The sequence below is a fragment of the Actinoplanes sp. NPDC048796 genome, assembly GCF_040650035.1.
In the GTDB taxonomy this organism is placed as follows: domain Bacteria; phylum Actinomycetota; class Actinomycetes; order Mycobacteriales; family Micromonosporaceae; genus Actinoplanes.
Map to the genome: position 1 here is coordinate 57672 of NZ_JBEZGO010000016.1, position 55921 is coordinate 113592.

General features: G+C 69.6%; 54 protein-coding genes, 1 tRNA gene and 1 pseudogene (1 of these 56 running past the window's edge). 17 read left to right on the forward strand and 39 right to left on the reverse strand.

The features are described 5' to 3' along the window. The first annotated feature begins 95 nt into the window (after positions 1 to 95). Positions 96 to 878 (forward strand): enoyl-CoA hydratase/isomerase family protein, encoded by a 783-nt coding sequence (locus tag AB0C26_RS39380; RefSeq protein WP_360258392.1) that lies wholly within the window; start codon positions 96 to 98, stop codon positions 876 to 878. Positions 879 to 882: 4 nt separating this feature from the next. On the opposite strand, the gene AB0C26_RS39385 is transcribed toward AB0C26_RS39380, so the two are convergent. Then, positions 883 to 2808, reverse strand: coding sequence for an NAD(P)/FAD-dependent oxidoreductase (locus AB0C26_RS39385; RefSeq protein ID WP_360258394.1), 1926 nt, complete (start codon positions 2806 to 2808; stop codon positions 883 to 885). Positions 2809 to 2834: 26 nt separating this feature from the next. Next, a complete protein-coding gene (locus AB0C26_RS39390) occupies positions 2835 to 3593 on the reverse strand; it encodes an IclR family transcriptional regulator (RefSeq protein ID WP_360258396.1) in 759 nt (252 codons plus the stop codon). 208 nt (positions 3594 to 3801) lie between these two features. Here AB0C26_RS39390 and AB0C26_RS39395 point away from each other — a divergent pair, with 208 nt between their 5' ends. Continuing rightward, positions 3802 to 4401 (forward strand): TetR/AcrR family transcriptional regulator, encoded by a 600-nt coding sequence (locus AB0C26_RS39395; protein WP_360258398.1) that lies wholly within the window; start codon positions 3802 to 3804, stop codon positions 4399 to 4401. A gap of 6 nt (positions 4402 to 4407) precedes the next feature. Here the strand turns inward: AB0C26_RS39395 and AB0C26_RS39400 are convergent, their stop codons facing one another. The 7 genes from AB0C26_RS39400 to AB0C26_RS39430 all read right to left on the reverse strand — a co-directional run bounded on the left by AB0C26_RS39400 (position 4408) and on the right by AB0C26_RS39430 (position 11120). Further along, entirely contained in the window at positions 4408 to 5562 is a 1155-nt protein-coding gene (locus tag AB0C26_RS39400; RefSeq protein WP_360258400.1) for a CoA transferase, read from the reverse strand. Then, on the reverse strand, positions 5559 to 6533 hold the full coding sequence (locus AB0C26_RS39405; RefSeq protein ID WP_360258403.1) for an acyl-CoA dehydrogenase family protein: 975 nt from the start codon (positions 6531 to 6533) through the stop codon (positions 5559 to 5561). The genes AB0C26_RS39400 and AB0C26_RS39405 overlap by 4 nt, the downstream gene beginning before the upstream one ends. Next, a complete protein-coding gene (locus AB0C26_RS39410; RefSeq protein ID WP_360258405.1) occupies positions 6530 to 7675 on the reverse strand; it encodes an acyl-CoA dehydrogenase family protein in 1146 nt (381 codons plus the stop codon). Before AB0C26_RS39410 ends, AB0C26_RS39405 begins: the two co-directional genes overlap by 4 nt. Before the next feature lie 13 nt (positions 7676 to 7688). After that, complete coding sequence (locus AB0C26_RS39415; protein ID WP_360258407.1) at positions 7689 to 8435, reverse strand: SDR family NAD(P)-dependent oxidoreductase; 747 nt, start codon at positions 8433 to 8435, stop codon at positions 7689 to 7691. 21 nt (positions 8436 to 8456) lie between these two features. Then, positions 8457 to 8819: a VOC family protein gene (locus AB0C26_RS39420; RefSeq protein WP_360258409.1), complete on the reverse strand. Its 363-nt coding sequence runs from the start codon at positions 8817 to 8819 to the stop codon at positions 8457 to 8459. A 1061-nt stretch (positions 8820 to 9880) separates the two neighbouring features. Continuing rightward, positions 9881 to 10102: a hypothetical protein gene (locus AB0C26_RS39425; protein WP_360258412.1), complete on the reverse strand. Its 222-nt coding sequence runs from the start codon at positions 10100 to 10102 to the stop codon at positions 9881 to 9883. 67 nt (positions 10103 to 10169) lie between these two features. Continuing rightward, a complete protein-coding gene (locus AB0C26_RS39430; RefSeq protein WP_360258415.1) occupies positions 10170 to 11120 on the reverse strand; it encodes a tyrosine-type recombinase/integrase in 951 nt (316 codons plus the stop codon). A 414-nt stretch (positions 11121 to 11534) separates the two neighbouring features. Between AB0C26_RS39430 and AB0C26_RS39435 the strand changes: the two genes are divergently transcribed. Beyond that, the gene (locus AB0C26_RS39435; protein WP_360258417.1) at positions 11535 to 11699 is read left to right on the forward strand and encodes a helix-turn-helix domain-containing protein; all 165 of its coding nucleotides are present in this window, start codon (positions 11535 to 11537) and stop codon (positions 11697 to 11699) included. A 135-nt stretch (positions 11700 to 11834) separates the two neighbouring features. On the opposite strand, the gene AB0C26_RS39440 is transcribed toward AB0C26_RS39435, so the two are convergent. From AB0C26_RS39440 to cmk, 6 genes are all read right to left on the reverse strand, one after another. Beyond that, positions 11835 to 12044: a hypothetical protein gene (locus AB0C26_RS39440; RefSeq protein ID WP_360258419.1), complete on the reverse strand. Its 210-nt coding sequence runs from the start codon at positions 12042 to 12044 to the stop codon at positions 11835 to 11837. After that, positions 12034 to 12723 (reverse strand): hypothetical protein, encoded by a 690-nt coding sequence (locus AB0C26_RS39445; protein ID WP_360258421.1) that lies wholly within the window; start codon positions 12721 to 12723, stop codon positions 12034 to 12036. Before AB0C26_RS39445 ends, AB0C26_RS39440 begins: the two co-directional genes overlap by 11 nt. A 210-nt stretch (positions 12724 to 12933) precedes the next feature. After that, a complete protein-coding gene (locus AB0C26_RS39450; RefSeq protein ID WP_360258423.1) occupies positions 12934 to 13686 on the reverse strand; it encodes a tyrosine-type recombinase/integrase in 753 nt (250 codons plus the stop codon). A 328-nt stretch (positions 13687 to 14014) separates the two neighbouring features. Then, positions 14015 to 14088: transfer RNA gene (locus AB0C26_RS39455), tRNA-Pro, on the reverse strand. 50 nt (positions 14089 to 14138) lie between these two features. Continuing rightward, a complete protein-coding gene (der, locus tag AB0C26_RS39460; protein ID WP_360258425.1) occupies positions 14139 to 15524 on the reverse strand; it encodes a ribosome biogenesis GTPase Der in 1386 nt (461 codons plus the stop codon). After that, on the reverse strand, positions 15521 to 16204 hold the full coding sequence (gene cmk / locus AB0C26_RS39465; RefSeq protein WP_360258427.1) for a (d)CMP kinase: 684 nt from the start codon (positions 16202 to 16204) through the stop codon (positions 15521 to 15523). The genes der and cmk overlap by 4 nt, the downstream gene beginning before the upstream one ends. A gap of 249 nt (positions 16205 to 16453) precedes the next feature. Here cmk and AB0C26_RS39470 point away from each other — a divergent pair, with 249 nt between their 5' ends. Further along, a complete protein-coding gene (locus tag AB0C26_RS39470; protein WP_360258428.1) occupies positions 16454 to 17125 on the forward strand; it encodes an enoyl-CoA hydratase-related protein in 672 nt (223 codons plus the stop codon). A gap of 4 nt (positions 17126 to 17129) precedes the next feature. On the opposite strand, the gene AB0C26_RS39475 is transcribed toward AB0C26_RS39470, so the two are convergent. Beyond that, a complete protein-coding gene (locus tag AB0C26_RS39475) occupies positions 17130 to 17636 on the reverse strand; it encodes a DUF6245 family protein (protein ID WP_360258430.1) in 507 nt (168 codons plus the stop codon). Positions 17637 to 17681: 45 nt separating this feature from the next. Continuing rightward, positions 17682 to 18617, reverse strand: a complete 936-nt coding sequence (locus AB0C26_RS39480; RefSeq protein WP_360258433.1) for an NADP-dependent oxidoreductase — start codon at positions 18615 to 18617, stop codon at positions 17682 to 17684. An 85-nt stretch (positions 18618 to 18702) separates the two neighbouring features. Between AB0C26_RS39480 and AB0C26_RS39485 the strand changes: the two genes are divergently transcribed. Further along, a complete protein-coding gene (locus tag AB0C26_RS39485; RefSeq protein WP_360258436.1) occupies positions 18703 to 19341 on the forward strand; it encodes a helix-turn-helix domain-containing protein in 639 nt (212 codons plus the stop codon). Here AB0C26_RS39485 and AB0C26_RS39490 read toward each other — a convergent pair. Next, positions 19289 to 19570 (reverse strand): hypothetical protein, encoded by a 282-nt coding sequence (locus AB0C26_RS39490; protein WP_360258438.1) that lies wholly within the window; start codon positions 19568 to 19570, stop codon positions 19289 to 19291. The two genes, AB0C26_RS39485 and AB0C26_RS39490, sit on opposite strands and share 53 nt — an antisense overlap. Before the next feature lie 71 nt (positions 19571 to 19641). Here AB0C26_RS39490 and AB0C26_RS39495 point away from each other — a divergent pair, with 71 nt between their 5' ends. Further along, a complete protein-coding gene (locus AB0C26_RS39495) occupies positions 19642 to 19881 on the forward strand; it encodes a hypothetical protein (RefSeq protein ID WP_360258441.1) in 240 nt (79 codons plus the stop codon). Between the two features lie 43 nt (positions 19882 to 19924). Here AB0C26_RS39495 and AB0C26_RS39500 read toward each other — a convergent pair whose 3' ends face one another. From AB0C26_RS39500 to AB0C26_RS39535, 8 genes and pseudogenes are all read right to left on the reverse strand, one after another. Beyond that, positions 19925 to 20662 carry a pseudouridine synthase gene (locus tag AB0C26_RS39500; protein ID WP_360258443.1) on the reverse strand — a complete coding sequence of 246 codons (738 nt, stop codon included), beginning with the start codon at positions 20660 to 20662 and terminating at the stop codon, positions 19925 to 19927. Next, positions 20649 to 21707 carry an SMC-Scp complex subunit ScpB gene (scpB, locus tag AB0C26_RS39505; protein WP_360258549.1) on the reverse strand — a complete coding sequence of 353 codons (1059 nt, stop codon included), beginning with the start codon at positions 21705 to 21707 and terminating at the stop codon, positions 20649 to 20651. The genes AB0C26_RS39500 and scpB overlap by 14 nt, the downstream gene beginning before the upstream one ends. A gap of 1376 nt (positions 21708 to 23083) precedes the next feature. Further along, positions 23084 to 23920, reverse strand: a pseudogene (locus tag AB0C26_RS39510) (segregation/condensation protein A); the annotation flags it as partial. Positions 23921 to 24033: 113 nt separating this feature from the next. Beyond that, positions 24034 to 24678 carry a hypothetical protein gene (locus AB0C26_RS39515; RefSeq protein ID WP_360258445.1) on the reverse strand — a complete coding sequence of 215 codons (645 nt, stop codon included), beginning with the start codon at positions 24676 to 24678 and terminating at the stop codon, positions 24034 to 24036. 27 nt (positions 24679 to 24705) lie between these two features. Further along, complete coding sequence (locus AB0C26_RS39520; RefSeq protein WP_360258447.1) at positions 24706 to 25638, reverse strand: ParA family protein; 933 nt, start codon at positions 25636 to 25638, stop codon at positions 24706 to 24708. A gap of 122 nt (positions 25639 to 25760) precedes the next feature. Then, a complete protein-coding gene (locus AB0C26_RS39525) occupies positions 25761 to 26681 on the reverse strand; it encodes a site-specific tyrosine recombinase XerD (protein ID WP_360258552.1) in 921 nt (306 codons plus the stop codon). Then, entirely contained in the window at positions 26678 to 27793 is a 1116-nt protein-coding gene (gene ald, locus AB0C26_RS39530) for an alanine dehydrogenase (RefSeq protein WP_360258449.1), read from the reverse strand. Before ald ends, AB0C26_RS39525 begins: the two co-directional genes overlap by 4 nt. Before the next feature lie 543 nt (positions 27794 to 28336). After that, complete coding sequence (locus AB0C26_RS39535) at positions 28337 to 28951, reverse strand: hypothetical protein (protein ID WP_360258451.1); 615 nt, start codon at positions 28949 to 28951, stop codon at positions 28337 to 28339. A 502-nt stretch (positions 28952 to 29453) separates the two neighbouring features. On the opposite strand from AB0C26_RS39535, the gene AB0C26_RS39540 reads away from it, so the two are divergent. Continuing rightward, positions 29454 to 31022: a helix-turn-helix domain-containing protein gene (locus tag AB0C26_RS39540; RefSeq protein ID WP_360258453.1), complete on the forward strand. Its 1569-nt coding sequence runs from the start codon at positions 29454 to 29456 to the stop codon at positions 31020 to 31022. Positions 31023 to 31037: 15 nt separating this feature from the next. On the opposite strand, the gene AB0C26_RS39545 is transcribed toward AB0C26_RS39540, so the two are convergent. Further along, positions 31038 to 31421, reverse strand: coding sequence for a PPOX class F420-dependent oxidoreductase (locus tag AB0C26_RS39545; RefSeq protein WP_360258455.1), 384 nt, complete (start codon positions 31419 to 31421; stop codon positions 31038 to 31040). A gap of 60 nt (positions 31422 to 31481) precedes the next feature. Between AB0C26_RS39545 and AB0C26_RS39550 the strand changes: the two genes are divergently transcribed. After that, positions 31482 to 31679, forward strand: coding sequence for a hypothetical protein (locus AB0C26_RS39550; protein ID WP_360258457.1), 198 nt, complete (start codon positions 31482 to 31484; stop codon positions 31677 to 31679). On the opposite strand, the gene AB0C26_RS39555 is transcribed toward AB0C26_RS39550, so the two are convergent. The 3 genes from AB0C26_RS39555 to AB0C26_RS39565 are packed head-to-tail and all read right to left on the reverse strand — an operon-like array spanning position 31649 to position 38579. After that, complete coding sequence (locus AB0C26_RS39555; RefSeq protein ID WP_360258459.1) at positions 31649 to 35944, reverse strand: SbcC/MukB-like Walker B domain-containing protein; 4296 nt, start codon at positions 35942 to 35944, stop codon at positions 31649 to 31651. The genes AB0C26_RS39550 and AB0C26_RS39555 overlap by 31 nt on opposite strands. Beyond that, positions 35941 to 37068 carry a TIGR02678 family protein gene (locus AB0C26_RS39560; RefSeq protein ID WP_360258461.1) on the reverse strand — a complete coding sequence of 376 codons (1128 nt, stop codon included), beginning with the start codon at positions 37066 to 37068 and terminating at the stop codon, positions 35941 to 35943. Before AB0C26_RS39560 ends, AB0C26_RS39555 begins: the two co-directional genes overlap by 4 nt. Then, positions 37065 to 38579 carry a DUF2397 domain-containing protein gene (locus tag AB0C26_RS39565; protein ID WP_360258463.1) on the reverse strand — a complete coding sequence of 505 codons (1515 nt, stop codon included), beginning with the start codon at positions 38577 to 38579 and terminating at the stop codon, positions 37065 to 37067. Before AB0C26_RS39565 ends, AB0C26_RS39560 begins: the two co-directional genes overlap by 4 nt. A gap of 145 nt (positions 38580 to 38724) precedes the next feature. On the opposite strand from AB0C26_RS39565, the gene AB0C26_RS39570 reads away from it, so the two are divergent. Beyond that, complete coding sequence (locus AB0C26_RS39570; RefSeq protein ID WP_360258466.1) at positions 38725 to 39006, forward strand: hypothetical protein; 282 nt, start codon at positions 38725 to 38727, stop codon at positions 39004 to 39006. A gap of 346 nt (positions 39007 to 39352) precedes the next feature. Here the strand turns inward: AB0C26_RS39570 and AB0C26_RS39575 are convergent, their stop codons facing one another. After that, positions 39353 to 39643 (reverse strand): hypothetical protein, encoded by a 291-nt coding sequence (locus AB0C26_RS39575; RefSeq protein ID WP_360258469.1) that lies wholly within the window; start codon positions 39641 to 39643, stop codon positions 39353 to 39355. 853 nt (positions 39644 to 40496) lie between these two features. Here AB0C26_RS39575 and AB0C26_RS39580 point away from each other — a divergent pair. Continuing rightward, positions 40497 to 40781, forward strand: a complete 285-nt coding sequence (locus AB0C26_RS39580) for a hypothetical protein (RefSeq protein WP_360258471.1) — start codon at positions 40497 to 40499, stop codon at positions 40779 to 40781. 17 nt (positions 40782 to 40798) lie between these two features. Here AB0C26_RS39580 and AB0C26_RS39585 read toward each other — a convergent pair whose 3' ends face one another. From AB0C26_RS39585 to AB0C26_RS39595, 3 genes are all read right to left on the reverse strand, one after another. Continuing rightward, entirely contained in the window at positions 40799 to 41128 is a 330-nt protein-coding gene (locus AB0C26_RS39585) for a helix-turn-helix transcriptional regulator (protein WP_360258473.1), read from the reverse strand. A gap of 818 nt (positions 41129 to 41946) precedes the next feature. Further along, a complete protein-coding gene (locus AB0C26_RS39590; protein WP_360258555.1) occupies positions 41947 to 43398 on the reverse strand; it encodes a M28 family peptidase in 1452 nt (483 codons plus the stop codon). Between the two features lie 73 nt (positions 43399 to 43471). Next, a complete protein-coding gene (locus AB0C26_RS39595) occupies positions 43472 to 44125 on the reverse strand; it encodes an NUDIX domain-containing protein (RefSeq protein ID WP_360258476.1) in 654 nt (217 codons plus the stop codon). 52 nt (positions 44126 to 44177) lie between these two features. Here AB0C26_RS39595 and AB0C26_RS39600 point away from each other — a divergent pair, with 52 nt between their 5' ends. Continuing rightward, positions 44178 to 44921 (forward strand): DeoR/GlpR family DNA-binding transcription regulator, encoded by a 744-nt coding sequence (locus AB0C26_RS39600; RefSeq protein ID WP_360258478.1) that lies wholly within the window; start codon positions 44178 to 44180, stop codon positions 44919 to 44921. Here AB0C26_RS39600 and AB0C26_RS39605 read toward each other — a convergent pair. Then, positions 44905 to 45405, reverse strand: a complete 501-nt coding sequence (locus AB0C26_RS39605; RefSeq protein WP_360258481.1) for a hypothetical protein — start codon at positions 45403 to 45405, stop codon at positions 44905 to 44907. The genes AB0C26_RS39600 and AB0C26_RS39605 overlap by 17 nt on opposite strands. 489 nt (positions 45406 to 45894) lie before the next feature. Between AB0C26_RS39605 and AB0C26_RS39610 the strand changes: the two genes are divergently transcribed. From AB0C26_RS39610 to AB0C26_RS39620, 3 genes are all read left to right on the forward strand, one after another. Then, the gene (locus AB0C26_RS39610; protein ID WP_360258483.1) at positions 45895 to 46395 is read left to right on the forward strand and encodes a DUF1990 domain-containing protein; all 501 of its coding nucleotides are present in this window, start codon (positions 45895 to 45897) and stop codon (positions 46393 to 46395) included. Between the two features lie 60 nt (positions 46396 to 46455). After that, positions 46456 to 47199: a hypothetical protein gene (locus tag AB0C26_RS39615; protein WP_360258486.1), complete on the forward strand. Its 744-nt coding sequence runs from the start codon at positions 46456 to 46458 to the stop codon at positions 47197 to 47199. A gap of 172 nt (positions 47200 to 47371) precedes the next feature. Continuing rightward, entirely contained in the window at positions 47372 to 48385 is a 1014-nt protein-coding gene (locus AB0C26_RS39620) for a hypothetical protein (protein ID WP_360258488.1), read from the forward strand. Between the two features lie 46 nt (positions 48386 to 48431). On the opposite strand, the gene AB0C26_RS39625 is transcribed toward AB0C26_RS39620, so the two are convergent. Both AB0C26_RS39625 and AB0C26_RS39630 read right to left on the reverse strand, forming a co-directional pair. Further along, a complete protein-coding gene (locus AB0C26_RS39625; RefSeq protein ID WP_360258491.1) occupies positions 48432 to 49346 on the reverse strand; it encodes a hypothetical protein in 915 nt (304 codons plus the stop codon). Between the two features lie 106 nt (positions 49347 to 49452). Continuing rightward, positions 49453 to 50331: an alpha/beta hydrolase gene (locus AB0C26_RS39630; RefSeq protein WP_360258493.1), complete on the reverse strand. Its 879-nt coding sequence runs from the start codon at positions 50329 to 50331 to the stop codon at positions 49453 to 49455. On the opposite strand from AB0C26_RS39630, the gene AB0C26_RS39635 reads away from it, so the two are divergent. Further along, positions 50311 to 51021 carry a TetR/AcrR family transcriptional regulator C-terminal domain-containing protein gene (locus tag AB0C26_RS39635; RefSeq protein ID WP_360258495.1) on the forward strand — a complete coding sequence of 237 codons (711 nt, stop codon included), beginning with the start codon at positions 50311 to 50313 and terminating at the stop codon, positions 51019 to 51021. The genes AB0C26_RS39630 and AB0C26_RS39635 overlap by 21 nt on opposite strands. Here AB0C26_RS39635 and AB0C26_RS39640 read toward each other — a convergent pair. Beyond that, positions 50992 to 52623, reverse strand: a complete 1632-nt coding sequence (locus AB0C26_RS39640; protein WP_360258497.1) for an aminotransferase class V-fold PLP-dependent enzyme — start codon at positions 52621 to 52623, stop codon at positions 50992 to 50994. The two genes, AB0C26_RS39635 and AB0C26_RS39640, sit on opposite strands and share 30 nt — an antisense overlap. 105 nt (positions 52624 to 52728) lie before the next feature. Between AB0C26_RS39640 and AB0C26_RS39645 the strand changes: the two genes are divergently transcribed. Continuing rightward, on the forward strand, positions 52729 to 53946 hold the full coding sequence (locus AB0C26_RS39645; protein ID WP_360258500.1) for an MFS transporter: 1218 nt from the start codon (positions 52729 to 52731) through the stop codon (positions 53944 to 53946). 174 nt (positions 53947 to 54120) lie between these two features. Further along, the gene (gene mraY, locus AB0C26_RS39650) at positions 54121 to 55227 is read left to right on the forward strand and encodes a phospho-N-acetylmuramoyl-pentapeptide-transferase (RefSeq protein ID WP_360258503.1); all 1107 of its coding nucleotides are present in this window, start codon (positions 54121 to 54123) and stop codon (positions 55225 to 55227) included. Here the strand turns inward: mraY and AB0C26_RS39655 are convergent. After that, positions 55217 to 55921, reverse strand: partial view of a PrsW family intramembrane metalloprotease gene (locus tag AB0C26_RS39655; protein ID WP_360258505.1) — the 3' portion only. The gene runs 441 nt beyond the window's last position; only the last 705 of its 1146 coding nucleotides appear in the window; the start codon falls outside the window, past its right edge; its stop codon occupies positions 55217 to 55219. The two genes, mraY and AB0C26_RS39655, sit on opposite strands and share 11 nt — an antisense overlap.

Here is a 55921-nt window from a genome sequence, read left to right on the forward strand (position 1 = left end):
GCCGGACCCGCTCATTCCAGTGAGCGGAAATTCCGGTGGCCGGACTCCGCCGGGTCGGCGACCGTCGAGCCGCACACCTAGTGTTGGAGGTTTCAGTGACAGCACAGTCCGGCAGCACCGACCTGTCGATCACCGTCGAGGACGGGGTCGCGGTGCTGGAGATGCGCCGGCCGCCGGCCAACTACTTCGACGAGCTGTTGATCGGGCGGATCGTCGACGGCGCGCGGAACCTGGACGACGATCCGGCCTGCAGGGTGATCGTGCTGGCCTCGCAAGGTCGGCATTTCTGCGCCGGCGCGGACTTCTCCGGCGGCGACTTCGCGGAGGATCGGGTGGGAGCGGCCGGCCGCTTGTACCGGCGCGCGGTCCAGCTGTTCGAGGGGCGGACACCGATCGTGGCGGCCGTGCAGGGCTCGGCGGTCGGCGGCGGGCTCGGCCTGGCTTGCGCCGCGGACTTCAGGGTGGCGGATCGCGACAGCCGGTTCGTGGCCAACTTCGCGGCGCTCGGCTTCCACCAGGGCTTCGGCCTGAGCGTGACGCTGCCCGAGGTGGTGGGCCGGCGGGCGGCGGCGGACATGCTGTTGACCGCCCGGCGGGTCGGCGGTGAGGAGGCGCTGCGGCTCGGGCTGGCCGACCGGCTCGCCGAGCCGGGCCAGGTGCGGGCGGCGGCGGTGGAACTCGCCCAGCAGATCGCCGCGAACGCGCCGCTGGCGGTCCGGTCGATCCGGGCGACGCTGCGCGCGGACCTGGCGCCGAGGGTCCGCCAGGCACTGGATCACGAGCTCGCCGAGCAGGAGGTGTTGTGGGCGACGCGCGACAGCGGCGAGGGCATCGCCGCGAGTCTGGAGCGCCGCCCACCGGTGTTTCGCGGGCGGTGAGTGGCTAGGTGAAGTGGTAGTCCCGCGGCTCGGGGGCGCGCAGCATCGTCCAGTAGTCGACCAGACGCCACGGACAGGTCACCCAGGCCCGGCCGGAGGAGTTGCGGTAGTAGCCGTTGGCGGTGCCGGCGTGTTGCCACACGGTCTCGTCCAAGGCTTCGTCGACACGCCGGTTGTAGTCGTCGGTGGCGGCGGTCGTCGGCTCCATCGCCGTGTAGCCGTTCTCGACGAGGTGTTGCAGGCTCTCGACGATGTAGTGAACGTGCTCCTCGCTGGTGATGTTGTGGCCGCCGCCGTGGTTGGGGGCGGCGTTGGGCCCGGCGGTGACGAACAGGTTCGGGAAGCCGGGAACGGTGATGCCCAGATAGGCGCGCGGGTCCTGGCCGGCCCAGGCGTCGGCCAGTTTCACGCCGTCGCGGCCGGTGATGTCGAGGAACCCGAGGTATTCCAGTTTGAAGCCGGTAGCCCAGATGATGACGTCGGCCTCGAGGAACTCGCCGTCCGTGGTGACGAAGCCGTCCGGGCGGATCTCGGCGAACGAGGCGCGGTGCACCGAGACGTGGTCGCGCTGGATCGCGTCGAGGAAGCCGGGGTCCTTCACGATGCGCTTGGCGAACGGCGGGAAGTCCGGGGTCAGCTTCTCCTTCAGGTCGGGCCGGCCGGCGAGGGCCCTGTCGAGGTAGGACAGGCAGAACTGCATGACCGCGTCGTTGGCCGGGGAGGCGGAGACGTGGGTGGCGTACCAGTCCGGGTCGATGCGGGCGACCGGCCAGCCCTTGTCGGCAGCCCACCAGTAGGACTTCAGACGGAACCACTGGTGGAAGTACGGGATGTTGGTCAGCGCCCATTTCATGCCGTCGGGCACCTCGGCGAACACGTTGCGCTCGGGGATGAGCCAGTGCGGCTGGCGCAGCACCACGTGCAGGGCGTTGACCTGGTCGGCGATGCTCGCCACGACCTGCACGCTGGTGCATCCGGTGCCGAGCACGACGACACGTTTGCCGCGCAGGTCGACGTCGGGCCGCCACTGTGCGGTGTGCATGATCTCGCCGCGGAAGGTGTCGGCGCCCTTGATCTCCGGGATGGAGGCGGCGTTCAGCACGCCGGTGGCGGTGACGACCGCGTTGGCCCGATGGGTGCGTACGGTGCCGTCGGCGGCCCGTACGGTGATGTCCCATTCCTGCCGTTGCTCGTCCCAGGCGCAGCCGAGCACCTTGGTGGAGAAGGCTAGGTGTGGCAGCAGTCCGTATTTGCCGGCGACGCCGCGCAGGTAGTCGAGGTACTCCGGGCCGGTCGGGTAGTACTTGCTCCAGGAGGGGTTCAGCTCGAACGAGTACGAGTAGAAGTGACTGGGGGTGTCGACGGCCGCGCCGGGATAGATGTTGCGTGACCAGGTGCCGCCGAGCTCGTCGCGCTCCTCGAACACCTGATAACGGAAGCCGGCCTCGCCCAGTTTGATGGCGGCGTTGAGCCCGATCATGCCGGCGCCGATGATGGCGACGGTGAAGTCTTCCGGTGGGCGGCGGGTGACCGGTACGACCCGTCGGGCCGGTTCGAAGCCGGCCTGCTCGCGCAGGTGGGCGACGAACTCCGCGTCGACCGTGTCGTTGACGCAGATCTCGGCCAGACGCCGGAACAGCTCGTCGTCGGGTGCCGTGATGCGGGGTACGAGCTCTTCGCCGAGCATGCGGCGGGCCCGGTCGCGAACCTCGGCGGCCACCGGGTCGGGATAGGCGCCGAGCGCGGACTCGTACGCCGCCAGCTTGCCGGCGAACTCGTCGATGAGCCCGGTGTCGCCGGTCAGCTGCACCAGGGCGGCCAGCAGCGCGCCGGGGTCGGCGACGTCGATCGCCGCCACCAGGTCGGCCCGGTCGATCCCGGCGACCGGCGCGACGACGTACGTGGGCTGGTCGTGGTTGATGACGGTCATCAGAGTTACCGCTTTCGCAAGGGGGCTCAGGCTGAAACAGCCGCGCCGGCCAATGGCAGAAGGGGGTACGGCGGGCGGCGGGTCACGCCGGCTGCGGCGTACCAGATGTCGCGCGCCGTTCGCCGGACCGCTCGCACGGCGTTTTCGACCGGGACGGCGGCGGACGGTCCGCACAGCGAGAGCGCCACGCGCAGGCCGCCCTCGGCCGGGCCGACGGAAGCGGCGACCGCCGTGACGCCGGCTGAGCAGGAGCCGAGGTCGACGGCGACGCCGCCGCGGTCGCGGACAACCCGCAGGTTGTGTTCAAGGTCGGCCCGATCGCGGACGCCACCGGGGGTGGCCGATCGTGGAAAGGACAGGGCGGGCCAATCGGCGTGGTCGAGTTGGGCCAGCAGGGCCCGGCCGGCCGCCGAGTGCACGGCGGGCTGCCGAGCGCCAAGACCCCAGCTGTCCTCGGCCGGCGGCTGCGTCCCGACACACTCCAGATGCAGCACATCGGCCGAGACCAGCGCGCTGAGGTGGACGGTCAGTCCGGTCGAGCGGTGCAGCGCGTGCAGGTAGGGCAATGCGGCCTGGTGGATGCCGTCGCGGCGCACCACCTGGGCGCCCAGCTCGAACATGCGCAGGCCAAGGTGGTACTCGAAACCGTGCCGCTCGACCCAGCCGAGCTCGACCAGACGCTGCAGGATGCGATGCGCCGAGGATGGCGGTAATTGGGACCGGCGGGAGATCTGGGCAAGGGTGAGCGATTGGTGACCGTCGAAGGTCTCGAGCAACGATGCCACTCTGTCGATCATGGCGGTTCGTGGCTCGTGGGCTGCGGCTGTGGCCATCAGCACCTCCCGAGCATAAGCAAAGGGCTGTCGCAGAATCTGCCAACCTGTCAGAATCTGACAGGTGTTAGCTTAGTCTCACGCGTCGACGGCTGTAAACGCTTTGTTTCGAACCAATGGCGTTTTCGCTGATCACGACTCTGATCCAAGGGAGTGCCGAGTGCCGAGGGGTGACCGCCCTACCCTGACCGAACGGCGCGCGGAGGAACTCCGCAACGACATCGCCCACAAGGCCTTCGAGATCTTCATCGCCGACGGCAACACCTCGGCCACGGTCGAGCGCATCGCCGAGGCCGCCGGGGTCTCCCCGCGAACCTTCCACCGGCACTTCCCCGTCAAGGAAGACGTCGTCCGCCCATTGTTCCGGGCCAGCTCCGACGCGGTGATCGCCGCCCTGGCAGAAGCTCCCGACGACGGCGACCCGATCGAGGAACTGGTGGCCGCCTGGACCTCGGCGCTGGTAGGAGGTCAGCTCAGGCCCCTCGACCGCCGCTTCCTGACAATGATGGTGACCACACCGGAATACCACCTGCGGTGGCTGGAGGCCGACGACGAACTGTGCGACGCCGTCGCCCGCTTCCTGCACCGGCACACGCCACCAGGCGCGCACCCTCTACAGCGCAAACTGCCGGCCTACCTGGTGGTGCAGGCGACCCGGTACGTCTTCGAGCACTGGATCGTCTCGGGCTCCGACGAGGACATCGCCGAACTGCTGCGCGACGCCTTACGGATGGTGCTGGCCGGCGCCGGCGTGGGCTGAGAACGCTCAGCCGAGATCGAACCCGTGCTCGGCGAGGATCCTCGCCGTGTCCGCGCCCAGCGCCGCCGGCGCCCGCGCCGGGCGCGCCCCGGAGCGGCTCAGCTTGATCGGCACCCCGACTCCCCGGTACGCGCCGTCGGCGACCACCATCTGCCGGTGCCGTACCTGCGCCGCGCTCAATGCGGCGCCCACATCGTTCACCGGTCCGGCCGGCACGCCGCGGGCCAGCAGAGCGGCTCCCAGTTCGTCGGCGTCGCGAAGCAGGAACAGCGGCTCGATCAGCTCCAGAAGGGCAGTGCGATTGACGACCCGGTCCCGGTTACGCGCGAAGCGCGGATCACCGGCCACGTGCGGGTGGCCCAGCACGTCCACGAGCCCGGCGAACTGCGCGTCACTGGCCGCCGCGACGAACAGCAACTGCTCGCCCTCGCAGCGGAAGACCTGGTAGGGAGCAACGGTGGGGTGGGCGGCCCCCGTACGCACCGGAATCGCCCCTGACGCCAGGTAGGCCGCCGAGTGGGGATGCAGCAGCGAGACCACCGCGTCGGACAAGGTAATGTCGACCAGCTGCCCCCGGCCGCTGGTCGCACGCTCCATCAGCGCGAGCAGCACGCCGGCGAACGCCTGGTGCGCGGCGGTGATGTCCACGATCGGCACGCCCACACGCAACGGGTCACCGTCCGGCTCCCCGTTGACACTCATCAGCCCGCCGTACGCCTGCAACACCGCGTCATAACCGGGCCGCCCGCCCATCGGGCCGTCCACGCCGTACCCGCTGATCCGGCAATAGACCAGGCGCGGAAAGTCGCCAGCCAGCCGCGATTCGTACTCCAAACCCCACCGGCGCATCGTGCCGGCCTTGAAGTTCTCCACGACGACGTCAGCGCGGGCGATCATCGCGTACAGCGTCTCCCGGTCCTTCTCGAGGCGCAGGTCGAGCACGACGTTGGCCTTGTTGCGGTTGAGTCCTTGGTAGTAGGCGCTGGTCGTCTCGGCCTCGTCGACGAACGGCGGTCCCCACCGGCGGGTCTCGTCACCGGACGGCGCCTCCACCTTGACCACCTCGGCGCCGTGGTCGGCGAGCATCTGCGCGCACAGCGGGCCGGCGAGCACCCGGCTCAGATCCAGCACGCGTAGACCAGGCAGCGCTCCCCCGGTCATCGTGTCACCGTCGGCCACCAGCCGCCGCCGAGCGCGATCGCGGCGAGCCGGTCCTGCCAGTAGGCCTCGTTGCCGAACTCCTCGCGCCACGACCACAGCCGGCGGGTCGCCGAGCCCAGCGGATGTTCCGTCGAGTATCCGAGAGCGCCGTGCAGTTGGTGACCGATCGACGTGACGGCCTGCGCGCCGGCCGAGGCGGTCGCTTTGGCCGCCGCCACCGCCGTCTCCTGTTCCCCTCCCAACACGGCCGCGTCAGCGGCGACCCTGATCGATGTCACCTGACCGGCGAGCGCCGCCAGCTGCTGTTGCACAGCCTGGAACCGGGCCAGAGGGCGTCCGAACTGGACCCGTTCGCCGACGTGACGGCGGGTCGACTCGAGAACGGCACCGGCCGCTCCGGCCAGTTGCACCGAGCGCAACAGCGCCCCACGCCGGCGCAGATCTGCACTGGAGATCTCCGTATCGGCCACGGCCGTGACCGGCACGTCCTTGAACGTCACGACGTCGCGCGGCTCCCCGGCCAGGTTCTCGGCCCTCGCCAGTTCGCCACCCGCCACCGAAACCACGGCGACCCTCAGCGCCGCATCGCTGCGGGCGAGCGTGACGACATGGTCCGCGTGCCGTCCCCATGGGACCCGGCACCGCCCGGACAACCGGCCGGATCCGAGTCTGGCCTCGTCAAGCGAAACGGCGACCAGCCCGGCCGGCACAGGTAGGCCCACCTGTGCCAGCAACCAGCCGGCCAGACCGGCCGACTCGGCCAGCGGCACTGCTGCACCATGATGGGCGGCCGCCCGCACCACGACGGCGAGTTCGGCCAAGGATCCGCCGCTGCCGCCGATCTCCTCCGGGACACCCAGCAGGGCAAAGCCGGTATCGCCCAGCGTGCGCCACAACGCACGGTTGTCGTCACCGTGATCGCTCAGGATCGCGTCGACCGCGTCCCGGATGTCGCTCAGTTCGTCGCTCACCGCACCCCCAGCCCTCGGGCCACCACTGACCTCAGCACCTCGCTGGCGCCTCCCCGCAGGGTGAATGCCGGCGAGTGCAGGACACCCTCGGCCAGCAGGCCCGCCAGTCCGCCGGCGCCGCGGCGCGGCTCCACCTGGGCCAAACGCCGGACCGTCTCCACGACCTCCCCCTCGAAGCTCGAGCCCAGATCCTTGACCAGCGCCGCGGGCACGTCGGGAGACCGCCCCCGAGCAAGTTCGGCGGCGACGGCCAGGGAGAGCTGCCGCAGCGCCCACGCCTGCGCCGTCAACCGGCCGATCTCGCGAGTGGTGACCGGGTCGGCCCCCGCGTCGCGAGTTTCGGCGACCCAGGCGGCCAACAGCGGGGCGGTGCTCAGGAAACGCTCCGGACCCGACCGCTCGTCGGCCAGCTCGGCCATCACCTGCGACCAGCCGGCGCCACGCTCGCCCAGCAGCGCTCCCCCGGGGATCACGGCCCGGTCGAACACGACCTCGTTGAAGTGGTGCTCCCCGTCGATCGTGACGATCGGCCGCACCTGGATGCCGGGGTGCGGTAGATCGACGACGAACTGCGACAGCCCGGTGTGCCGGTCCTCCGGGGTCCCGTCCGTACGGGCGAGAACCACCATCGCGTGGGCGAAGTGCGCCCCGGTCGTCCAAAGCTTGGTTCCGGTCAACTCCCAGCCGTCGGCGACCTCCCTCGCCCGGGTCCGGACTGCCGCGAGATCGGAGCCCGCGTCCGGCTCGCTCATCCCGATAGCGAAGAAGCACTCGCCGCGAGCGATGCCCGGCAGGTAGCGCAGGCGCTGCTCCTCGGTGCCGTGGCGCAGGATCGACGGGGCCATCTGCCGGTCCGCGATCCAGTGCGCGGCCACCGGCGCCCCGGCCGCGAGCAACTCCTCGACGACCACGAACCGTTCCAGCGGAGACCGATCGTGCCCGCCGTAGCGTCTGGGCAGCGTCATACCCAGCCAGCCTCGGTCACCCAACCGGCGACTGAACGCCGGATCGGGCGAGGACATCCAGGCATCGCAGCGCGGCTCGAACGCTTCGGTCGCGCGTTCCTTGGCGAGGAACTCGCGCACCTCTGTGCGTAGCTGTTGCTCCGCCTCGCCGAGCCGGTGCGCCGAAATGTCGATCACCTTTGGCTGCCCTTCAGGAGGTGACGCTACCGCCGTTGAGGTTGAGGATCTGCCCGGTCAGCCATCCGGCCTCCTCGGAGGCGAGGTAGACGACCGCAGGACCGACGTCCTCGGGCGTGCCGAGCCGGCGCACCGGGATCTTCGCGGCGAACATCTCGGTAGCCGCACCGGCGGCGTTGGTTTGCAGACCGAGCGCAAGCGTGTTGGCCGTGACCCCGAACGGCGCGAACTCCTGCGACAGGTGCCGGATGAAGCCCTCGACGCCGCTCTTGGCCGCCCCGTAGAGCGAGATTCCCTGATCCGACCCCGTACGCGCGGCGCCCGACGAGATCTGCACGATGCGTCCCCAGCCGCCCCGGCACATGCCGTCGGCGACCGCCGAGACGCAGTTCATCGCCCCGAACAGGTTGATCTCCACGGGCCCTCGCCACCGGCTCGGGTCCAGCTCGCGAAACGGCGCCTGACCGAAGTCGGCGGGGATACCCGCGTTGTGCACGAGGATGTCGACGTGCCGGCCGAGCTCGCCGGCCACTCGCCCGGTGGCGGCGCGCACAGCGTCGAGATCGGTGACGTCGAACGGCACGGCCATCGCGACCCCGCCCGAGGCGGTGATTTCCTTGCTCACCGTCTCCGCGCGCTCGGGCACAAGGTCGTTGACGGCCACGGCCGCACCTTGCGCCGCGAGCGCCCGGGCGATGCCCGCACCGGCGTTCTGCCCGGCTCCGGTGACCAACGCCGTATGACCTGAAAGATCGAACACAAGTCCTCCTGTTGTCCGCGCTCACGCGCCTTCGAGCAGTTCCATCGCGTGCCCTTCCGGATCCAGGACGACCGCGACGCGCATGCCGCTGCCCGGCACTGTTTTCGGCTCAACCCGTACCGATCCGCCGGCCGCCATCGCCGCGCGTACGACCGCGTCCACGTCCAGCACCCGGAACCCGAGCACCGCCTCGCCGGTCCGTAGCTCGGTGCCGTCGCGGTAGCTCAGGAGGGCCAGCGGCGGGCCACCCGACGGGCCGGTGAGGAAGACTTGGTCGTACGCATCGGCGGGCATCCGGGGCCCCGGCTTCATGCCAAGCACCGTCTCGTAGAAGGCGCACTGGCGGTCCAGATCGTCGACGACGACCTTGACGAAGGCGATCATGGCTCCTCCTGGCGAACCCGGCCGGCAAGGCGAGGGGCCAGTACAGCGTTTCCATGGCCGCCGAGTGGCCGAACATTCCACTCAGCGGCAGGTCTCCCCGCCATGGCCCAGAACGTCACAACCGAGGCCGACGATGAGCCGTGCCATCGGCCGAGCACAGCGGAACCCATATCGACAGGACTGCGGCACGAACAGCGCCGATCGCGGCGAGGACACAGCATCGGCGAGCCGATCCGGTCGCCTCACGCAGGCCGAACGCCGCTTCGACCGAATGGCGGACGGCGGGATCATCGATGTCGACAGTGAGCGCGACGGCGGCAGGAACAGTCCCGGTCGCCTTGTCGCCAGGCCGAGCAGTTCGGTGAGCGCCCCCGGTCCCGGTCCGCGCCGTCATGCGCTTCACCCGCGGCGACAACGGCGCCCATCTCTTCCGGCAGCGGCTTTTGACCGCATGGACCAGCGCCGCCTGGAAGGGAAAGCATCGCAGCAGTGTGGCCTTGGACCAGCCGGCCGCGTCGGCCACTGCCAGGAAACGAAGAGCGGCTCGAAGCCGTGCCGGACACACACTGCGGCCGCGACGTCGACGGGGTACGGCTCAGCCATCCACCGCCCCAGCGGCGTGCCGGGCGCCGACCTAGCCGACACAGGCAGGACCAATAGGCCGTCGTCGTGGCGACCCACCACCGTAGCCGGCCTTTAGGCGCTTCGCCCTTCAGTGGCGCACGAGTCGCGCCACGCTCCGGTCATGTATGCAACAAGCGCGGATTGGGTTTCCTGAAAGCTGTTCATAACGGTTGAGGTCACACACAACGGGCATCCTAGGAACCTAACCTGAATCCCATCCGTCAAGTGGTAGTACTCCGGTGGAGACTTCGGGCCAATGCGCGTGACTAAAAGCTGCTCACCGATGCCGCTTGCCGTTGACGGCCACCGAGCAGTGGTTCCAACGACCGCCACCTGAACCCACACTGTCATTGAGGGGTTCATTCCCAAAACTGTCCGTGCGCAGGTGCGGATGACCGTTGCGGCGCCGGCCGGCCCTCGTTGTCGACACCAGTCCGTTACCCCCGCAGGGAGCGATCCCCTGTCGCTCGTGCACGTGCCTTGGCCGACTTCTCGGCGAGCTGCAGCATGTACGCCCGCCTGGCATGCCCCGCCATGACCGCCCGAACCTCGGGGTCCAGCACGCCCTGCGGATCGACCTGCCTCTCGAAACGGGCCAGGAACGACGACGTCGCCGCCGCCGTACGGCCCTGCCGATCGGCGGTATTCGCCCACGACACCAACGCCGCGATCCGCGCTCGGCGCGACCGCTGCCTCGCGCTCAGCCCCATCCCCTACTCCCCCGCATCAGACTCGCTCACCGATCCGCAACCGCGCGTGGGTCAGCTGCGCTCGCTCAGCCGCAGCCGACGCCCCGTAACGGCGCGGCATGTCATCCGACGCCCAGCCGAGCACCAGCATCAGGTCACCGGTGTCACCGCCGGCGAGCTTCCACTCATGCGCGAAGTTGTGCCGCCAGCGGTGCGCATGCACATTCGCCACCCCGGCCAGCTCGCCTCGTCGGCGCAGCATGATCTTGACGCCGTTGCTCGACAGCGGCACCTCGCCGCGAGCGGGCAGCCACACCGCGGGTAGATGGGCGGCTTTACGCCTGGCGCGGGCCCGCAGGAACTTGCTCAGCGCCCGGCCCGTCTTCGGGCCGAACCGGACCCGGCGGTCCTTCATACCCTTGCCGTGGAACAACAGACTGTCGTTATCCAGGTCCACGTCGTCAAGCTCCAGCCCAGCAACTTCCGACAGCCGCGCACCGGTGTTGTACAAGACCCGGATGATCGCCTCATCCCGCAACGACAGATAGTCGTTGCCCTTGCACGTCGCCAGGATCTTCGCGGTGTCCTCGTCGCCGAGCACCGGAATCAGAGTCTGCGCCGTCTTCGGTTGCTTCACCCGCGCCAGCGGGGAACGCTCCAGATCCTCTTCCTCGACCAGCCATCGGAAGAACTGCTGTAGCCCCTTGTGCTTGTTCAACGCCGTCGAGGCCGACCGGGTCCTCACCATCCAGGCTTGGAACTCCTCGACGTGACCGCGCTCGACCTCGGTCGGATCCTCCGCCGCCGCCTGCGCCTGCAATCCGTCGGCGTTGTCGCGCAGGAACCGGCCGAACTGCGCTCCGGCGAGCAGGTAGTTGTAGCGGGTCGTCTCCGGGTAATTCCCTCCACGTAGGGTGCGATCCCAGTCCCGCAGATAGTCAAACCATACGGGCGCCAGATCACGACAAAGCCTCCTCAGATCCAGCACGGTCGCCCTCCGTAGGATCACAGGGTCTGCCGGCTCGGCGGACCAATCGCGTGCGCGACTCGTCGTCGCCACCCCATCGTCGGCCGCGAAATGCTCGACCGGAAGTTGTCTTCAGTAGTCTCCGGTAGTCCCGTTGCAACCCATGCCCCGTCGTGCTCGCCCGCTCGGCAACGAGTACCCCGATCGGGGAATCCTGCGGCTATGCAACACAGTCCGACGAGATACAACAGGCAACGTCAAGCGACCCACGACCCAGCGCCAAGTTTCCGCATCACCCGCCAGAGTGGTCCCGGCCAAGCGCCTTTAGCATCAGCACGCAGCATCATGGACATATACAACGAAAATCTGTAGCAAACGGAGCACCCCGCCATGCCACCCACAACAATCGACAACCCACACGACGAACTCCTCACCATGGAGGAAGTCGCTGGAATCCTCAAGGTTCCCGTCGGAACCATGCGCAAATGGCGCAACGAAGGCAGCGGGCCACCGGGTTTCCGGGTAGGGAAATATGTGCGCTATCGCCGCACCGCCGTCGACCGATACATCAGCGAGCGCGAATCACAAGAATATAGGTAAACACAAACTGCGTCGATGCTCACAGACGATCGGTCGCCCTTCTTGTGCCTTTCCAATTAGGCTCGACGCGGGAACTTCGGGCGGCGGCGAACCAATAACCTGCCGGATTGTCGCAACCGGCTGGCCCGTTGGAGCTCAGCTCGGCAGCCAGTTGATCTCCTTCAACCGTGCCATCGACGCCGGCTGCAACCTCAAGGCCAGTAGCGAGCCCCTGCGCGTCGGATGGACCACCTCGATCCACTCTCGACCACCGAACTCCGTGAAGCATCGCTGCAGTGTGCGCAGATAACGCAACGAGAAGCCGGCAATGTACGGCGTATCTCCTCCCCGGACGTCATTGGCCATGAAGGCGGACCTGGGACGGGTCGACGCCGCGATCGATGAAGTAGGTGAAGGCGGCTCGCGCCGCCCGGTGCAGAGGGCTCGTCGGCGGCCACCGGTCCGCGAGGTGCCTCAACGCCACGCGGTCGTCGACTGCTCTGTCCTCGAGGACGAGCCGCTCCACCTGTATGGCACCACTGTCGATGGCTTCGATGAGGCCTTGCCGGTAGTAGTAGGGCAGCCATCGGTCCATTCCTTCGAACTCGGGCAGCATCGCCTGCCGTTCGGCTCTGCCGGCTTCCGGATCGACCTGTATGGCGTGCAGGCGAGCCACTGCAGTCGACAGGTCGTCGCCACGGCGCCACAGCAACGTCAGATCCAGATCCTCGTCGTCACAGTTGTCGAACGTGATCTGGACACCGCGCTTGCGGCCCACCAGCGCTTGCCGGAACACCCGACGGGGGTCGTAGCCGTAACTCAGGCCGGTGAGCAATTCAGACTTCCACCGCGCGTCTTGGCGGTCAAACTCGACGTCCAGGTCGACATCGCCGGGCTGCAACGCGCCTCTCGCGACCGAGCCGAAGATATAGACCTCCCGGACCAAGCTCAGAGGCCACTCGGCTTGCCCCTCGACCAGCCGCGCCAACACGTCCCGAGTCAGGAAGAGCGCTCGATCGCGCTCCATCGCCACCTCCGGTGTCATCGGCTGACGCAGCCTCGTCGGTGCGGATGGACCCCTTGACTACATGAAAGCGCTCGCACGGGTCATCCGGCGGCACGAACGCCGCTCGTTTATCCTCCGACTGCCGGTGCTCGATCGGTAGTTGTCTCCGGTTGTCTCTGGTAGTCCCCCTCCCCCGCCACTCCCCCGGGCCGGCTACGGCACGACCACCGCAGCCGGTCCACGAACACCTCAGATGCGCTCGCCGATGCCCATCTGCACCTGGAGCTCCTGCGCCCGCTCGGCCGCAGCGCTGGCCCCATAGCGGCGGGGCATGTCCTCCGACGCCCACCCGAGCAGCAGCATCAGATCGCCGGTGTTGCCGCCGGCCCGGTGCCACTCGTGGGCGAAGTTGTGCCGCCACCGGTGCGCGTGCGTATTCGCCACACCGGCGGCTTTCCCGCGGCGTTTGAGCATCAGCTTGATCCCGTTCGGCGACAGCGGCTTGCCGCCTTTCTCGGCCATCCACAACTGCGGCACCCCCTCGGCGCCGACTCGTTTCGCCCGGGCCCGCAGATACCGCGCCAGCGCTCGCGAGGTCTTCGGCCCGAACCGCACCCGGCGGTCCTTTGCGCCCTTGCCGTGCAGGTGCACCGACTCGGTGTTCATGTCCAGATCGGTCAGTAGTAGATTCCCGATCTCCGAGAGCCGGGCACCGGTGTTGTAGTACAGGCGGATCAGCGCCTCATCCCGCAACGACATGAACGACTTGCCTTTGGTGCCATCGAGCAGTTTCTTCGTGTCGTTGTCACCCATGATCGGAACAAGTTTCTGCGGGGTCTGCGGCTGCTTCACCCGTTCCATCGGTGACCGGTCGATTTCCTCTTCCTCGAGGAGGTACTTGAAGAACTGCTGCAGCGACTTGTGCTTGTTCAAAGCGGTCGACGCCGACCGGGTCTCGATCATCCACGCCTGGAACGCTTCGATGTGCGCCTTCGTCACCACGGTCGGGGTCTTGCCCAGCCTCGTCGGCGTCCGGATCGGGTGATTCCGCGGCGAGATACTTCGCCAATTGCGCGGCGGCCAGAAGGTAGTTGTAGCGGGTCGTTTCGGGCCGGTTCGCGGACCGCAGGGCGCGGTCCCAGTCGCGGAGGAAGCCGGCCCAGTCGCCCTTCTCCAGGCCTTCGCAGAGTTGGTCGAGCTTCAGTAGGGGCATGTCTCGTCACCTGCCGAGTCAAGGGGTCTACAAGCGGCGTGCTCGACCCGGCTGACGTCGACCAGACACGAAAAAGGGGCTCTCGCAAGTCTCTGACCTGCGAAAACCCCTTCGCTGTCGGGCTGACAGGATTTGAACCTGCGACCCCTTGACCCCCAGTCAAGTGCGCTACCAAGCTGCGCTACAGCCCGCCGCCGCCCGGCACGAACACCGCGCGGCAACTCCGAAAGCTTACCAAGCCCTACCCATGAGCCTTACCCCGCCCCCCGGGTCCCGTCTTCTTCCGGGGCTTCACGGAGATCTCCACCGGCGAGCCCTCGAATCCGAACTCCTCGCGGAGCTTGCGCTCCACGAAGCGGATGTACCCGGCGTCCAGCGGGCCCGTGGTGAACAGCACGAACCGGGGCGGTGCCACTCCAGCCTGCGTGGCGAACAGAATGCGTGGCGCCCGCCCGCCCCGCACCGGGTGCGGGGTGGCCTGGGTCAGCGCCGTCAACCACTGGTTCAAGGCCCCGGTGGGAACCCGCTGCTCCCACGAATCCAGCGCCCGCCGTAGCGCCGGCGCCAGCTTGTCGACCGCACGGCCGGTCTTGGCCGAGATGTTGACCCGGACAGCCCAGGGGATGCGCTTCAGTTCGCGGTCGATCTCCTTGTCCAGGAAGATGCGGCGGTCGGCGTCGACCAGGTCCCACTTGTTGAAGGCGATCACCAAGGCCCGCCCCGCCTCGACCACCTGGGTCAGGACCCGCTGGTCCTGCTCGCTGATGACCTCGGCCGCGTCGAGCAGCACGACGGCCACCTCGGCGGCTTCCACGGCGCCGGCTGTGCGCAGGGACGCGTAATACTCCGTACCGGAAGCCTGATTCACCCGCTTGCGCAGGCCGGCGGTGTCGACGAACTGCCAGATCTCGCCGTCCATCTCGACGAGGCTGTCGACCGGGTCGACGGTGGTGCCGGCGACCGAGTCGACGACCGCCCGCTCCTCCTTGGACACCTTGTTCAGCAGTGACGATTTGCCGACGTTCGGGCGGCCCACCAGAGCCACCCGGCGCGGGCCGCGTGGGCCGTCCTCCACGATCGGCGGCGGGTCCGGCAGCGCCGACAGAATGTCGTCCAGCAGGTCGCCTGACCCGCGGCCGTGCAGCGCCGAGATCGGGTGCGGCTCCCCCAGGCCCAGGGACCAGAGCGACACCGCCTCGAGCTCCAGGTTCTGGTTGTCCGCCTTGTTGGCGACCAGGATGACCGGCTTGTGCGAGCGCCGCAGCATCTTCACCGCGGCCTCGTCGACATCCGTGGCGCCGACCGACACGTCGACGACGAACACGACGACGTCGGCCGTCTGCACCGCCATCTCGGCCTGCCGGGCGATGGCCGCCGCGCGGTCGCGGGCGTCCGGCTCCCAACCGCCCGTGTCGACGACCGTAAAGCGGCGGCCGTTCCACTGGGCGTCGTAGGGAACGCGGTCCCGGGTCACTCCGGGAACGTCTTCGACGACCGCCTGGCGGCGGCCGATGATGCGGTTGACCAGCGTGGACTTGCCCACGTTGGGGCGGCCGACTACGGCGACCACCGGGACGGGACCTTCAACGACATCCACGGAGAGGAGCTCCGCGGGAGAGTCACTCACGACTTCACCTTGCTGTTCAAAAGATTCAAGAGGTACGCGACGACCTCGTCGATGCCGATGTCGGACGTGTCGACCTCGATGGCGTCGGACGCCTGCTTCAGCGGGTCCGTGGCGCGGGAGGAGTCAAGCTTGTCCCGGCGCAGCAGTGAGGCTTCGGTGGCCGCGACGTCGGAACCCGCGTCCTCCGCGCTGCGCCGCCGGGCGCGGGCCGCCGACGAGGCCGTCAGATAGACCTTGAGGTCCGCGGAAGGGGCGACGACGGTCGCGATGTCGCGGCCCTCGACGATGATCCGGGGCTGGCCGGCGATGATCGCCTGCTGCAGGGCGACCAGGTGCTTGCGGACCGCGGGGACGGCCGCCACCGCGGACACGGCATGGGTCACCTCGGCGCCGCGGATGGCGGCGTCGACGTTAGTGCCATTCGCCGCGAAATGCGGCGCCGCAGGATCGGTGCCGATCGACAACTCGGTCTCCAGCGCGATCTTCGCGATCGCGTCGGGGTCGCCGAGGTCGGCTCCGCCCTGCAGAACGGCCCAGGTCACCGCCCGGTACATGGCCCCGGTGTCCAGGTAGACCCCGTCGATCGCGGCCGCCAGCCGCCGGGAAACGGTGGACTTGCCGGATCCGGAGGGGCCGTCGACAGCGACAACACACTTTTCCGGCCGTACTTCTTCCGCCACCGTTCCTCCAGGGTTTGCCCGCCCGACCAACCCTCCCATTGTGCCCGCACCATCAGCCACCGACGAACCTGGGGCTTGCCAACGACAGAAAGTCAAGATCAAGCCCGAAGAGGTACGGCGTCACGAGGAGCCCCGGGGGCCACGGGCCCGGCTAGCTGCCGTCCCGATCCCCCTGCCGCGGCTGCCGGGCTGTCCGGCAACGAAGGCCGGCGGTAAGTTACTCAACAGTAGCAACGAGGGGAGCCCACAATGCCCACGCTGGAGAAGCTCGACGACGTCTTCGTGCTCCATCTGGGAGACGGCGAGAACCGTTTCCACCCCGACTGGCTGACCGAGGTCAACGCGCTGCTCGACGAGGTCGTCAAGGGCGACGAGCCGCGCGCCCTGGTCACCGCGGCCACCGGCAAGTTCTGGTCGAACGGTCTCGACCTGGAGTGGCTGTTCGAGCATCCGGAGCAGTACACGGCGTACGGCAATCGGGTCCATGGTCTTCTGGCCCGCGTCCTCAGTCTGCCTTTCGTGACCGTCGCCGCGCTCCAGGGCCACACCTTCGCCGCCGGCGCCATGCTGTCGCTGGCCCACGACTTCCGGATCATGCGCGCCGACCGTGGTTTCTGGTGCCTGCCCGAGGCCGACATCAACATCCCGTTCACGCACGGCATGTCCGCCCTGATCCAGGCCCGGCTCACCCCGCAGACCGCGCACCAGGCCATGGTCACCGCCCATCGCTTCGGCGGCCACGAGGCGTACACCAGGCAGATCGTCGACAGCGCCGTCGACGAGGCCGAGGTCCGGAGCGCGGCGATCGCGCTCGCGCAGAGTCACCTGGCCAAGGCCGGTCCCACGCTCGAGACCATCAAGACCAGGATGTACGCCGGCGTGCTGGACGCCCTGCGCGACTTCGCCGATCCCCGGGGCTGAGGCGCTAGATGTCGACCGATCCCAGCATCTCCAGCAGCTCGTCGGTGTTGTCGACCGCCGCCTGAAGGACCTTGCGCGCCTCCCGCAGCCGGCCGGCCTGCGCCGCCAGCCGGGCCACATCCCCCGCCGCGACCGCACCGTGCGTGGCCGCACTGACCGACAGCAGCAGCTGAAGCCCCTCGGCCGCCTGCCCCGCGGCCAGCGGAATCGGATCGGTGCGGCTCTCGTGCGCCATGGCCGGCAACGGCAGGCAGGCCCGCTGCACCTGCCACCGGATCCGGTCGGCCCGCGCCGCCGGCTCGTCGGCCGCGTCGAGTTGCCGCTGCCACAGCGCGTACCGGGCCTCCCGGCTCATCAGCAGCCGGTCCGCGGCCATGGCCTCGGCCTGCGCCGCCGCCAGCAGCGCCCCGGCCAGCCAGGCCCGCCGCGCGTTCGTGTCCTCGAGGTCGTCGCCCGGCGGTGACGCTCCCAGCGCCGCCAGCGCCGCAAGAAGTCGCTCTTCCTCCCCCATCACCCCAAACTATCGATGGAAGCCTACAAATGCGGCGCGCCGCGCCTACACCATGACGACCAGCTTCCCGACCGTGTGGTGGCCGGCGAAGTCGGTCAGCGCCCGCACGCCCTCCTCGAGCCGGTAGCGCCCGGTGATCAACGGGCTCAGCCCCACGACTTCGCGCATGCCGCCCAGGTCGCCGTCCACGTCGAGGACGAGCTCGAAGCGCACATCCTCCCGGTCGATCATCTCGGGTCGCGGCGGCGGAAACGTGATCGTGAAGAGGCGGCCGCCGCGCTTCAGGCTCCTCGCCGCCTCGCGCAGCTGATCGGTGGGCCGAACCAGATTGAGCACCAGATCGACCCCACCGGCCGGATAGTCGTCGTAGCCGATCACTTCGGTGGCGCCCCGCCCGAGGAGCACGTCCCGGTCCCCCGGCCGGCCGGTCGCGATGACCCGGCACCCGTCCAGCAGCGGCAGAACCGTCGTACCCACGCCGCCTGTCGCCCCGATCACCAGCACCGTCTCGCCCGGCTTCGGCTCGGCCCGGGTGATCAGCGCGCGGGCGGTCAGCCCGACCGTCGGCAGCGCGGCCGCCGCGGCGACGTCGAGCGAGGCCGGCCGATGCGCGATGAACGGCGTACCGGCCTCGAAGACCGCGTATTGCGCCAGCGTCCCCGTGGTCACCGACGGATTCTTGGCGCCGGCCAGCGCCCCCAGCGCCCGCGGCACCGAGTGGCCGAAGACCTCATCACCGATCGAGTACGCCGTGACGCCCTCCCCGACCGCACTGACGGTCCCCGCGAAGTCGTTCCCGAGCACGTGCGGAAACGTCAGCCGTACGGGATAGGCACCGCCCGGAATGACGATGTCCCCCGGATTGAGCGACGCGGCGGCGATGCGTACTTGAATCTGCCCCGGCCCGGCAGTGGGCACGGCGACGTCGGCGAGTGCAAAACTGGACGGCGGGCCGTAGTCACGAGCGACGATCGCCTTCATGCTTCCTCCGTTACAGCGCTAAGCGGACCGGTAGGTCACGTTAGGCGTAAACGGACCGCGCGGTCAACTTGTTAAGCTGACGATCGTGACAGTCGACCGCCCGCTGCGCGCGGACGCCGCCCGCAACCGCTCGTCGTTGCTGGCCGCCGCGTCCGAGGAGTTCGCCGCCCACGGCCTGGACGCCTCGGTGGCCGACATCGCCCGCCGGGCCGGCATCGGCAAGGGCACCGTCTTCCGCCACTTCCCGACCAAGGACGACCTGCTGGCCGCCGTGGTCCTCGACCGCGTCGACGACTTGGCCACCCTGGCCCACCACCTGACCACGGCCACCGACCCCGGAGCCGCCCTGCTGGAGTTCATGGAGGCCGCCGCTGGCCGCCAACAGCAGCTCGACCTGTCCTTCCTGCGCGAGGCCGGCGAGGTGAACGCCCGCCTGACCGAAGCCCGCGAACGCCTGTTCACCGCGATCATCGCCCTGGTGACCCGAGCCCAGCAGGCCGGAGCCGTCCGCCCCGACATCGAGGGCATGGACGTGATCCTGCTGATGTGCGCCCCCAGCCACGTGGTCAGCTTCGTCCCCAGCCCCCCACCGGACCTGTGGCGCCGCTACCTGTCCCTCATCTTCGACGGCCTGCGCCCCGAAGGCGCCCACCCCTTGCCGGGTCCAGCCGTCAGGGACGCGGCGACACCCGTACCCAATTCCGCTCGCCCCGGCGCGAAGTAGCGGCCACGCAGCGGGAGCAGATGTAGCGCACCTCATCCTCGGAGGTGACCACGTCGGTGGCGCGGAAGTCGAACGGCACATGCGGGAAGCGCCGCAGCCGGGTGCGGCTCAGCGCCAGCCCGCAGAGCGTCTGGTTCGTGCCGGGCTGCCACGCGTGCACTTCGCCGCCCGGCTGCCGGATGCCGTCGGATCCGATCCACTCGCTGGAGGCCGCCACCGCTCGCTTCATGTCCGGTCGCCTGCCCACGATCCCGCCACATATGCCCGTTAATTGGCGGGCAGGCGGGGAATTCGTCCGTCATGACCGAACAACCCCACCGCATCGACATCAGGCAGGGCGACGAGCCGGACGGCACCACCGCGTACGAGGCCTCGCTGCGCCCGCCGGGCCATTCCGTCGACCCGGGAGTCCCCGCCGACGAGCCGGCCGACCTCGCCCCGGAGGACCGCACCGGCGAGAAGGGCGGCGGCATCGCCGACCGCTCGGGCTACGACTCGCGCAGCCTCGCCGGCGACTCCCCGAACTACCGGCCGGAATAACGAAAGCCCGGGCGCACAGGCCCGGGCTTCTCGCATGTGGCGATCAGTCGCCGGCGGCCTTGAACAGGGCGGCGACCTCGGCCATCGACAGGTGACGGAAGCCACCGGGGCGGAGGTCGCCGAGCCGGATCGGGCCGACCGACGTACGGATGAGCCGGGTGACCGGGTGGCCGACCTCCTCCATCATCCGGCGGACGATGTGCTTGCGGCCCTCGTGCAGCGTGATCTCGACCTGAGCCGTCTTGCCCAGCGCACCGACCAGCTTGAACTGGTCGGCCTTGGCCGGACCGTCCTCGAGCTCGATCCCGCTCAGCAGCTGCCGGCCGACGTTGCGCGCCAGCGGCCCGTTGGTCACCTCGGCCAGATACGTCTTCTGGATCTCGTACCGGGGGTGGGTCAGCTTGTTCGTGAGGTCACCGTCGTTGGTGATGAGCAGCAGGCCCTCACTGTCGGCGTCCAGGCGCCCGACGTGGTAGAGCCGGGTGCCGAACTGCCCGAGAAAGTCGGCCAACTCGGTGCGGCCCTTTTCGTCGTCGAGAGACGAGACGACACCACGAGGCTTGTTCATCGCGATGTACATGAGTTTGGTGTCGGTGATGATCCGCTGGCCGTCCACGTGGATCTCGGCAGTGTTGGGGTCGACCTTGTCGCCGAGCTTGGCGACCTTGCCGTTCACCGTCACACGCCGGCGGAAGATCAGGTCTTCGCAGGCGCGGCGGGATCCAACACCGGCGGCCGCCAGCACTTTCTGGAGGCGTTCGGCGGTGTCAGCCTGAGGCATCGAGTACTTCTTCCACGTCGTCGGGCAGGAACGGAGCGAGCGGCGGCAGCTGGTCGACCGAGTTGAGACCCAGTTTTTCCAGGAAGAGCGCCGTCGTGCGATACAGGTGTGCCCCGGTTTCGCTCTCCGTGCCGCATTCCTCGATCAGGCCGCGCGTCACAAGCGTACGCATGACGCCGTCGCAGTTCACACCGCGGATGGCGGAGATGCGCGACCGGGTAACCGGCTGCTTGTAAGCGACCACAGCCAGTGTCTCCAGCGCCGCCTGGGTCAGTCGCACAGACTGCCCGTCGAGAACAAACCGTTCCACGTACGGCGCATATTCCGGCCGCGTGTAGAGACGCCAGCCACCCGCCACCCGCCGAAGGTCGAACCCGTGCCCCGCCGCCGTGTACCGCGCCGACAGATCCTCCAGCATCACCCCGACACGCTCGGTCGGCTGCTCCAGAATCTGCGCCAGCTGCATCTCCGCCACCGGCTCATCCACCACCAGCATGATCGCCTCAAGCGCCGCCGCCAGCTCAGCGTCATCGGTCAACCCCGGCAGATCAACTTCTTCCTCAGTACGCGTCCCCGCGCCCCCACGCCCCCGCCGCGCCGCCTGCTCCGGCACCGCCGCAGCACCCGCAGCACCGGCCCCGGCCGCACCGGCCGCAGCATCGATCGGCTGATCGACGCCGCCACCCCAGTCGAACTCGGCGACATCCTCGGCGTCCCGCCCACCGAGCCCCGGCCCGTCACCGTCCAGCCCTTCGTCGGCGGCCCGCCCGTCCTCCGCCGGCACCTCGCCCAGCTCCTCGTCGGCAGCCCGCCCGTCCTCCGCCGGCACCTCGTCCAGCTCCTCGTCGGCAGCCCGCCCACCGTCCGCCGGCACCTCGTCCGCGAACGGCAGATCGCTCTCCCCGTCATCGCTGACGTCATCATCGGCCGCCGCGTCGAAGACGTCCCCCGCGTCATCCCCGTCCTCGGGAAGCGGCGCGTCGACCGGATCACCTTCGTCATCGACGAGCTCGGCCGCCGCCGCCTCCTCGATCGCCTCCGGCAACGGCAGCTCCGGCCCGGGCACGACCTCAACCGGATCGCCCCCGCCACCCTCAGCGGGCGCATCCACCCCACCGACCGGCAGCTCCTCAGACACCTCACCGACCGGCAGCTCCTCAGACTGCCCGCCGGCCGGCACATCGCCGTCGGCCGGCACATCGCCGTCGGCCGACGCATCCCCGTCAGCTGGCGACGCACCTTCCTCGACCGGCGCGTCGACAGCGACCTGGTCCTCTTCGGCGTCCCCGAGCGCGGGCTCCTCCGCCGGCGGGTTCGGCCGCTCGAAGGCGGGATCGAAGTCGTCGTCCGAGTCGAGCCCCGCCTCTTCGAGGTCGTCCCCGTCCCCCGGGAGTTCCTCGTCGTCGGATGCCCGGTTCTCCGCCCCGCGAGCCGTGGCCTCCCGGTGCTTGAACTCGCCGTACTCTTCGTCCTCGTCTCCGCTGGCCGAGGTGGGAACCGCCGCCCACTCTGCCCGACCGTCCGCGAGCTCGGCGCGAGCCTCCTCCTCGGCGTCGGCCTGGAACTTGCGATCCACCGGCCGCTGCGGTCTCTCCCACGGCGGCACCCAGGCCGCGGCCTGTGCCGCGAGTGAGTCAGACTGCTCGTCGCTGCTCACGATCGTTCCTCCGCGTCGTCGTCTTCCCCGCCAAGATCATCGTCATCGGGCCCCACGTCAAGTCGGCCCACCTCACGCTTCCCCGCATCCCCCACGACCGAATCCGCCGATTCCGCCACACCACGCTCATCGGCCGATTCCCCCGCAGCGCCCTCCGCAGCGGAAGCAGCCGACTCCGCCCTAAACGGCTCCGCCGCCGAAGGAGCCGAAGAGGCCGAAGAGGCCGAAGGAGCCGAAGAGGCCGAAGAGGCCACATCGGGCTTCCCGAGCGAAGCAGCCGGGGTACCCGCATTCGCCTCACCGCGCCCGGCGACCGAAGCAGCGACATCCGCCACACCCGAGCCCGCGACCGAGGCAGCGGCATCCACCCCCGGCCCCGCAACCGAGGCAGCGCCATCCACCCCCGGCCCCGCAACCGAGGCAGCGCCATCCGCCCCCGGCCCCGCAACCGAGGCAGCGGCATCCGCCACATCGGGCTTCGCGACCGGATAGGCCGAAGGAGCCGCATCCGCGCCGGGTTCCGCGAGCGCAGCGGCCGAGGCAGCCAAAGATGGCACATCGGGCACAGCAAGCGACGTCGCCGAAGACGGCACGTTGGGCTCAGTGAGCGACGTCGCCGAAGATGGCACGTCGGCCTCCGTGAGCGACGTCGCCGAAGATGGCACGTCGGGCTCAGTGAGCGACGTCGCCGAAGATGGCACGTCGGGCTCGGTGGGCGAAGGCGCCGCATCCGTTGCGTTGGGGTCTTCGGGTGGGGCGTCCTCGGTCGGCTTGGTGCCCTCGTAGTCGTCGATTTCGAGTTCGGCGTCGGCCGCGTCGCCGCCGATCCAGCGGACTGTCAGTTCGTCGAGGGAGACCGGCTGTTCGAAGTCGATCAGGCCCTCGCGGTAGAGCTCCAGCAGAGCCAGGAACCGCGCCACCACCTCGAGCGTGTTGTCGCAGTCGGCCACCAGCAGGGTGAACGTCGCCGAGCCGGCCCGGCGGAGGCGGTCGCGCAGCAGGGCCGCGTGTTCGCGGACGCTGACCCGGACCTGGTGGATGTGGGCGATCGACACCTGCGGCGGGCCGGGTTTCGGGATGAACTGTTTCAGCGCGAGCTTGAACAACCTTTCCGGCCCGACACCCAGCACCAGGTCGGGGAGCGCCTCGGCGTAGCGCGGCTCCATCGACACCGAGCGCGGCCACCTCTTGCCGCCGGTGAACTCGAGCTCGGCGATGTGGGCCGCCGCCTCCTTGTACGCCTTGTACTGCAGCAGCCGCGCGAACAGCAGGTCGCGCGCCTCGAGCAGGGCCAGGTCTTCCTCGTCCTCGACGTCGGCCGCCGGCAGCAGCCGGGCCGCTTTCAGGTCGAGCAGGGTGGCCGCCACCAGCAGGAACTCGCTGGTCTCGCCGAGGTCCCAGTCGTCGCCCATGGCCCTGATGTACGCGATGAAGTCGTCGGTGACCTGGTGGAGCGCGATCTCGGTGACGTCCAGCTTGTGTTTGCCGATCAGCTGGAGGAGCAGATCGAACGGGCCGGTGAAGTTGTCGAGGCGTACCAGAAATTTGCCCGAGTCATCCTCGGCGGAGATGTCGGAGACTTCGGCGGGCTCGTCAGGCACCTGCTGACCGTAGACCACCGGTACGACAACCTGCTCAGTGCTCACCGCGCCCCTTCCCGTCCGTACCGTTTAAACGGGACAAATCCGGAATGGGTACGCGGGTGCCGAGAAGATCAACCCCACAGGCGAACGAAGACCAGGCCGAGCGCGTTAAGGATGCGGAGCAGGAACGGCGTACCGAAGGGAAAAATGCACAGGATCAGCAGGACCAGTACGCCGATGTTCTTGTCCTCGAACCACAGCCGCATCCACTGCATGCCCCGGCCGGGCGTGCGCAGCGCGGAATACAGCGCCCCGAACCCGTCCAGCGGCGGAATCGGGATGACGGCCAGAATGCCGAAGCAGAGCAGCCCGACCGCCAGCGACAGCAGCACCTGCTCGCCCACCGGCAGGTCGATGCCGAGCAGCACGTCGGCCGGGCCGATGAAGGCCAGGAAGTTGTCCGGGTAGGCCAGCGAGTACGCCAGCATGAGCAGCTGCGAGACCACCACGCACAGCAGCGGCCCGGCCAGGAACACCGCCACCGCCCGGCCGCGTCCGCGCCAGCGCGGCACCTCGTCCACCGTGAGCATCTTGCCCCAGCCCATGCCGCCGAGGGCCGCCGCGACCGCGCCGAACGGGTCGACGTCCTCGCGCAGGCGCGGGGTGATCGACTCGCGGCGGTCGGAGAGTTTCAGCATCCGCGATGTCGACCGGATGGCGAGCGCGCGCAGCACGAGACCGAGCAGGAAGGAGACGACCAGGGCGACGAACGCCACCGGCTCACCGAGCGCGTAGAGCACCTGTCAGCCGCGCTCAACCTTGGCGGCGATGACCTCGCGGGCCAGCTGGCGATAGTTGCGGGCGCCGGAGGAGGCCGGGTCGAGCGTGGTGATCGGTGCGCCGGCCACCGTGGACTCGGGGAACTTGACGGTCTTGGTGATGACCGTCTGGTAGACCTTGTCGCCGAACGCCTCCACGACCCGCTGCAGCACCTGGCGGCAGTGGGTGGTGCGGCTGTCGTACATGGTCGCCAGGATGCCCTCGAGCTCGAGGTCGAAGTTGAGCCGCTCGCGGACCTTGTCGATCGTGTCGAGCAGCAGTGCCACGCCGCGCAGCGAGAAGAACTCGCACTCGAGCGGGATGAGCACGCCGTGCGCGATGGTCAGCGCGTTGATCGCCAGCAGGCCCAGCGAGGGCTGGCAGTCGATCAGGATGAAGTCGTACTCCTTGCGGACCGAGCGCAGCGCCCGGGCCAGCGCCATCTCGCGGGCGACCTCGTTGACCAGCTGGATCTCGGCCGCGGACAGGTCGATGTTGGCGGGCAGCAGGTGCAGGCCGGCCACATCGGTCTTGATGATGACGTCCTCGGTGGCCACGTCGTCCTGCATGAGCAGGTTGTAGACGCTCAGGTCGAGGTTGTGCGGGTTGACGCCGAGACCCACCGAGCAGGCGCCCTGGGGGTCGAAGTCGACGAGCAGGACCTTGCGCCCGTACTCGGCCAGGGCCGCACCCAGGTTGATCGTGGTGGTGGTCTTGCCCACGCCACCCTTCTGGTTGGCCAGGGCGATGATCCGCGCCGGGCCGTGCCGGTCGGTCGGCATCGGCTCGGGGATCGGGCGGCGCATCGTGTACGCCGTCGGGTCGGCGGGACCCAGATCGGCGCCGAGGTCGAGGGAGCCCTGCTGCTCCCGGAGTGTGGAGGTCCAGGCCTCCGCCCGGTTGCCGTTCCCCGTCATGACCTCGCCCCCTCCCGACTCGCCAGCCGGAGCCGATGCCCGACTCTACGCCACGCGCGCCGCACCGCCGGGGTCAGCCATCGGCGTGTCGCCTGAAGAAAGCCGAGATGGATGCGCAGCGTCTAACGAGCACGCGGGTGAGCGGTCGCGTAAACCTCGCGGAGCCGGTCCACGGTGACCAAGGTGTACACCTGCGTAGTCGTGACCGAAGCGTGTCCCAGCAGCTCCTGCACGACCCGGACGTCGGCGCCGCCGTCGAGTAGATGGGTCGCGTACGAGTGACGCAGCGTGTGCGGCGAGACCGCGTACGGGCCCTCGACCGGCAGCTCGGCCGCGACCGCCGCCCGGCGCAGGATCATCCAGGCGCCCTGCCGGGACAGCCGTCCACCGCGCGCGTTCAGGAAGACGGCCGGTGTCCCTGTGCCGTTCGCGCTGAGCGCGGCTCTCCCCCGTACCAAATAAGCCTCCAGAGCAGCCCGCGCGTAACCGCCGACCGGAACCAACCGCGTCTTTCCGCCCTTGCCGCGCAAGATCGCGTGGTCTTCGTCAGAGGCCGAGAGCGACAGATCGTCGATGTCCGCACCGACCGCCTCGGAGATCCGCGCCCCGGTGCCGTAGAGGAACTCCAGCAGCGCCCGGTCCCGCAGCCCGGCCGGAGTGTCGTCGCCGGGCACCGCCAGCAGCCGCGTCACCTGATCGACATCGAGGGCCTTGGGCAGGCGCTTGGGCGGCGCCGGCGGCCGTACGTCGGCCGCGACGTCGCCGCCCGTGTAGCCCTCCCGGGCGGCGAACCGGTGCAGGCCCCGTACGGCGCTGATCGCCCGGGCCGCCGAGGAGGACGCCAGGCCCTCCTCGCGCAGCGTGGCCAGGTGATCGGTGATCGCGGACGCCGTCACGTCGGACAGCTCGGTGACACCGGACGCGGCGAGTGCCGCGGCGTAACGGCCGAGATCACGCTGGTACGACACGAGGGTGTTGCGCGACAGCCCACGCTCGACGGTGAGATGGTCGAGATAGGCGGTGATCACACGTTGCAGGCTCAGGTCAGCACCGCGTTCAGGGGCAGGTTCCGCATGCCGTGCGCCTCCGCGACCGGTCCGTAGGTGACGTGCCCGTCGTGGGTGTTCAGGCCCAGCGCGAGCGCGGCGTCGGCCTTGAGCGCCTGCCGCCAGCCGAGGTTCGCCAGTTCCAGAGCGTACGGCAGGGTGACGTTGGTCAGTGCGTAGGTGCTGGTGTGCGGCACCGAACCCGGCATGTTGGCCACGCAGTAGAACAGTGAGTTGTGCACCTGGTAGACCGGGTCGGCGTGGGTGGTGGGCCGCGAGTCCTCGAAGCAGCCGCCCTGGTCGATCGAGATGTCGACCAGCACGCTGCCCGGCTTCATCCGGGCGACCAGGTCGTTCGGCACCAGGTTGGGCGCTTTCGCGCCGGGGATCAGGACGGCGCCGATGACCAGGTCGGCGTCGAGGACGGCCTTCTCGATCTCGTACGCGTTGGAAGCCACCGTCTGCAGATGGCCCCGGTAGTCGGCGTCGGCCGCCCGCAGCTTGGCGATGTTGCGGTCGAGCACCAGGATCTCGGCCTGCATGCCCAGGGCGATGGCCGCGGCGTTCATGCCCGACACACCGGCGCCGATCACCACGACCTTGGCCGCGTAGACACCGGGGACACCGCCCATGAGTACGCCGCGTCCCCCGCCCGAACGCATCAGGTGGTACGCGCCGACCTGCGGGGCGAGCCGCCCGGCGACCTCGGACATCGGCGCCAGCAGCGGCAGCGAGCGGTCGGGCAGTTCCACCGTCTCGTACGCGATGCCGGTGACCTTGCGGTCGAGCAGCGCGTCGGTGCACTCCTTGGACGCGGCCAGGTGCAGATAGGTGAACAGGACCTGACCCGGCCGCATGCGCGGATACTCCTCCGCGATGGGCTCCTTGACCTTGAGAATCAGCTCGGCGCCGCCCCAGACCTCGTCCGCGCCGGGCACGATCGTGGCACCGGCCGCCTGATAGTCCCCGTCGGTGATCGACGAGCCGGTTCCGGCCCCGGCCTGCACCAGCACCTCGTGCCCGGCCCGGCGGAACTCGTACACACCGGCCGGCGTGATGGCCACCCGGAACTCGTTGTTCTTGATCTCGCTCGGAATGCCGACCTTCACGGCACCGTCCTTCCACTCGACGCTGAGTTTTGGGATCTTTCGCCCGGTTCGAGCGATCAACGCACCTCTTTGGACAGTACGGTAATTTGCCGATCATGGCGGTTGATCCAAACACCTAGCGCCTCGTCACGCGCCCATGAGGGTAATCCGGGTAGCGGAACTTGGATCTACTGGGTTATCCGGTCTTTGGTTGGGCGCGCTGGTCGTGCGGATGCAGTCACCGATCGCTCTGTCCTGCTCGGCGTGCGAGCGGTGGCCGGTTCCGTGGACAGCGAAGCAGCGCAGGGTCGCGAACCCGCCTTCAACCCAGTTCAACCCGGAACCGTGGATCGGCAGGGCGACCAGTTCTACGCCGTTGGAACTGGCACCCGGCCTGGACGATGGGGGTGTTGGTGTGGTGAAAAGTTATCCAGGTTGGCGGGCCGAACTCGTCGACACAGAATACCCAGCCGCAGGCGCGGCGAGTATTCGTAGAAGTCCAGCACTGAGGGTCACTGGCATGCAGAGGAATGCCTTTCCGTATGCTCATGCAGGTCGTTGGAGTTACAAGGCCGAGATCAACGCCAGGGTGCCAGTGACGACCGCGACGGCGGTGAACATCAAGCCCACTACCAAGATGACTTGAGCGCGAGTAGGTGAAGTTGTCTTCCCCGACTTCATGACAACAGAGAAGTCGTTGGCGCCTAGGTCAATCTCAGGCGCTCGCTTCGTGCCGTTGGTTAGCACGAAGACGACCAGCTGATTGTGAGGGTTGATGAGGGTCTTAGGTGCTCGAACCTCAAGACTTTCGATCGTGACGTCCTCGTCCTGCCTGATGAGGCGTTCCCTGTTCGTCGGCCGGCGAATACCAGCGATGGCGGCCATGACCTCACCATCGAAGAACGTGATAGTCGGGGGCTGTTCGATGTCACCGCTTTTGAGCGCAACCTGACCTGCGTTCGTAAACGTAAAGGTCCACAACTCCGGGTTGATAAGCTTCTGGTCATCCCAGCTGATCGTCAGAAGTGGTAGCTCGATGCCATCGGGGAGCAGAGCAGTTCGGGACATCTCCGCTTCGATCAGTCGATCGCGATCCCTCCGCTTGTCACGGACGTTATAGGTGAAGCTCATCAGCGCAACGATCACCGAAGCGATCGATACATAGGCGGTTGCAGCCATGCGCTAACGCCTCCGATTCGAGGAGTACGTGCCGGTTTGTGGTTTCGCCCGCAGTCGCCGTACCCGCTCAAAACGGTCATGAGGACTGCGATCGCGGGATGGGACGTGGACGGCGCTGCACGCGGCATAACTAACGGCTAGCACGATCTGGCCGGCCTCCGGCCGACGGGCGTGGATCGCAGTTGAGCGAGCACGCACTCCTAGATCGTCATGGCTGCGCCCAAGAAGGGACTTATGGCCCGCCGGCGCCAAGCAAGGTCGGGGTCGCCCGCTCTGGTCACCGAACAGGTGCCACCGAGCCATGTCCAGGTCCCCTGATCATCGTGACGAGAGATCCGATGGGGGAGTGCCCGCTTGGGTTTCGACCATCGAAGCATCGCTTATGGGCTAGCACCCTCCCATGTGCACGCCCCGACCGCAACCCCGGCTGGGTTAAAACTTGCTGCACCACGTTCAGGTGAGATCATCGACGCGTGTATTCCGGTTTGGTATCGTGCTGGGCATGGTCGATCGTGAGCCCGACTCGCTTCCTGAAGCAGAACTCGCCCAGCGGCTCCGCTCGCTCCGGGTCCAGCAGGAGTGGTCGCAGGCTGACCTTGCCGAGCACATCAACAACATCGGGTACGGCTTGCGGTGGCATCAGACCACAGTCGCAAAGATCGAAGCTGGTCAGCGGCCTATCGGCCTCAATGAAGCGGCTGCGCTTGCGGAGGTATTCGACATCACTGGCGCAGAGCTTCTCATGCCTCTCGGGGCACGCCGAGCACGCGCAGCGAAATTGCGTGCACGTGAGCAGCAGCTTGATGACAGCGGGGACGATCTTGACTTGCAGCTTGCCGAGCTTGCCGAGCAGCAAGCCGTAGCTCGTCATCGAGTACAAAAGATCCGCGAGGAAAGGGTGCAGGTTCTTCACGAGATCGAGACGTCGGCGACTGCACTGCGGCATTTGACCGAACAGTACGAGAATACTCAGCAGCGACTTCAGGACCTTTCTAGAGAACTCGATCAAGGGCTGACCGAGCTCATAAACGCCGAGAAAGCTGCAGAGCAACTACGTGAACGTCTTGCGTTCCAGCAGGCCGAGATCGAGCAGGTGCGCGCGCACAGTGTGAAACTAGATTCGAAAGACGATGTTGACGAAATAGTGGTGGAACCTCAGATCGAGGAGACGGCATCAGGAAATTTTCTATCCGACGCGAGCAGTGGGGTAAATTCTGAACCGCGCGCCAACCGGACGATGCCATACGGCAAAAAGGATCTACCTTACCCGTATAACCAGGATCTAGTCGGCATCGTGACTCGAATCAAAGGTGTGCGCGAGTCCACGCGGGCCGCGCTCGTGAACTCTTTAAAGGTCGCATCGTACCTGAAAGCCGGCGTCAACCTGGTCGAACAGAATCTCGGCCCTTCGCCGTCATCGTCCATCTCCAGCGCGGACAGCCGCTACGCGTACTGGTCTGGCTTTCAATTCCTCTCTGAGCGCTCCCTGATGCGAGAGGCGGCCACGCTCGATCCGCCCTATCTACGACAAAAAGGGGTTGGACCATACCGCTCGACCTGGGCCAGCCACGACGACTATCTAAGCGACCTGCTAGCGTTCCAGTTTCACGCCATTAACTATGCCCCCAAGTACGGCACCGAGATGGGAAGCCGTGGCCATTTGTTGTCGACCGCCGATAGTCTCGTCGAGGCCGTCAAACGGTCTGCGTATCATGAACTGCAAGCGATTCTGCGGATGCCGCAGTTCCGACTTCAATTGATCGTCTCCGCCACCGCCGACCTTAACGACGGCATCCACAATTCCATCGCCAACAACTACGCGGCGGCACTGGAACCGTGGATGCGGATTTACGAATCCACTCTCGCTGCCCGTGGCCTCCGTCTCCGCAACGGCGTGACTATGCGCCAGTTCGTCGATATGCTGGCCGCAATCACCGAGGGCTTCGCGATCCGCCAGCTCGGCGACCCGAACGCTGGGATACTTGGCGAGCCTGAGAGCAACCTGGCCGGCATGGCAATACTCGGAATCATTGATGCCTATACAGAGCCGATAGTAAAGTCCGGGAACTAGCACGCTGTGCCGTCACTAGTAGACGTCGCGGCTGTTCACGGCGAGGCTGTGGGCGTCGGCGTCCGGCTGATCGAGCCCGAAACTGATGATCCGCCGGGGACGGATCCGGATGATCTCCCCGATCGCCTCGGCGGTGCCGCGGATCTCCACGCAGCGCACCCGCCACGGGTCGACCGACGGCACGTCGTCCACGACGAGGGCGACCTGCCCGTTGGCCGCCACGTTGCGGTACTTGCGGCTGCTCGACATCCCGTACCCGGGGATGTCGATCGTGCCCGCGGCGGCGTCGACCCGAAATCCGACCGGGCTGTTCTGCAGCGTCCCGTCCGGCCGGAGCGTGGCGAGCCGCCCGAGCGGCTGCGCCTGGAGGTACGCGAGTTCGATCTCGGTGAAAGGCATGCCCGGAGGTTGCAACCTCAACCTCCGTTCAAGTCAAGCCGTACGGGGTAATCGCCGATCATGAGTGATATCAGCCCCGAGACCGAATACGCCGAGTACGCCGAGGAGGCGCCCGGCTCCAGCGACTACACCGCCGGCTCGGCCTCGCCTTCCGAGGACCGCGACCGCGCCAACCAGGAAGCCCACGGCGGCAGCATGGCCCCGGGCCTCGTCGACGACGCCGGCAATCAGGTCGAGGAGCCGCCTCCCGCGCCCTGAGACTCGGCCGCGGTCAGGTCGGCGAACAGGTCGGGGCGGTCCGGGTCGTCGACCGGGCGGCGCGGGGCGAGGACCGTGGCGGCCACGTCGGCGACCGGGACCGCCTCCAGCGTGCGCCCGGCCCACAGCATCAGCGACAGGTCGACCCCGGCCAGCGGTGCCGGCGCCCGGGAGACGGTCCAGACCGCCGCCGACGGCACCTGGGCCGCCGCGACCAGCGGGGCCGGCCCGGCCAGCAGGAAGTCCAGGTCGAAGTCGACCAGCAGCCGCAGCATCGTGGCCCGGTTGGCCGGGTCGACCCCCTCGAACGCCTCGTCCAGCCACAGCGGCCGCGGCGCGTCGGCCGACCGTGAGTAGAGCGCCACCAGCGTGGCCAGCAGCGGCTGCAACAGCGTGACGACCTTCCCGCCGCCGGAGTCGACGCCGTGCACCTGCTTGGTCAGCGGCTTGAAGTCTCCGCCCTCGACCCGGTAGTAGCAGACGCAGTCGAACCAGGCCCGGTAGTCGAGCAGCCCGGTCAGATGCTTGACCCACTCGTCGGTGCCGATCACCCCGGAGTCCTGGGCCTCCCGGAGCCGGTCACCGAGGAAGAGCCGGATCTGCTCCTGGGCCGAGTCCGACTCGATCCGCCCCTCCTCCAGCGCCCGCAGCAGATTGAACCCGTGCTGCTGCCCCTCGGCCGGCCGCCGCCGGATCTGCAGCACCGTCCGGTTGGCGCCCGTCGGATGCCGCAGAAGCACCTCGTTGACGGTCGTGAGCAGCGTGACGACCCGGGTCATCCGGTCGGCGAGGTGGTCGATGAAGGTGGACGACAGCAATTCGGCGTACATCTGATGCAGCTTCTCGTCGTGCGTGGCCGACAACTCGGCCACCGCCTGGTCCAGCCGCTCCACCGCCCCCGGCGGGTCGAGCGGCGTCCCCGCCGCGTCCACCACCAGCGTGATGGCCGGCAACGGATGCGCCTCATCCGCCTCACTGACGATCACCGACCGCCCGCCCGACGCCTCGAGCAGCGTCTGCAGCTCGGTCATGGCCCCACGCAGAGCCCGCTGCAGAGCCGTGTCGACCCGCCGGTCCCGGTCCCCGGCATTCTCCGGCCACGAAGGCGGCCGCACCGTCTCCACAGCCACCCGGGCCTGAGTCAGCGCCTCTTCCAGCGTCCGCCCGGCATCACCGTCCCCGATGCCGCGGGCCAGGGCGATCCCGGCGTCGACCGGCACCCACCACGCCCGCGCCGCCGCCTCGCGGGCGGCGACGGCCGCGGTCACCGCGTCCTGCCGCCGCTGGGCCTCACCCTGCGCGGTGCTGGCCGCGGCCGCGAGGGACAGTCCCCGCTGCCGGCCGGCCGCGATCGACGTGTCGAGCTCGCGGATCCGCTCCTCCAGCTCGGCCGACCGGGCGAACTGTTCCCGGTCGTCCAGGCTCACCGAGGCCTCCGCCTCACCGGCCTCGGCGTCCAGCTTGGCCGCCGTGACCGCGGCCTCGTCCACCGCGTCGGCCGCCGCCGTCCGGGCCGCCTCGGCGGACTCGACCCCGGTCACCGCCGAAGCGACGGCCCGCTCCGCCACGTCCTGGTCCTTCAGCGCCAGCCGCAGCGATCCGGCCGCCAGCGCCGCCGAGTCCAGCGCCGTACCCACGGCGTCCAGCTGCTCGTCGGTGGTCGGCAGCCCGTGCTCGTCGGCGTACCCGGTCACCGCCGTGGTCGCGGCGTCCGCCTCGCCCTTGGCCTCGGAGGCCTTGCCGGCCGCCTTCGCATGGGCCGTCTCGGCCCGGTCCCGCTCCCCGGTGGCCGCGGCCAGGCTGATCGCCGCCGCCACCACATCGGCGTCCCCGGGCGCCTCGGCCGCCGCCGCCCGCAGCGCCGCACTCCGCGCCGCCAGCTCCTCGGCCCGCCGGGTCAGCTCCTCGCCGGCTTCCCGATCGGCCGCCGCCTGCACCCGCAGCGCCGCGATCTGCCGCCGCCGCGCCGCGGCCCGAGCCGCCGTACCCAGAAGCTCGGCCCCCTCGACGGCCCGCCCGGCCCGCCCGCCGGCGATCGGCGTCCGCCACCGCCCGTCCCCCGCGATGACAAGGTCCCCGCTCATGGGCCGGCCCGGACCGGCATAACCGATATGCCGGAGAATCCCGGCGACCGTGCCGCCCAGAGCTCCCGCGTCCTCCGCCGGCTGCAAGACAGACGACAGCGGTCCCGACACAGCCGGCACGCCCTCGGCACCGACGACGACGGTCTCCGCCCCATCACGCTCATCCGACCACACGCCGTCGGCCGTCACCCACGCGTCGAGCAACCCGGCCGCGTCCAGTGCCGCCTCGACGTGGTCCAGCACCTCGGCCGGCACCCCGTCGACCGGGTCGACCAACCGCCACAGCGGCGCCCCTTGCGCCCCCGGGAACGACGGCCGCTCCCTGCGGCTCCAGCGCATCGGCCCCGAGGGGTGCGGGTCTCCCGCCTGGCCCAGGCGCGCCGCCTCGCGGTCGGCCTCGTCGGCCCGCAGCGCCGCCGCCCGGGCCTCGGCGCGCACGGTGGCGATCTCTTCCGTGAGCGGGCCCACCGACGGCTCCAGCCACTCGCGCGCCAGGAGACCCGCGAGCACTTCCCGAGGGCGTACGGCATGGGTCTGGGAGACGACCTCCCGCACCCAGTCGTCGCGCAGGGCGACCGGCGGCACCGCCGCCGGCAGGCCGACCGCCCACCTCTCCAGGTCGTCCGAGAGCTGCTGCACCGCGTCCGTCACCGTCGTGGCCGCCTCGGCCGCGACCGCCGAGCGGGCCCGCGACTCCTCACCCAGCCGCGACGCCGTCGCCGATTCCGCCTGCCAGCGGCCGACCGCCGTCGCGGCGGCCCGGGTCAGCTTGCGCAGCGCCGACACCTGGGAGCGCCGGGCCGCCACGGCCGCGTCGATCCGGTCGACGTCGCCGTCGGCCGCCCATCGCTGCGCCTGCGCGTCCAAGCCGGCACCGCGCAGGGCCGCTCCCACGTGCGTGACCGCCGCCGCCGCCGCCGCGCGGGCCAGGTCGAGCCGTCCGGTCGCCTCCGAGTGCGCGGCCGCCGCGGCTTCGAGCGCCACACCCGTACTCGCCAAGTTTCGGCGAGCCGTGCTGAGGGTGACCTCGGCCGCCGCCGCGTCCCGGCGCATCCGCTCCGCGTTCTGCGCCCGCCCGGTCGCGTCGCGGTAGGCCGCCGACCGCAGCAGCTGCGTCAGCGCCGCCCGCGCCCGCTGCACCCCCGCCTCCAGCTCGTCGCCGCGCCCGGTCTCCGCGGTCAGCTCCGCCCGCGCCGACGCCAGAGCGAGTTCGGCGGACGAGGCGGCGGCGACCGCCGCGGAAACCGCCTGATCGGAAGCCAGCAGGTCGTCCGCCCGGGCCCGCAGCAGCGCGTCCGCCCACGGCCGCCAGGCCCGTGCCAGATAGACACCCACCGCGTCCCGCGCCGCCACCGCGTGGTCGCGGTCGCGGCCGAGCTGCTCCAGCTGTTGCCAGCCGTCGGCCAGCTTGTCCACCTCGGACTCGGCCACCGCGGGCAGGCTCATCCGGATCTGCTCGGTGAACCAGTCCGGGTTGAGTTTCTGGCCCAGGTGCGGCGTGCGGAGCACCTTCAGCATCTCGAGCACCGTGGCGAAGCGGTCGTCGTCGGAGAACCCGAACAGGTCGGTGGCGATCCGGGCCGCGTACCTCTTGCCGCTCCGCATCACCTCGAGGCCGTCGACGCCGGCGAGTTCCTTGGGCTCGACCGCGGACGAGCCCACGGCGAGGGTGAGCCCGTCGCGGACGCGGGCCGCGCCCCGGCAGATGATCCAGACCGGGTCGAGCTGGCTGACGCCGCGCTTGGCCTGCGCGTAGAGCAGGGTCGTGAAGAACTCGGGCCCGTCCTCGCCGAGCCGCCCGTACTCGACCCAGGCCCAGCCGCGGTGGGCCGACCCGGTGGCCTCGCGCCGGTCGCGGGCGTCGTCGGTGGGCTCGACGTAGTAGCGGAACGACTTGTCGGACTGGCCGAACGTGTCGATGTACTGCCGGTCGAGGCTGCCGGACAGCATGATCAGCGTGGTCAGCGCCATCAGCGTCGACTTGCCGGACTGGTTGGCCCCGACGAACTGGGCCCGGCCGTCGGCGAACCAGTACTCGGCCGCGTCGAACTCCCACAGCCCGACGCAGCCCGCCCGCAGCACCTGCCACCGCGACCGCTCCGGCGAGGGCAGCCCGCCGTGCGCGGCGGCGTCCCGCCACGCGGTGAGCTGCGCGTCGGTGGCTTCGGGGGTCAGGGTCATCGGGCCGGCTCCGTGTTGTCGGTGATCGTCACGTCGGGGTCGCGGTAGCGGCCGGCGGCCGCCAGCAGGGTCCACGACCCGTCCCAGGAGACGCGCAGCAGGCCGAGCTCGGTGAGCAGCCGTTCGGCGTCGCGCCGCACGGTGCCGGGCACCGTCTTCTGCGGCACGGTCATGTAGTCGCCGCGCCAGCTGATGAGATCGTCCACCACGGCGTCGACCTCGTCGGTGCTCAAGTGGACGGTGCCGTCGGCGTGCCTGGTGCCGTCGCGGCCGGCCTGGTCGGCCATGAGCAGGGCCACCCAGTCGGTGGCGCGGGCACGCGGCCAGTCGGCCACCGTGGGCGGCTTGACCTCGTCGTCGGCCAGCACCACGAGCAGGCCCTCGGTACGGGCCTCGATCGCGCCGCCGGTGATCTGGGCCACGTCGGCCGCCCGCTGCCCGCGATGGGCGCGCAGCGCCTCGGCCTCGGCGGGCGGCAGATCCTCGTACGCCACGAAGGGTGTCTCGAGAAGCGCGCGCAGTTGCCGAACCGTCTCGGAGGCCGTGACCACCCCGGGGTTGAGGGCCAGGTCGACCACGTCGGGGCTGGTCATCAACAGCAGCGCGTCGCGGTCGACCTCGTAGCCGGCGCCCGGGCCGGTGCCCGACTCGGTCCACTCGTCGAGCAGCCGCTCGTCGCTGCTGCGCGGCCGCAGGACGCCCCACGAGGCCAGGTAGGCCGCCGCGTCGCGCAGCAGCCGCCGCTGGGTCTGGTCGTCCGGGTCGTAGCGGGCGGCCGGCAGGTCACGGACCATGTCGGACAGCCGCTGCAGGGTGACCCGCCCGGCCACGTCCTCGCAGCAGGCGGCCAGGCAGCAGACCAGCGCCAGCATCCGCCGCTCGGGCGCGTCGGCCGGACGCGGCGGCCGGGTCACGGCGCCGCCCAGCGGCACCCGGATGAGCCGGACCGCCTGCCCGACGCGCTGCACCCGGTAGCCGAGCCGCCGGGCCGCGTCGGTCACCGCCTGCTGGTGCCGCAGCACGAGCCGGTAGAGCCGGGGATCGCCGGCCGCGGTGACCAGCGGCTTGGCCAGCAGCCCGGTGAACGCCTGTTGTGCCTCGCGGGCCGAGGCGGTCGTTTTCATCGCTGCCCCGCGGGCGTGATGTGCAGCCGGATGTCGGGGTGCACGAGCCGGCCGTCCGGCGTGTGCACCACCGCGGCCGGCGCTCCCGGCGGCGGCGGATCGGCCCGCAGCAGCCAGCGCGCGTCGCCGGAGGTCGCCGAGCGCACCCCGTCGGCGCCGGCCCGCGCCGACGCGACCACCCCGAGCAGGATCATCAGCATCTGCAGCTCGGGCGCGGTCAGGTCGTGCCACTGCGACAGCCGCAGCCCCGACCGGGCCAGCACGGCCGCCTCGGTCCGGGCCGCCGCGTCCCGCAGGTGTTCGGTGTGGACCCGCGCCGCCAGCCGGCTGGCCGACCGGTCGGTGATCCGGGCCGGCCCACCCGCCGTCGCTTTCGGCCCCTGGCGGCGCAGGCGGGCCGCGACCGGCACCGGCTCGGCCGCCCAGAACGACGGCACGCCGGCCGCCATCGGCGCCTCACCGGGCAGGTGCCGCGCCGAGAACAGCCCGGTCGTCGCACACCACACGTCCCAGGCGCTCTCGTCGTCGGCCGCCGCGTCGATCCGGGAGGCCAGCGCCAGCAGCTCGGCCCGGCGCGACACGTGCCCGCCGACGGCGGCCAGCGTGCGCTGCCCGCGCAGCAGCGGCCCGATCGTGTCGCGCATCTGCCGGCGCAGCCGCCGCGCCTGACAGTCCGGCCCGTCGAACCAGGACCGCAGAACGGCCAGGGTCTCCGCGTAGGACGCCGTGAGCTCGTCGATCGCCGCGTTGTCGGCGTTCGCCCCGAGATGGTGCACCGCGATCCGCCGCCACGTCACGGTGTCCACCTCGCCCAGCTCGGAGATCAGCGCCGTGATCCGCTCGGAGTGCGTGTCGACGCCACCGCCCCACATGTCCACGTAGCGCCGCAGCGTCTCCTGCACGGTGTTGACCTTGGCCTGGTCGGGCGTGCCGGCGAGCGCGCCGGCCAGCCGCGCCTGCCAGCTCGCGGCCGCCCGCGCCATCGCCTGATGCGTCGTCTGGATCACCGACCAGGCCGACGCCGCCGCCGCCGGATCGACCGGCGCCGTCTCGCGCAGCACGCCCAGGTTGGCCGTCAGCACGCTCGGCGCCAGCGTCGCGGCGGCCGCCGACGCCAGATCCTGCCCCAGCGACATGACGGCCCGGTGCAGCTCGGCCGCCACCTCGGTCAACTGGTAGCGGTCCCAGTTCAGCACGAAGTCGGCGTCGCGATCGGTCCGGTCCTGGAAGACGATCACCACGCCCCACTTCTCCAGGGCCGCCATCCGCTGCTTCAACGTGTCGTCGAGGATCGCCGGATCGGCCCCCGCCCGCACCAGCTGGTCGCGCAGGAGTCCCGGCAGATCGGCCGCCGCCACGCCGGTCAGCGTGTGTTGCTGCTCCTCGAGCAGAACCTGCACGATCAGCCTGTACTGAGCCGCGTAACGACTGGTCAGATAGCTCGCCTGGAGCAGACCGCCGGGCAGCCCCGCCAGCTGCCACGGGTCCGCGAACTCCTGTTCGCCGGCCATGACGTGCCACCCCCTCCGCCCGCATCGGCGCTGATCAACGGCCCTGTCGACCGTTCTGGGTGGCGAGCATAGGCAGGGGGTCCGACACTTTCACGCACCCGGCCGCCGGAGCGCGAAAAGAATCACCCGTGGTTCAATCGGCGCCATGGAGATCCTGCTCTCGGCAGCCCTGGTCATCCTCGCCGTCTACCTCGTCAGCAACCGCTCGCGCCCGAGCAGCCGCGAGGCCGCCATCGACCGCAAACTCGACCTGATCATGCGCCACCTCGACATCGCGGACCCCGCGGACGAATCGCCCGAGGTCCTGGGCGCGCTCATGCGGGGCCAGAAGATCCAGGCCATCAAGGCCTACCGCGAGCAGACCGGCGCCTCCCTCGCCGACGCCAAGAACGCCGTCGAGCAGATCGCCAAACAAAGAAACCTTTAACCCATTTGGTACGGATCGGCGGAAAGCCCCGCTTCGCCGGGCCCGGCTGGGTGCCGTCCCGGCCCCTCTGCCGCCGCTGCCGGGTTGTCCTGCGACGAAGGCCCGGCTCGGCGGGCGCGCCGCGCTCAGCCGCCGCCGAGCAGGGCGCTCTCCTGCGTCCTGCTCATCGCCGCTTCCGGCCGCCCGCGCCAAAGGTGGTGTAACGCCATTTCTCGGCCCTGGTGGCTCGGCGAACCGGGCGGCCCGCTCCTTGCCATAGTCCTCAGCCATAGCCCGAATCATCGTGCCGCCGGCTTCGGCCTTCGCCGCAAACGGATTCTGCTTGCCTCTTGAACGGGTGCCCCGGTCAGTCGCCGCAGAACCACAGGTACAAATGTTGACCTTCCCCGACCAGGGTCGCGAGCCGGCGAACCTGGGCACGGGCGAGTTCAGGAATCAGGCCGGCAGGGAGTCGGTCCAGCTCAGCCATCAGGATGGGAATCTGGCGCCGGTTGAAGACCGTATCGAGATAGCCGCAGAGCCCGGCGAGCATCGGAAACATAGCGGCATCGAGATCGATCAGCTCTTGAGTCCAGTCGAAGCCCCGCGAGCTGGCCACGATCCGGCCGGACTCGCCGCGTACCTGGAGGTCGATCACCGCGCCACGGTAACGGCCGCCTCCGCAAGATCAATCACGGTGTTCGTGCCAGAGCCCTCTCCCCCACGACCGAAGCCAGTCATCTTGTCGCTCCGTGGGAGATCTCGCGTCGTTGTCAGCAGATCTCTCACGGGGTCAAGTGGCGGCTCGACGCCATGACCAAGGCTGTCGACGAACGTCATAGAATCGCCAGTATGAGCGACGTGGATGGCGACCTGGATCACCAATGTCGGATTCCGTAGTCCACCGCGTGAGAGACCGCAATCCCCTGCGCCGCGCAGGACGCTCTTGCCTGCAAGCCAAATCTCCTGGGTTCAAGGGGCGCGCGCGGCGTGGAACTTCGTAGCCGCCTGATCTGCTTCAGCTGGAGATCGGGGCCTGTACCGGCGGCCGGGCCCGCGTCGACGGGTTGGGCGCCTGCCTGATTCCTGGAGTTCCTCCGCGTCATTCGCGCTGCCGAAAGCGCGGGCGGCAGCAAGCGCGGCGACGGTGATCGTTCCGATCACGCCGGCCCCAGCCGCTGCTTGTCCGCCTTGACCCAGGAGTAAAACTGCAAGGGTGGCCGGCGTGCCGGTTGCGGCGATGGCCAATGACCATCCAGCGAGTCGTAGGCGACTGGCTTGAGTGCTGACGTCCGCGGTCATGACCGGGCCCGACGTAGAGAGGCCTCACGCAACTCAGCGGCGAGCACCCATGCTCGATCGAAGAGGCGCAAGGCATACCAGAACTGCCGCCACCATGAAGCTCCCGACGTGCCGAGCTCGTAAAGTTCGCTGCGGAATTCCTCCCGGTATCGGTCACGGTGTTCGCTGGGAAGTATGAGGACCACGCCGCCGACTAGGCTGCGGACGCTTTGGACGATCTGCTCGGGCTCAACTTCCCGGAAGCTGAGGCCAGCAGCCTGAAGCTCACTCTCCACCCGTATGCGCTCGACATCTTGGTCTCCTCCATCCGACTCGGCCAGGTGTTGATCAATGCCGAGAGCCCGAGAGGCGAGCCGGAGGCGCTCGTCGTAGGCCCTGAGGACAGCCGCACGCCATTTCGGGGAATCGCCCTTCGTTGGTCGCCGGCGTCGTTCTCTATCGAGCCGCCGCAGGTCGTAGGCAAGGTTCTCGATGGTCAAAGCTTCAAGCTCTGAGGGTGTCGGCTCCGCCATCAGACCCCGCCTTCCGTGATTGCCGGACGCCAAGCGCTCATTCCGACCACGGGTGTGCGCGCCTTCGCCAGCGCCTGTCGCGCGAGCTCGGCCCCGTCGGAACTCAACCGGTAGTACCGCCGTCGCGGACGACCTTCTTTCCCCGGATCGATGTCCTCCCATCGAGATTCGAGCCAGCCGAGGCCCTCCAGCCGGGCGAGGATCGGATGGATGGTGCCGGTCGCAAGGCCAGCGACTTGACTCAGCTGCAACCCGTAGAACTCGCGGGTCGGATGTTCCAACAGAGCCCGCAGCACCAGCTGGGTCGGCAGCGTCATCTTCAGGGCCATACTTTATTTCTATCTAGGGGCTAGCTAGATCACAAGCTAGGTAACGCTATTCCACTCCCTGAAGCAAAGGCCTCCATCCGGAGTGCACCCGAACGCCACAGCCACCACCAGCACCGACGAGCGCCAGGCAGCATTGCGCGGCAGGGGACAACACGGGACGACCGAACACGACGACCTGGGATGACATCGACGAGGGCAAAGAGGTCGAGTCTGCGGATGGAACCAACCCTCGAGATCGTGAAGAGCAAGACCCCCGGGACCAACGGCACTATCAACATCGTGTTCGAGAGCGGCTCGAGCATCAACGTCCGGCCTGACGTCGTGAGTCGTTGATGCGGGTGCAGTAGCGCTTGATGGATTCGAGGATCTGGTCGGCGGTTTGGCTCAGACGTAGGGCCTTGAGGTCGTCCAGCACCACGTGTACGTCCAGGTCGGCAGGAACTTCTTGAACTCGATCGCCCGGTGCCGGGCGTGCAGGCCGACGAGGACTTTTTGCCGGTCGTCAGGTTCAGGGCGGCGTAGAGGTTGGACAGCTCTACAGGCGCAGTCCGATCCTCGGCGAGGATAAGCACGACGACTTCGAGCAGGCGGGGACCGTCCGACGTCCATCACACAGTTCGCGCCAGAGCCCCATTCACACGACCGAAGCCACGAGACTGCCTTGAACGCGACTTCGCCGCGTCAGACCGGCTTGAGACCGCGGAATGAGCGGCGAGTCCGCCCTACCCAGAAGCCGCCCCGGGCGGTGCAGCTGTTCGGCGCGAGGCTGGAGGCGCTTCCGGTGCCGGTGCGGGTAGGGGCCCGCACCGGCGTACAACTCAGGCCTTGGTGATTTTGATGTTGTCGACGGCGGCCTCGACCAGGGACGCGGTTGAGGTGTCGGCCGCCTCCACGACGAGGTTGACGGTCTGGCCGGCGTAGGCGGTCAGGGCGACCGAGGCGGTCTGCCAGGCCGGAGCGCGGTCGGTGGCGGCGCCGGACTGGGTGAACAGCGTGGTCGTCGTGCTGCCGGAAACGAGGCGGACGCGGAAGTAGTCGGCGCTGCTCGAGTTGGTCAGGTGCGACAGGTACCAGGAGAAGCTCAAGGTCAGCGTGCCGCTGGGAAGGGTGATCGCCGGGGAGCGGAGGCTGGTCACGCCGCCGTCCACGTCGTTGGCGCCGGCGCTCGAACCCGCGGAGGCGCCGGTGACCAGGTCGTACGTGCCGCTGGCGGCGGTGCCCAGCTGGGAAGTCGTGGCGGCCGGATCGCCTCGCTCGAACAGTCCCAGGGTCGCGGTGTCGGTGGTCGGACGGGTCCAGGCGGTCGCGGTTTCGAAGTCGTCGGACCAGACGGTGGTGCCGGTGGGCGGCGTGGTCGAACCGGCGGCGAGGGTCCAGACGGCGTACGCGATGGCGTCGCTGTTGCGGTCCAGGGCGGTGTCGTTGATGTTGGAGATGGTGTCGCAGGACGCGTGGTAGCAGGGGTCGAACGTGGTGGCCGTGCCGCCCCAGAGCTGCACCTGCGCGGCCGTCTTGCGGCCCTCGGCGCCGGTGAAGATGCCGCCGGCGGGGATGCCGGCCGCGATGAACGGGCCGTAGTCGCTGCGGCCGTCGAAGTCGGTGCCGCGGGTGGGCACGCCGATCGAGGTGAAGTACGCGGCCAGGGTCTGCTCGATCTGCGCCGAGCCGGCCGGGCCGGGGCCCGAGCCCGTGCCGTCCGAGTTGTCACCGTCGTACAGGAAATAGCCGGGGTTGGGTGAGCCGACCATGTCGAAGTTCAGGTAGCCGGTGATCGCGGCCTTCTGCGCCGAGGACAGCGAGTTCACGTACGCGGTGGAGCCCCGCAGGCCGAGTTCCTCCGCGCCCCACCAGCCGAAGCGCAGGTGGCGGGACGGCTGGAAGCCGGACCGGGCGACCTGCAGCGCCACCTCGAGGTTGGCCGCCGAGCCGGAGCCGTTGTCGTTGATGCCGGGGCCGGCGGTGACGCTGTCCAGGTGCGCGCCGATCATCAGCGTGTTCGCGGTGTCGCCGCCGGGCCAGTCGGCGATCAGGTTGTAGCCGGTGGCCCCGTTGTAGGTGAACGACTGCTGCGTGGTGGTGAAGCCGGCCGCGTCCAGCAGGTTCTTGACGTACGTGACCGAGGCCAGGTAGCCGGGGCGGCCGTGGGCGCGGTTGCCGCCGTTCGCGGTGGCGATGTTCTGCAGCTGCTGCAGGTGAGCTTTGACGTTCGTGACCGAGATGTCCGGAGGGGCGGCTTCCGCGATCGGCGCGACGGCCATCGTGAGGCCCATCGCGGCGACGGCCAGCAGGGGGATATGCATGCCGCGAGCATCGCAGGATCTCGATGCACGTCATTCATATCAATCAATTCATAATGTTGTTCAGCGCGGCCCATTGCAGCAGCATGATCGTCTTGGCGTCGGCGATCCGGCCGTCGGTGATCATCGTGAGGGCGTCGTCGAAGTGGAGCTCCACCACCTCGATGTCCTCGCCCTCGTCGGCCAGGCCGCCGCCCGCGCCGGTGCGGTCGGCCGCGGTGTAGGGCGCGGCGTAGAAGTGCAGGCGCTCGGTCACCGAGCCGGGACTCATCCAGACCGCGAAGACCGGTTCGAGCTCGCCGACGGTCACGCCCAGTTCCTCGCCGGCCTCGCGGCGGATGGCGCGGGCCGGGTCGTCGCCGTCCAGCAGGCCGGCCGCCGCCTCGATCAGCATGCCGTCGGGGTGGCCGTTCACGTAGGCCGGGTAGCGGAATTGCCGGGACAGCAGGACGGACTTCTTGTCGCGGTTGTAGAGCAGGATCGTGGCGCCGTCGCCACGGTCGTACGTTTCGCGTTGTTCGCGGGTCCAGCGGCCGTCGCGGTGGCGGTAGTCGAAGGTGGTCCGCCGCAGCACGTGCCAGGCGGTGGCCACCAGCTCCACCTCGCGGACCACCACGTCGGGATTACCGCGCAGGTCACGGCCGATCTGGTCGAGGCCGGTGCGGCCGCGGGCGTCGGGCTCTTCGATTCCCAAGGTCATGAGGCGTACCGTACAGTGCGTAAGAGTCGACAACAATGAGGTGAAACACGCAATGCTTCCCGCGGAGCGTAAGGACTTCCTGCTGGCCCGGCTTCGCGCCGACGGCAAGGTGGTGGCCAAGGACATGGCGGCCGAGCTCGGCATCGCCGAGGACAACATCCGGCGGGACCTGCGGGAGCTGGCGGCGGCGGGTCTCTGCCAACGGGTGTACGGGGGTGCGCTGCCCTCGGCGCCGGCCGCCGCCGACTACGCGACACGGACCGCGGTCGCCCCGGACAGCAAGGCGCGGGTCGCGGCGGCGGCCGCGGCGCTGATCGCTCCCGGTTCCACAGTGGTGCTGGACGGCGGAACCACCGCGCTCGCCCTCGTCGCCGCGCTGCCGCCGTCGCTGACGGCGACCGTGATCACCCACAGCGTGACCGTGGCGGCGGCGCTGGTGGACCATGCCGGAGTCGAGGTCTTCGTCCTCGGGGGACGGCTCTTCAAGCACTCGGCGGTCACCTCGGGCGCGGCGACGGCCGAGGCGGCGCAGTCGGTGCGCGCCGACCTTTTCTTCCTGGGCGTCACCGGGGTCCATCACCAGGCCGGGCTGACCACCGGCGACGCCGACGAGGCCGCGATGAAGCGCCTTCTGGCGTCCCGTGCCGCCGACACCTATGTGCTGGCCAGCGCCGAGAAGATCGGAGCGGTTTCCCCGTACGCCGTGATCCCGCTCCGGTCGGTTTCGGGCGTCATAACGGACGTGACCTCGGAGCTGCTGGAAGCCACCGGCGTGCCGATCATCCCGGCCGGATAGGCAGCCCGGCCGCCGCCCGCCACGGCTGCGGCTCGAACGGCCCGTCGGTGAGCACGGCGGTCACCATCTTCACCCCGGCCGCGAAGGCGTCGGCCAGCTCGAAGTCGTCGTCCGCGTCGCGGCTGAGCTCCCGTACCGGATGCATGTTGTGGTTCTCGGCGCACCAGCACGCCACCTCGACCGAGGCCTCGACCGTGAGCCGCGGCCCCGGGCGCCAGGCCAGGTAGAGGGCGAGCTCGAGCCAGTCGTCCCGCGTGTTGTAGAGCGTGATCGTAATCCCCACGAGATCGCGGCGCAGCCCCTCGGCCAGCACCTCCGGCGGCTCCACATGATCCGGATACCAGTGCCAGGACACCCGGTCGGCCGAATGGTGCCGCTCCAGCCGGCCGGCCAGCTCACGCAGACGCCCCTCGGCGCCCGCGAACCCCGGCGGCAGCACCTCGTGCAACGGAACGTACGCAATGGACGAAACCGGCCCGGCCATGCCCGATCCCTCCGAATCCCCACTCACCCCGTGTTTCGCACCTTACTGCCGATTTAGTACGGCGTCACGACCGGCTCCGCTGTCACAGGCCCGGCTGGGTGCCGTCCCGGCCCCTCTGCCGCGGCTACCGGGCCGTCCTGCAACGAAAGCTCAACCCATCGACCACGGTCGCAGTGTTCCCGCCCGGGCCCCACCCCCGCCGCGCGAACCCGGCTCGAACGTCGACGGCGTCCCTCAGTTCCCCCGCCCCAGCTCCGCCAGACTCGGCAGCCGCGATCCGCCGAGCCTTCCCATGGCGCCGCAGGTCCTAGTTCTCGTCCTGGCCGTAGGTAAACCGGCGGCCCACCAGGAGAACGCGGCCGGCGTCGTCGCGAGCTGACCTGGCGCGAGCGGCGACAGCGGTGGTCGACCTACCGGCCGAAGACTGCTACGAAGGGCTGCTGACCGTGTGCTGGGCCAGTTCATCAGCACTCAGGCACAATGATCATGATGAGACGCCTGGAGCTGACGTATGCGCAGGTCGGCGCCACCCGCGACGATCCGCTGCCCAGCGGCTATGGGCATGTCTTCCGGGATGCACGGGTCGGGAGTGGGCGCCCCGCGTTCGAGGCGGCGGCCGACGGGCTGTTCCGCTGGCAGATGCACCGCAACGCCGGGCTCTCGGTGGCCGCGGGTGCGGCCCGGGTCGCGCCCGGGGTCGACGTCACCCTGCGCCTCGCCTGGCTCAGGATTCCGTGCCGGGTCGTCTACACCGTGCAGGAGCGGGATCGCCGCGGCTTCGCCTACGGGACGCTGCCCGGGCATCCGGAACAGGGTGAAGAGGCCTTCATGCTGGAACTGACGCCGGCGGGGGACGTCCGCTTCCGGATCCGTGCCTTCAGCCGCCCGGCGTCACTGCTCGCGCGGGCCGGCGGGCCGCTGACCCGCGTGGCCCAGCAGCTCGCGACAAGCCGCTACGTCACCGGGATCCGGCAGCTGACCCGGCCCTGATCTCCGCCGTCGTCACGGTGCCGGCGACCGGCCACCCCTCGTGTCGCGCTTCCGACGGCCGTGACTGTAGCGGTGCCGAATCTATTGATGAGCCTCAGTCCGCGTGGTCGCCTGGAGGCAGGCCGACGAGAGGACGCGGAAATGGGCAAGCGGGAACCCGAGACAGCCGAACGGAGCATCGCGGTCTTCCTGAACGCATTGATCAAGCTGGCGCCGGGCGGCGCCTTCCTGATTCTGGCCGGCCTGACGCCTCTGATCATTTTCGGCTTGTCGGACAGATCGCGATTCCTTCTCATCGTGGGCGTCGGATCGATGGTGGCCGCGGGCGCGTTCGTCGTCGGCGGCTTCACCGGATTCCTGTTCGGCATTCCGCGAACCGCTCAGGCCGAAGAACCGGCCCCGGACGGCACCACGCAGCGGCGGATCGGCTACCGAGTCAACACGAACCTGGAACAGATATCGGACTGGCTCACCAAAATTCTGGTCGGCGTCGGCCTGATCCAGCTTCCTCAGATCGCCGATGCCGGACGACGATTGGCCACCCTCGTCGCCGCCGCGATGGGTGCGGGCCCGGGTTCCCTCGGAATGGCGGCCGGCCTTCTCGTCTACTTCCTGGGTAACGGATTCCTCGGCGGCTACTATCTGACGCGTACGACCCTGACCACCGTTTTCGCCGTTTCCGACACCCAGGTCCAGGACATCGAGGATCGGGTACGCCGAGCGGAGGAAGTCAGCCGCGAAGCCCTCCTGCGCAGCGAGCAGCTGGCCCGGGACATCGGCGACCCACCCGACCTCCGTCGCTAGCGTCTCGTACGGTCGCCGATCTCGCGGGTCCTTCGCCGCTTGGGTGTGTCCGCCGAGGGACACGACGACGAGTTCGACGCTGTTCGGCTCGGCCGCCATCGCCATATGGAGGACTGGATTCCGGCGCTCCCGCCTATGTAGCCCCGGGCGGAGCGCGACTACATTCACCGCTGTGCGCGATGGGGGTGGGGCGGCGCGGATCCCGCGGCTGTCCATTGTGGTGATGGTGAGCTTGTCGCTGCTGGCCGGCTGTGGGCTGCTGCCCCGGAAGGCGGGCTCTGCGGACGGGACACCGCACACGTGGGTGGGCGGCGACGCCGGCACCGCGGTCATGGTGCAACTGACCAGGCAGGGCAGTTCGCTGACCGGCACCGTCGACCAGTCGACGTTCGAGGACGAGTCGACCGTGAAGCCGGCGCACGTCCAGTTCACCGGCACGCTGTCCGGAACGGCCCTGACCCTGACGTTCACCGGGCCGCTGGGGTCGCAGACCTCGCTCTCGGGAACGCTGACGAAGGACGACCTCTCGTTGTCGGTGCCCCGCTCGGACGGATCCGTCGGTCAGGTCGTGCTGCGACCGTCGACGGTCGACCACTACAACGACCTGGTCGCCGGCCTCCGGACGGCGGCGGAGACGGCCGCCGGCGTGCAGGCGTCCACCGAGGCCGTCCAGGCCGCGGCGGCCGCCGCCGAGGAAGCTTCCAGCAAGATCGCCGGCGACATGGACGCTCTGCAAACGGCGGTCAGTCAACCACCGGGCCTGGAAGCGCTCGGCACCGCTCTCGCGGACGCCCGCGCCGCCCTGGGCCGGGCGCGAGCGCAGGCGGCCGCCGCCGGATCCGAGAAGGACGTGATCGCCGCCTGCGACAAGGTGACCGCGGCCGCCGACCAGTCGACGGCGGTGCACGACGCCGACTCCGCGCTCCAGGCAACCGTCGCCGAGGTCGACGCCGCCGCGACGAAAGTCAACGAGTTGATCAGCACGCTGGACGACGACCTGGTCGCCTACCGTGGGGCGCTCGCCCAAGCCCCGGACGATACGGCCATCGCCGAGTTGCGTACCCGAGCTCAGAAGACGGCCACGTCGTGGACGTCGAAGTCCGAAAGCGCCAGGAAGAAGATGGCCGCCCTCATCGCCGACGCGGAAGCGGTCGTCGTCGCGGCGGACAAGAAGTACTGCAAATAGCGCGGTGCGGGCGCCGGGACGCGCCCGCACCGCCGGGGTTCAAGCCTTACTTCTTGGCGGCCGGAGCCGAACCAGCGTCCTTACCAGCGCCCGCTTCCTCGCCCGCGCCGGCCTCTTCGCCCGCGCCGGCGTCCTGACCAGCACCGGCCTCTTCGCCCGCGCCGGCGTCCTGACCGGCACCGGCCTCTTCGCCGGCACCCGCGTCCTCGCCGGCACCCGCGTCGCCGCCCGCACCCGCTACGACAGCCTTAGCGTCGGCCAGCGCGAGGCACGCCTGCAGAAGGCTCCGCTGAGCGGAAGCGACAGCAGCCGCCGCAGCGTCATTGGCAGCGGCCCCACCGTCACCGGCAGCGCCTTCTTCCATAGCCGCGCCTTCCTTGCCGCCCGCGCCGTCAGCGCCCTTCCCAGCGGCGTCACCCTTGCCGGCGGCGTCACCCTTGCCGGCGGCGTCACCCTTGCCGGCGGCGGCGCCCTTGCCGGCGGCGGCGCCCTTGCCGGCGGCGGCGCCCTTCTTCATGGCCTTGGCCCACTTCTTGGCCGCCGCCTTGTTCTGCGCCTTGGCCGCAGCCGATCCGGGAGCCGCAGCCGACCCGGAAGCCCCGGCCGCCGCCGCGTCGGCCGCGAAAGCGTCGCACGCCGCCTCGAGCGCGACCGCCGCATCCGCCGCCCCTTCCGCCGGTGGCTGAGCCTCGACCGGCGCCAGCTGTTCACCGTCGCACACCACCGCCCCGGCGTTGACCTGGACGTCGGCGCACTTCGACACGTCGAACTGCTGCCCGTCGACGGTGACCAGCTCGACCGCTTTGGTGCCGTTCTCGGTTCCGGTGCTCGCGTTCGCCAGTTGCACGCCGGCCGCGCCGAGCGCCACCACCACTCCCGTGACCACCACCGCGCCTATCGTCTTGCGACGACCACCCTGGTCTTCCTGGTTCCGAAAACGCCGGTAAGCGCGCGACCTCATGATCACTCCTCGTCGTTGGACGTCGATGTCACCTGGTTGCGGGCCAGTACGGGCACCGACGCCCCGACGGTTCAACGCGATTCCGCCGGCAAGCCCCGACAATGACCTATTTCCGCAGGTCAGCAAGGGCAGAAAAATTATCCAGAAGAATCGGCAGGACGAGTTCGGGCCGCATCCCGGCCGTGTGATCGACACCGGGTATCAGCTGAACGCCCCATCCCATCGACTCGAGCTCCGCCCTGTTCCGGATCAGCCGTTCGGCGATCGGAACGCGAACGCTCCCCCATTTCGGACCGTACTGAATGTTGTCTTCCGACCCCGCGAATGCCATTCGCGGAATGGTGAGCACCGCGGTTCGCTCATCGAACGAGGTCAGCGATTCGTACAGCGACACGTATTGCGCGGTCTGTTCGGGCGGCACCGTCACCTCGACCGATTCCCAGTCCCCCGGCGTCACCGGCCCGCCGGCGGGCGGCTTCTCCGTCGCCATCCGGTGGGCCGCCCGGGTCACCGCCAGCATCTCGGCGTAGGGCCCGCCGAGCGGCGGATATCCACCCATGACCAGCGCCGTCATCCGGTCGGTCCGGATCGCCAACTGGAGCCCGGCCAGCGCGAGCCACGAGTACCCGTAGTAGGCGAAACGCTCCCCACCGGTCAGCGCCAGCAGGTCCTGCGCCACCGTCGCCGCGGTCAGCGCGGCCGGATGGCTCGCCCGGTGCGCCTCGTAGTCGGCCGCCACCACCCGGAAGCCGGCGGCCGCGAGCCCGGCCGCGAGCAGGTGCCCGGTGTCGGGTTCGGCGCCCCACGCTCGCATCTGTGAAGCGCGCGGCTCCTCGGTGACCGTCACGCCCATCGGCAACAGGACCACCGGGCCGTCGCCGAGAACGGTGACTTCCAATTCCGTGCCGTCGTGCAGTCGTGCCATGTTCCCTCCCTGAACGAAACCGTATACACTGTAAAGACTATGGAGGAAATCAGCGCTCACGTCCAGCGGCTCTGGCGACATCGCGGCACGGCCCTGCCCACACCCCGGCGCGGTCCTCAGCGCCGGCTCGACCTCGACGAGATCCTGCGGGTGGGCATCGCCATCGCCGACGCCGACGGGCTCGGGGCCGTCTCGACCCGTGCGATCGCGGCCCGGCTCGATCGCACGGCCATGGCGCTCTATTCGTACGTGGGAACCAAAGAGCACCTGGTCGCCCTCATGCAGGACCAGGCTGTGGCGATGCCGGCGTGGGCGGAGCCCACGAGCAGTCTGGGTGACGCGCTGCGCGAGTGGGCGACGCGCCTGTTCGACGTCTACGTGACTCACCCGTGGCTGACCGAGCTGCCCTGGTCACAGGCGAGTCAGGGCCCCCACGAGCAGGACTGGACGGAGCGGCTGCTACTCATCCTGGACACGTGGCGGGTCGATCGGCGTCGACGGGCCACGACCGTCACCATGCTGTACGCCGTGGTCCGCGCCACCGCCGGCACGGCCGCCGCCTACCGGCGGGTCGACGCCGCGGCGTGGCTCGCGCAGGCCCGGGAGACCGCGCGGCAGATCCCGGACATGCGCGAGCGCTACCCGCTCTCGACCAGCCTCGAGCAGCACGCCGCCGACTGGCGGGACGCCCCGCGGGCGGCCCTGGTCAGCGGTGTCGCCCTAGTGGCTCAGGCACTCGTCGGGCAGTAGGAACCAGCGGAGCTTCTCGAACGCCGGGGGCAGCTCCAGGCGTACACCGTCAAGCGGACAAGGACGGCCCGTCAGCGTCTCGCGGGCCTCGGCGAGGTAGCCCGCCAGGGCGTCCTCGCCCACGGTGACCGGCGACGGCAGCGGCGTGCCGTCCAGCACATCGGACAGGCGCACCGGCGGCTCGGCGTGCCGGACGTGCGTCCAGCGCCCGGTCCGCGGGCCGAAGCGGTAGTCCGGCAGCAGCGTGGCGCCGTGCCGGGCGATCAGCGTGACCGCCTCGATCAGGTAGTCGGCGACCGTGTCGGTGATGAAGTAGTTGAGATTGAGCCGGGTCCAGCCGGGCTTGATGCCCTCCCAGCCCTCCATGATCTCGCTGCGGAACTCGCGCGAGTGCGCGTCGTCGATGCCGAGCAGCCGGTGACCGTACGGGCCGGCACACGAGCAGCCGCTGCGGGCCTGGATGCCGAACAGGTCGTTGAGCAGCGCGGCCACGTAGTTGTGGTGCAGGTACCGCTCGCCCGCGCGCACCTGGAAGGAGACGATCGACAGGCGGTCGGCGTCGAGGTCGCCGAGGATGGAGATGTTCTCCTCGGCCGCCCAGCGCTCGCGGGCCCGCTGCCAGAGCGCCTTCTCGCGCTCCTCGATCAGCTCGGCCCCGACGGCGTCCTTGACCGCGAAGACCAGCCCGGCCCGGATCGACTCGACGATCGCCGGGGTGCCACCCTCCTCGCGGGCGACGGGGTCGGTCAGGTAGCGGTGGCCGCCCGGGTCGACGTACGCGACGGTGCCGCCGCCGGGCACCACGGGCACCCGGTTGGTGAGCAGGCGCTTGTCGACCACCAGCACGCCGGGCGTCTGCGGGCCGCCGGCGAACTTGTGCGGCGACAGGAAGACGGCGTCCTTGTCGTGCATCGAGATGGGCACGTACGGGCCGGCGGCGGCGTAGTCCCACACCGACAGCGCCCCGTGCTCCTTGAGGATCCGCGAGACGGCGGCGGTGTCGGTCAGGATGCCGGTCACGTTCGAGGCGGCGGAGAAACTGCCGACCCGCAAAGTCCTTCCCTCGTACGCGATGAGGGCTTCCCGCAGCGCGTCGAGATCGACATGGCCGGTGTGGTCGGACTCGATCTCCACCACGTCCGCGATCGATTCCCGCCACGGCAGTTCGTTCGAGTGGTGCTCGTACGGGCCGACGAAGATCACCGGCCGGTCCCGCTGGGGAATGCGTTCGCTCAGGCCGTACGCGTCGTCCAGGCGCTCGGGCACGCGGATGCCGAAGACGCCCGCGAGTTTGGCCACCGCGGCCGTGGCCCCGGACCCACAGAAGATCACCACGTGGTCCGGCCCAGCGCCGACGCTCTGGTGGATCATGCGGCGGGCCTCTTCGCGCAGCGCGCCGGTCTGGGCGCCGGTCGCCGACGCCTCGGTGTGCGTGTTCGCGTACCGGGCCAGCACCTGCTCGCGGATGAAGTCCTCGACGAAGTCGAGCGCCTGGCCCGAGGCCGTGTAGTCGGCGTACGTGATCCGGCGCGGCCCGAAGGGACCTTCGAGCACCTGACCGGAACCGATCAGACCGTCACGAATCCGCTCGAGCATGCCCATGGCCGCCTCCCCATTGAGGTAGTACAACGTGTGAAGCGCTTCCGCCCTCTACCGCCGGACGATATACGAAACAGCTACGGATTCGCCTTGTGTACGTTCGTACGTATGGATCGTGCCACCGCCCGCCGCCGCCTCGCGCTCTTCGCGTTGTTCTTCCTGCCCGGCCTGGGCATCTCGTCCTGGGTGACCCGAACACCGGACATCCGGGACCTGCTCGGGGCGTCGACCGCCGAGATGGGCCTGGTGCTGTTCGGGCTGTCGGCCGGCTCGATGATCGGCATCCTCGGTTCGGGCGCGCTCGTGCGGCGCTTCGGCACCCGGCCGATCGTCACGGTCGGGATCGCCGCCACGGCGCTCAGCACACCGATCGTCGGGCTCGGCGCCGCCGCCTCGCAGAGCGCCCTGGTCGCCGCCGGGCTGGCCCTGTTCGGGCTCGGCATGGGCGGCGGCGAGGTGGCCATGAACATCGAGGGCGCCGACGTCGAACGGGTCATCCGCCGCCCGGTGCTGCCCACGATGCACGGCTTCTTCAGCCTGGGCACGGTCGTCGGCGCGGTCATCGGCATGATCCTCACCGCTGTCGCCTTCCCGGCGTCGTGGCACCTGCTCGTGATCGGCCTGATCAGCCTCCCGGTCGCCCTGACCGCCGTCCGCCACCTGCCCCACGGCCTCGGTCGCGCCTGCGCCGCCGAGCACGGCAGCGCCGGCGGCCGGCCCGTCTGGCGCGACCCCCGCCTGCTCCTGATCGGCGCGATCGTCCTGGCCATGGCCCTGGCCGAGGGTTCCGCGAACGACTGGCTGCCGCTGCTCATGGTCGACGGCCACGGCTTCGATCCCGCGCTCGGCTCGGCCGTCTACGTCGTCTTCTCGGCCGCCATGACCGTCGGCCGCTTCACCGGCGACCGCTTCCTCGACCGTTTCGGCCGCTTCCCGGTGCTCGCCGCCAGCGCGCTCGTCGGCGGCGCCGGCATCCTGCTGGTCGTGGCGGTCGACAACCAGATCGTGGCCGGCGCCGCCGTCCTGCTCTGGGGCCTGGGCGCCGCCCTCGGCTTCCCGGTGGCCCTCTCCGCCGCCGGCGACTCCGGCGACGACGCGGCCGCCCGCGTCTCCCTGGTCGCCACCGTCGGCTACGTCGCGTTCCTGGTCGGCCCACCCGGCCTGGGCTTCCTGGGCGACCACTACGGCCTGCGCAACGCCATGATCCCGGTCCTCACCCTGCTGGCCGTCGCCGCCGTGGCGGCATCCTCCCTGGCCCGAACGCGCCGCCCCGACCCCGACCCCGATCCCGACTCCAGCCCCCTGGCCGCCCCGGCCGAGCGGTGAGGGGCAACCGACGGCCGCTCCGTGGTCGAACGGAAACGCCCTGTGTCCGGCCGGCGACACCTTCCTCGGGCCCGTGCGGCGGTGACGCGGGGCTTGAGGGGCTGTGGCAAGCTCGTGTTCCGTGATCGATGATCTCCGGACGGACCTGTCCGCACGACCGGCCCGGGGGCGCTCGTGAGGGCGGTCATCGTGGCGGCCGCTGTCGCCTTTCTCATCTCGCTGTTCGGCACCCCCGTCGCGATCCGCGTGTTCACCGCGCTCAAGGCCGGCCAGCCGATCCGCGCCAACCTCGGGCTGGCCAGCAACGCCGGCAAGAAGGGCACGCCTGCGATGGGCGGTGTCGTGTTCATCGTGGCCACCGTCTTCGCCTACGTGGCCGGCCACTTCGCGCTGACCACCCTCCCGGAGCGGCAGATCGCGCAGGAGGGGCCGACCATGACCGCCCTGGTCCTGCTCGGACTGTTCGTGTTCTGCGGCGTGGTCGGTTTCCTGGACGACTTCCTCAAGGTGCGCCGCCGCAACTCCGACGGCCTGTCGGCCAAGGGCAAGCTGCTCGGCCAGGCCATCGTCGGCGCCGGGTTCGGTGCGGTCGCGCTCTACTACGCCAGCACGAACGGCCAGACCGTGGCCAGCGAGCACATCTCGTTCATCCGCGACATCAGCTGGCTCGACGTCGGCAAGGTCGGCTCGGTGATGGCGTTCGTCTTCGTCATCACGGCGATGTCGAACGGCGTGAACCTCACCGACGGCCTGGACGGCCTGGCCACCGGCGCCTCGATCCTGGTGCTCGGCGCGTACGCGCTGATCGGCTACTGGCAGTACCGGCACTGGTGCGGTGACACCGACTACGCCCGGGCCAACGAGTACTGCTACCAGGTTCGCGATCCGCTGGAGATCGCCATGATCGCGGCCGCCGCGGCCGCCGCCTGCGTGGGCTTCCTGTGGTGGAACACCTCCCCGGCCCGGATCTTCATGGGTGACGTGGGCTCGCTCGGCCTGGGCGGCCTGATCGGCGGGCTCGCGGTGGCCACCCGTACGACGCTGCTCTCGATCCTGATCGGCGGGCTCTTCGTCCTCATCACGGTCACCTGGGTGATCCAGATCGTGTCCTACCGGACCACCGGCCGGCGCGTGTTCCGGATGGTGCCGCTGCACCACCACTTCGAGCTGGCCGGGTGGAGCGAGGTCAACATCGTGGTCCGGTTCTGGATCGTGGCGGCGATCTGTGTGGCGGTCGGCCTGGGCGTGTTCTATTCGGACTTCCTGGCCGTCATGGGGTGAGCCGCTCCAGTTCGGAGCGGGCGAAGTCGACCCGGGGGCTTTCCCGGCCCCCGGAGGCGGCCAGCTGGTCGGCCAGGTCGTGGGCGGCCTCGAGCCGGTGGTGGCGGGCCCGCCTGGCCGCCCGGCCGTGGCCCCCCTTGCGGTAGTGGTAGCGCTGGCGCCAGCCGCCCGACAGGGCGTCCAGTTCCTCCGGGGTGATCACGCCGCTGTCCGCCTCGGGGGCCATCACCGCCCGCATCGCCTCGCGTTCGGGGCGGACGGTCAGGTGGAAGACGGCGATCACGATGGCGAAGCCGGCCAGGATCTCGACGATGATGAAGAGCAGGACCAGGGTGCCGTTGCCGTCGGCCAGGCCCACGTTGGCGTCCCACAGGCCGTGCAGCAGCATCGCGGTCAGGATCAGGCCGAGGCCCCGGCCGAGACGGCGGGGCTGAGCCGGCGTTCCGGCGAGGTAGACGACGCCGGCGCCGGCGATCGCCGAGTACAGGATGTGCGACGAGAAGCCGGTCAGCAGCCGCAGGCCCACCGTGTGCAGGCTGGTGCCGAGCTGGTCGGAGCCGAACTCGGCGGAGGCGGAGTTCAGCCCGTACGAGATGTCCTCGAGAATCTCGAAGCCGAGGCCACAGAAAGCGCCGACGATGAAGCCGTCATAGGCGGTACGGACGACGCGCGGGGCGAGGAACAGGAGCAGGAG

Coding starts and splice junctions, on each gene's coding strand:
- AB0C26_RS39550 (WP_360258457.1), top strand. CDS start 31,482: ATGAGTGATATCAGCCCCGAGACCGAATACGCCGAGTACGCCGAGGAG.
- AB0C26_RS39560 (WP_360258461.1), bottom strand. CDS start 37,068: ATGAAAACGACCGCCTCGGCCCGCGAGGCACAACAGGCGTTCACCGGG.
- AB0C26_RS39420 (WP_360258409.1), bottom strand. CDS start 8,819: ATGATCGCCTTCGTCAAGGTCGTCGTCGACGATCTGGACCGCCAGTGC.
- AB0C26_RS39535 (WP_360258451.1), bottom strand. CDS start 28,951: ATGGCTGCAACCGCCTATGTATCGATCGCTTCGGTGATCGTTGCGCTG.
- AB0C26_RS39645 (WP_360258500.1), top strand. CDS start 52,729: ATGGATCGTGCCACCGCCCGCCGCCGCCTCGCGCTCTTCGCGTTGTTC.
- AB0C26_RS39400 (WP_360258400.1), bottom strand. CDS start 5,562: ATGACCGGGGGAGCGCTGCCTGGTCTACGCGTGCTGGATCTGAGCCGG.
- AB0C26_RS39435 (WP_360258417.1), top strand. CDS start 11,535: ATGGAGGAAGTCGCTGGAATCCTCAAGGTTCCCGTCGGAACCATGCGC.
- AB0C26_RS39500 (WP_360258443.1), bottom strand. CDS start 20,662: ATGCCTCAGGCTGACACCGCCGAACGCCTCCAGAAAGTGCTGGCGGCC.
- AB0C26_RS39475 (WP_360258430.1), bottom strand. CDS start 17,636: ATGGGGGAGGAAGAGCGACTTCTTGCGGCGCTGGCGGCGCTGGGAGCG.
- AB0C26_RS39605 (WP_360258481.1), bottom strand. CDS start 45,405: ATGGCCGGGCCGGTTTCGTCCATTGCGTACGTTCCGTTGCACGAGGTG.
- AB0C26_RS39445 (WP_360258421.1), bottom strand. CDS start 12,723: ATGACACCGGAGGTGGCGATGGAGCGCGATCGAGCGCTCTTCCTGACT.
- AB0C26_RS39570 (WP_360258466.1), top strand. CDS start 38,725: ATGGAGATCCTGCTCTCGGCAGCCCTGGTCATCCTCGCCGTCTACCTC.
- AB0C26_RS39600 (WP_360258478.1), top strand. CDS start 44,178: ATGCTTCCCGCGGAGCGTAAGGACTTCCTGCTGGCCCGGCTTCGCGCC.
- AB0C26_RS39635 (WP_360258495.1), top strand. CDS start 50,311: ATGGAGGAAATCAGCGCTCACGTCCAGCGGCTCTGGCGACATCGCGGC.
- AB0C26_RS39385 (WP_360258394.1), bottom strand. CDS start 2,808: ATGACCGTCATCAACCACGACCAGCCCACGTACGTCGTCGCGCCGGTC.
- AB0C26_RS39585 (WP_360258473.1), bottom strand. CDS start 41,128: ATGGCCCTGAAGATGACGCTGCCGACCCAGCTGGTGCTGCGGGCTCTG.
- AB0C26_RS39495 (WP_360258441.1), top strand. CDS start 19,642: ATGACCGAACAACCCCACCGCATCGACATCAGGCAGGGCGACGAGCCG.
- AB0C26_RS39595 (WP_360258476.1), bottom strand. CDS start 44,125: ATGACCTTGGGAATCGAAGAGCCCGACGCCCGCGGCCGCACCGGCCTC.
- AB0C26_RS39480 (WP_360258433.1), bottom strand. CDS start 18,617: ATGAAGGCGATCGTCGCTCGTGACTACGGCCCGCCGTCCAGTTTTGCA.
- AB0C26_RS39520 (WP_360258447.1), bottom strand. CDS start 25,638: ATGACGGGGAACGGCAACCGGGCGGAGGCCTGGACCTCCACACTCCGG.
- AB0C26_RS39555 (WP_360258459.1), bottom strand. CDS start 35,944: ATGACCCTGACCCCCGAAGCCACCGACGCGCAGCTCACCGCGTGGCGG.
- AB0C26_RS39590 (WP_360258555.1), bottom strand. CDS start 43,398: ATGGGCCTCACGATGGCCGTCGCGCCGATCGCGGAAGCCGCCCCTCCG.
- AB0C26_RS39470 (WP_360258428.1), top strand. CDS start 16,454: ATGCCCACGCTGGAGAAGCTCGACGACGTCTTCGTGCTCCATCTGGGA.
- AB0C26_RS39545 (WP_360258455.1), bottom strand. CDS start 31,421: ATGCCTTTCACCGAGATCGAACTCGCGTACCTCCAGGCGCAGCCGCTC.
- AB0C26_RS39610 (WP_360258483.1), top strand. CDS start 45,895: ATGAGACGCCTGGAGCTGACGTATGCGCAGGTCGGCGCCACCCGCGAC.
- AB0C26_RS39440 (WP_360258419.1), bottom strand. CDS start 12,044: ATGGCCAATGACGTCCGGGGAGGAGATACGCCGTACATTGCCGGCTTC.
- AB0C26_RS39625 (WP_360258491.1), bottom strand. CDS start 49,346: ATGAGGTCGCGCGCTTACCGGCGTTTTCGGAACCAGGAAGACCAGGGT.
- AB0C26_RS39565 (WP_360258463.1), bottom strand. CDS start 38,579: ATGGCCGGCGAACAGGAGTTCGCGGACCCGTGGCAGCTGGCGGGGCTG.
- AB0C26_RS39540 (WP_360258453.1), top strand. CDS start 29,454: ATGGTCGATCGTGAGCCCGACTCGCTTCCTGAAGCAGAACTCGCCCAG.
- AB0C26_RS39490 (WP_360258438.1), bottom strand. CDS start 19,570: ATGAAGCGAGCGGTGGCGGCCTCCAGCGAGTGGATCGGATCCGACGGC.
- AB0C26_RS39640 (WP_360258497.1), bottom strand. CDS start 52,623: ATGGGCATGCTCGAGCGGATTCGTGACGGTCTGATCGGTTCCGGTCAG.